Source organism: Azonexus sp., assembly GCF_041909095.1.
Taxonomy (GTDB): Bacteria; Pseudomonadota; Gammaproteobacteria; order Burkholderiales; family Rhodocyclaceae; genus Azonexus.
In genome coordinates this window covers 1-56,821 of record NZ_JAYREB010000011.1, presented here as the reverse complement: position 1 = coordinate 56,821, position 56,821 = coordinate 1, and the positions used below count along the sequence as shown (strand labels likewise).

The window sequence follows — 56,821 nt, the reverse complement described above, 5'->3', positions numbered from 1 at the left end:
GGCAACCGGGTCAAACTGCTCAAGGAGCGCCTCGCCCGTCTGGCCCGCCAGCGTGGTGTGCAGCGCAAGGCGCGGCGCCGCGGTGATGTGTTCAATGTTTCGCTGGTTGGCTATACCAATGCCGGCAAGTCGACGCTGTTCAATACGCTGACCCATGCCGGCGTATACGCCGCCGACCAGTTGTTCGCCACCCTCGATACGACCTCACGCAAGCTGTGGGTGGAGGGGGCCGGCAACATCGTCATTTCCGATACCGTCGGTTTCATCCGCGACCTGCCGCACTCGCTGGTCGATGCTTTCCACGCGACGCTGGAAGCGGCGGTTGATGCCGATCTGCTCCTGCACGTCGTCGATAGCGCAAGCCATGCCCGCGACGAGCAGATGGCCGAGGTCGATCGGGTGCTCGACGAGATCGGTGCGCGCGACGTGCCGCGGCTGGTGGTCTGGAACAAGATCGACCTGACCGAAGCCGGGCCGGGGGTCGAGCGGAACGAATATGGTAATATCGCCCGGGTTCGCGTCAGTTCGCGCACTGGCGAAGGCTTGGAACTATTGCGCGAAACCCTGGCCGAATACGCCCGGGCCAAGACCGCGTCGCGGCGCCAGGCGCAAGATGCGGAAGCCTGTCCGGCAAACCCTGATTTCATTGACTGAATCCCCAAAAATCATGATTCCTACGCTAGGTATACTCATGTCGATCAACGATCCGCGCTGGGGCAACCGCGGTGGTGACGACGGCCAGGACGGCGGCGGTCCGCGCCGGCCGAACGACGGTCCCCCGGATCTCGAAGAACTCTGGCGCGATTTCAACCGCAAGCTGTCCGGCATGATGGGCAAGAAACGGGGCGGTGGCAACGGTGGCGGCGACGGGCCGCGCATGCCGCCGGTCGACTTCGGGCCGAAAATGCTCGGTGGCGGGATCGGTGTCCTGCTCGGCCTGATCGTCCTGGTCTGGCTGGCTTCCGGGTTCTACATCGTCGACGAATCGCAGCGCGGCGTTGTCCTCCAGTTCGGCAAGCGTTACGAGACGACCGAGCCGGGCCTGCGCTGGCGTTTGCCCTATCCGATCCAGTCGCATGAACTGGTCAATCTGACCGGTGTGCGTACGATCGAAATCGGCTATCGCGGCACCGAGCGCAACAAGGTGCTCAAGGAAGCCCTGATGCTGACCGACGACGAGAACATCGTGAACATTCAGTTCGCGGTGCAGTACATCCTCAAGGATCCGGTCGAATACCTGTTCAACAACCGTCATCCCGACGAAGCGGTGGTCGGCGCCGCGGAAACTGCGGTGCGCGAGATTGTCGGCAAGAGCAAGATGGACTTCGTGCTTTACGAAGGTCGCGAACAGATCGCCAGCGAAGCTGCGAAACTGATGCAGGCGATCTTGGATCGCTACGATGCTGGCGTGCTGATCTCCAAGGTGACGATGCAGAACGCCCAGCCGCCGGAACAGGTGCAGGCCGCCTTCGACGATGCGGTGAAGGCCGGTCAGGATCGGGAACGCCAGAAGAACGAAGGTCAGTCTTACGCCAACGACGTGATTCCCCGGGCGCGCGGTACGGCCGCCCGCCTGCTGCAGGAAGCGGACGGTTACCGGCAGCGGGTGATTTCGACCGCCGAGGGTGACGCTTCGCGCTTCCGCCAGATCGTCACCGAATACGCCAAGGCGCCGGAAGTGACCCGGCAGCGCATGTATCTCGACACCATGCAGCAGATTTACGCCAATACCACCAAGGTCATGGTCGATACCAAGGGGCAGGGCAATCTGCTTTACCTGCCGCTCGACAAACTGATGAATGTTGCCGCCGGGACGGCGGCGCAGCAGCAGGCTGGCGATGCACACAACGCGACGGCGGCCGGCCGTCAGCCGTCGGCCTTCGCCGGCCAGGTGCCGCCGCAGCTCGAACAGGCGCCGGCGGTAACAAGCAAGTCATTGTCGTCCAGCGAACGTTCGCCGCTGGGCTCGCGTGATCGGGAGGCCCGCTGATGAATTCGCGTCTCAACCTGCTGGGAGGTGTCGTCCTCCTGATTCTCGTGGCGGTCTCGATGTCGGTGTTTACCGTCGATCAGCGCCAGTACGCCCTGGTGTTTCAACTGGGTGAGGTGAAGCGCGTGATCACCGAGCCGGGATTGAACTTCAAGGTGCCGATGATCCAGAACGTGCGTTTCTTCGATCGTCGTATCCTGACGCTCGACAGCGCCGATCCCGAGCGCTTCATCACCTCGGAAAAGAAGAACGTCCTGGTCGATTCCTACATCAAGTGGCGGATCATCGATCCCAAGCTCTATTACGTGTCGGTCGGTGGCGATGAAACGCGGGCCCGTACCCGCCTCAGCCAGACGGTCAATTCCGGCCTGCGCGAGGAATTCGGCAAGCGTCTGGTGCACGACGTGATTTCCGGCGAGCGCGACAAGATCATGGACCAGATGCGGGAAAAGGCTGATGTCGACGCCCGCCGCATTGGCGTGCAGATCGTCGACGTGCGCCTGAAGCGCGTCGAGTTGCCGGAAGAGGTCAGCGGCGCGGTCTATAGCCGGATGGAAGCCGAACGCAAGCGGGTCGCCAACGAACTGCGTTCCGAAGGTGCGGCCGAAGCAGAAAAGATTCGCGCCGATGCTGATCGGCAACGCGAGGTGATCATTGCCGAAGCCTATCGCGATGCCCAGAAGGCAAAGGGCGAGGGTGATGCCAAGGCGGCGGCGATCTATGCCGAAGCCTTTGGCAAGAATCCCGAGTTCTACGCCTTCTACCGCAGCCTTGAAGCTTACCGGAACAGCTTTGCCAACAAGAGTGACGTTCTGGTGGTCGAGCCTTCGTCCGATTTCTTCAAATACATGAAGAACGTCGGCCGCTGAGTTCGTCAATGGCTTCCAACCTGTTGCTGGCGTTCGCGCTGATGCTGGTGCTCGAGGGCCTGATGCCCTTCGTGGCACCGGCCGCCTGGCGTGAAACCTTTCGCCGCCTGATCCAGATGTCCGACGGCCAGATCCGTTTCATCGGCCTGACCTCGATGCTGGTCGGGCTCATTCTCCTCATTCTCTTCTCATGAACTGGCTGCTCCCCGAATATATTGCCGACGCGCTGCCGTCCGAAGCGGCGCGTATCGAAACCCTGCGCCGCTCGCTGCTCGACCACTGCCGTCTCCGTGGCTTCGAGCATGTGATGCCGCCGCTGCTCGAATATCTCGAATCGCTGCTCACCGGTGCCGGTCAGGATCTAGACCTGCGCACCTTCAAGCTGGTCGACCAGCTTTCCGGGCGCACCCTAGGCGTGCGCGCCGACATGACGCCACAGGCGGCGCGCATCGACGCCCATCTGCTCAACCACCAGGGGGTCACCCGCCTGTGCTACTGCGGCAGCGTGCTGCACACTCTGCCGGCGAACATTTCGGCTGGCCGCGAGCAACTCCAGCTAGGTGCGGAAGTCTATGGCTACGCCGGCGTCGAGGCCGATCTTGAAATCGTCCGCCTGATGGCTTCCGCCTTCGAGCGGGCGCGTCTGCCGCTGGCGCGCATCGACCTCGGGCACGTCGGAATTTTCCGCGCGCTGGTCGAAGCGGCCGCGCTGACTGACGACGCTGAAGCCGAATTGCTGGCCCTGCTGCGCGACAAGGATGTGCCCGGCCTGGCAGCGGCGACGGCGCAACTGCCGTCGCCCTACCGCGAAGCGCTGCTCGCCTTGCCGACGCTCTATGGCGGCAGCGAGGTGCTCGACCGCGCCGCCGAAGTGCTGCCGGCGTCGCTGCCAGCCTTGCGCGCCGCGCTGGAGCAACTGCGCCACCTGATCGAGAGCGCGCCGGAACTGCCGTTCTCGATCGATCTCGGCGACCTGCACGGTTACCATTATCACAACGGCATCGTCTTTGCCGCCTACGTGCCGGGCTATCCGGCGGCGATCGCTCGTGGCGGCCGTTACGATGGCGTTGGCAAGGCTTTCGGTCGGGCCCGTCCGGCCACAGGCTTCTCGCTCGACCTGCGCGAACTGGCGCGACTGCTGCCGCCGGTCAAGCCAGCGGGAGGCATCCTGGCGCCGTATGCCGGCGCTGACCGCGTGCTGGCCGGACATATCGCCGCCTTGCGCGAGCGCGGCGAGATCGTCGTTGAACTGCTGCCGGGCGAAATCGCCTGCGAAGGTCCGCAATGCGACCGCAAGCTGGTGCTGGTCGGCGGACACTGGATTATCGAAGCTATACAAGAGGACTAGAAAATGGCCAAGAATGTCATCGTCGTCGGCACCCAGTGGGGCGACGAAGGGAAGGGGAAGATCGTCGACTGGCTGACCGACCATGCCCAGGGCGTGGTGCGTTTCCAGGGCGGTCACAACGCGGGCCATACGCTGGTCGTCGGCGACAACGTCTACAAGCTCAACCTGGTGCCCTCGGGCATCGTCCGCGATGGCGTCGATTGCTACATCGGTAACGGCGTCGTCCTTGACATCCACCACCTGATCTCGGAAATTGCCGAGCTGGAAAAGGGCGGCATCAATGTCCGCTCGCGCCTCAAGATCAGCCCGGGCTGCCCGCTGATCCTGCCTTACCACTCGGCGATCGACAAGGCGCGCGAGGGGGCCAAGTGCGCCGACAAGAAGATCGGTACCACCGGCAAGGGCATCGGCCCGACCTACGAGGACAAGGTGTCGCGGCGCGGCCTGCGCGTCTATGACCTGTTCCATCCGGAGCGCTTCGCCGACAAGCTCAAGGAGGTGCTGGAGTATCACAACTTCGTCCTGACCCAGTACTTCAAGGCCGATCCGGTCGACTTCCAGACCGTCTACGACCAGGCCATGGCCGACGCCGAAATCATCCGGCCGATGGTCGTCGACGTCTCGGCGGCGCTGTACGACGCCAACAAGGCCGGCCAGAACATGCTGTTCGAAGGAGCTCAGGGTACCCTGCTCGACATCGACCACGGCACCTATCCCTTCGTCACCTCGTCCAACTGCGTAGCCGGTCAGGCGGCCGCCGGTGCCGGCGTCGGCCCCGGCATGCTGCACTACGTGCTGGGCATCACCAAGGCCTATTGCACCCGTGTCGGTGGTGGTCCCTTCCCGAGCGAGCTGGATATCGACACCGAAGGTACACCCGGCCACCAGATGTTCTCGGTGGGCAAGGAATTCGGCACGGTGACCGGGCGCAAGCGTCGTTGCGGCTGGTTCGACGCCGCGCTGCTGCGTCGTTCGGCGCGCATCAATGGGCTGACCGGCCTGTGCATCACCAAGCTTGACGTGCTCGACGGCTTGAAGGAAATCAAGATCTGCACTGGCTACAAGCTGGGCGACAAGGTGGTCGACCTGCTGCCCATCGGTGCCGATGACGTCGCCCTGTGCGAACCGATCTACGAAACCCTGCCCGGCTGGGAAGGCACGACTTTCCGCGTCAAGCGCTGGGAAGACCTGCCGGTCAATGCCCAGGCCTATCTGAATCGTCTCGAAGCGCTTTGCGAGGTGCCGATCGCCATCGTGTCGACCGGCCCCGAGCGTGACGAGACCATCCTGCGCGATCACCCGTTCAAATAGGACGGTAGCGCGCTGATACAGTAACGGGGCCGTTTGGCCCCGTTGTCGTTTAACGGGCCGGAACCGAAACCCAGCCTTCGGGGCAGGCGTTGGTATAGGGATAGTACTGGCCGGAAGAGCGGCAGTAATACCAGTTGCCGGCGGGCGGCGGGGAAACGATGTAGGCCGGTGGCGGGGCCGGCGGTGCTGCGCTGTTGATTGCCGCACCAATGGCGATGGCGCCGAGGGTGACGACGGCGGCTGGAGCGATCCAGTCGTAATGGCGATGCCGGTACCGGGGGGGCGGCGGCGGTGCGTAGTGGTAATGCCTCTGGATGTGGCGTGGCCGGTAGTTGTCGTAATAGCCGTGATGATCCGGCCGGGCGTTGGCCTGACCGACCGCGCCGAGCGCCAGGGAAACGGCGATCAGGGTGCTGGCGATTGCTTTCATGATTGATCTCGCAGGGTGGTGTATGTGCTCAGGATAGCGAGCCGGCACCGCCCTTGCTGCAACCAGATGTTAGTAATTGTTAAGCGCCCGCATTCCCTGTGCTGTGAGACAATGCGCGCCATGCAAAGAAAGCGTCCGGAAATGAAAAAAGGCCTTGCCGAAGCAAGACCTTTCAACAAAATCGCTGGTGCCCAGGAAGGGACTCGAACCCCCACGGAGTTACCCGCTAGTACCTGAAACTAGTGCGTCTACCAATTCCGCCACCTGGGCACAGGTGCGAAGAGCCGCCATTATAGAGAAGAGAAAACCGATGTCAAGAAAAAAGATCAGCAAGATTCGCCGTGCCGACCCCTTCTACGAGCGCGAGGCACAGCGCTACGAATTTCCCCTGCCGTCGCGCGAGTACATCGCGCAGGTGCTGGCTGACGAAGGACGGCCGTTGTCCTTCGATGAACTGTGTGGATTGCTCGACATCGCCAAGGCCGAACGCGAGATGTTCCAGCGCCGGCTCGGGGCGATGGAGCGCGAGGCGCAGCTGATGCGCAACCGCAAGGGCGATTACATCCTGCCCGAACGCGCTTCGCTGACCGCGGGGCGGATCCAGGGCCATCAGGACGGCTACGGCTTCCTGATTCCCGACGACGGCAGTGCCGACATCTTCCTCGACCAGCGCCAGATGGGCAAGGTGTTGCACGGCGACCGCGCGCTGGTCCGGGTCATCGGCCTCGATCGCAAGGGGCGCCCGGAAGGCAGCATCGTCGAGGTCACCGAACGCGCCAACAGCCGGGTCGTCGGCCGCGTCTTCGTCGAGCACGGGGTTGTCTTCGTCGTCCCGGAAAACAAGCGCATCGCCCAGGACATACTGGTGCCGCCGGAAAAGAAGAGCAAGCTCAAGGTGCAGTCCGGGCAGGTGGTGATGGTCGAGATCATCGAGCAGCCGAGCAAGCATTCGCAACCGATCGGGCGCATCGTCGAGGTGCTGGGCAATTACGCCGATCCGGGCATGGAGATCGAGATTGCGCTGCGCAAGCACGATCTGCCCTTCGAATTCCCGAAGGCGGCGCTCGAGGAAAACAAGAAAATGCCCGACAAGGTGCGCAAGACCGACCTCAAGGGGCGCGAGGACTTGCGTGAATTGCCGCTGGTGACGATCGACGGCGAGACCGCGCGCGACTTCGACGACGCGGTCTACTGCGCGAAGCAGGGGCGGGGCTGGCGGCTGGTGGTGGCCATCGCCGACGTTTCGCACTACGTGCAGCCGGGCATGGCGCTCGACCGCGAGGCCTTGTCGCGCGGCAATTCGGTTTACTTCCCGCGCCGCGTCATCCCGATGCTGCCGGAAAAACTCTCCAACGGCATCTGTTCCTTGAACCCGGACGTCGAACGGCTGGCGATGGTCTGCGACGTGGCGATCAGTGCCGCCGGCAAGATTGGCAAGTACCGTTTCTATCCGGCGGTCTTCCGCTCGCATGCGCGGCTGACCTACAACCAGGTCTGGTCCTGGCTGAGCGGCGAGAAAACGCCGGAAAGCGAAGCCCAGCGCAACGTCCTGCCGCAGGTGCAGAACCTCTACAAGCTCTACCAGGCCTTGCACAAGGCCCGGGGCCAGCGCGGCGCGATCGATTTCGAGACCACCGAGACGATGATGCTGTTCAACGACCAGGGCAAGATCGAGAACATCGTCCCGGTGGTGCGCAACGATGCCCACCGCATCATCGAGGAATGCATGCTGGCCGCCAACGTCTGTGCCTCCGATTTCCTGGCCCAGCACAAGCAGACCTGCCTCTACCGCATCCACGAAGCGCCGTCCGAGGAGAAGCTGCGCAACCTGCGCAGCTTCCTCGGCGAATTCGGGCTCACGCTTGGCGGCGGCGACGATCCGCGAGCCAAGGACTACGCGCTGCTGCTCGAAAAGATCAAGCCGCGGCCGGATTTCCAGCTGCTGCAGACGGTGATGCTGCGCTCGCTGAAGCAGGCGATGTACAGCCCCGACAACGTCGGCCATTTCGGGCTGGCCTACGAGCATTACACCCACTTCACCTCGCCCATCCGGCGCTATCCGGATCTGTTGGTGCACCGGGCAATCAAGGCCGTGCTCAGCGGCGGCAAATACGAACCGGGCCAGGCCTGGGACGAGATCGGCCTGCAGTGCTCGGCGACCGAGCGGCGTGCCGACGAGGCGACGCGCGATGTCGAGAACTGGCTGAAGACCTTCTTCATGAAGGAGAGGATCGGCGAAGTCTTCGATGGCACGATCTCGGCAGTCACCGCCTTCGGCATCTTCGTGGCGCTCGACCAGGTCTATGTCGAGGGCCTGGTGCATGTGTCGGAGCTGGGCCAGGACTATTTCCAGTTCGACAACATCAAGCACCAGATGCTCGGCGAACGTACCGGCGAGCGCTTCCGGCTCGGCGACCGGGTACGGGTCAAGCTGGTGCGCGCCGACCTCGAGTCGAACAAGATCGATTTCGTGCTGGTCCGCGAGGAGCGCACGCTTGCCGCCGGCAGCAAGGGCAAGCGCAAGCCGGCGCGCCAACGCTGAATCGCCGGCGGCCCCGGGCCTGGTTTACAATGAATGCTGGGGTAATCGCCAGAGATGAGGATGACGGGGGAAGCAAGCATGTTTGCCGTGCGGTTCGGTATCGATCCGGCCGCAACGGAGTTGCCGGCGGCACTTGAGACCGGGAATGCGAGGATCGATCGGGACCATCGCCAGTTGCTGGCACTGCTCGGCGAGTTGCGGCATATCTGCCGGGATATGGCCGGTTTGCCTGACTGCACGGCTTGTTCGGCCGCTCAGCAGCTACTTTGCGAGGGGCGGCTGATTCCGTTGCTCGGCGACCTGTTTGCCTGCATGCTTGATCATTTCGCTGGCGAGGAGTTGCTGATGCGTGATACGCAGATGCAGTTTGCCGACAGCGAGCACTGTGCGGCGCATATCGAGGATCACGCGGCGATCGCCCAGACGGTGCAGGAGCTGGTTGCCCGTCTCGACGTCGTGCACACGGTGGAACGCATCCGCGAGCTGGACGCTTTGCTGGCCCGCTGGGTTGTCAATCACATCGAAATGCATGACGACCTGCTGGTTCGCTGGCTGGCGAAGCGGGGGATTCCGGGGGCTGCCGCGTAGGGGCTGCGGTGAGCAGGTGGGCGGGGTAAAATGCGCCTCCCTGCCTGTTCGAGTTGCCCATGTCTACCCGCCTGATCTACGGCTTTCATGCCATCACCGCCAAGCTGCGCCAGGACCCCGAGTCCCTGCGTGAAATCCTGATCGACGGCGACCGCCAGGACGCGCGCGCCCGCGATCTGCTGCGCCACGCCGAACTGCAGGGCGTGCGCGTCATTCTTGCCGACGGCAAGCGGCTCGACGATCTGGCCGGTGGCGGCCGGCACCAGGGGGTGGTCGCCCGCCTCGATGGCGAGCGCAAGGCAGCCCACCTCGACGACGTGCTCGATACGCTGGAGGAGCCGGCTTTCCTGCTCGTCCTCGACGGCGTCACCGACCCGCGCAACCTCGGTGCCTGTCTGCGCGTCGCCGACGCCGCTGGCGTCCATGCGGTGATCGCGCCGAAGGACCGCTCCGCCGGCCTCAACGATGTCGCCATCAAGACCGCCTGCGGCGCCGCCGAGAGCGTGCCCTACGTGATGGTCACCAACCTGGCGCGGACGCTGCGTGAGCTCAAGGAACGCGAGATCTGGGTGGTCGGTACCGCTGGCGAAGCAACGCAGGACCTTTACGCCGCCGAGTGGCCGCAGGCCGTAGCCTGGGTGATGGGCGCCGAAGGCGAGGGCATGCGCCGCCTGACCCGGGAGACCTGCGACCAGCTGGTCAGCATCCCGATGCACGGCAGTGTCGATAGCCTCAACGTTTCGGTCGCCGCTGGCGTCTGCCTGTTCGAAGCGCGGCGCCGCCGCATTTGATGACCTGATGACGCATCGCCGCGCGGTCTGGCTGATGGTGCTGGTGACGCTCCTGTGGAGCATCGCCGGCGTCGTCGCGCGTCACCTCGAGGCGGCTGCCGGCTTCGAAGTCAATTTCTGGCGCAGCGCCTTCAACGCGCTGGCGCTGCTCGCCGCACTGCGCTGGCTGCGTGGTGCTGCCGTCTGGTCGGCGTTACGCCAGGCGCCGCGCGTGGTCTGGGTGTCCGGGCTGTGCTGGGCGGTGATGTTCACCGCCTTCATGCTGGCGATAACGCTGACGACGGTGGCGATGGTGCTGGTGACGATGGCGATCGGGCCGATGGTCACCGCGCTGTTTGCGCGGATTTTCCTGAAGCAGCGCCTGCCGGCGCGGACCTGGGCGGCGATCGTCGTTGCCGCCCTCGGCATTGCCTGGATGTTCGGCGGCGGTGCCGGAAACGGTAGCCTGTTGGGGGCGCTGGTCGCCTGCGCGGTACCGGTGGCGGCGGCGGTCAACTGGACGCTGCTGCAGAAGATCGGTCGGGCCACGGAAGAAGGTCCGGACATGCTGCTGGCGGTGCTGATCGGCGCCTTGCTGTCCGCCTTGTGCACCCTGCCGCTGGCCTGGCCCTGGCAGGCGACGGCGCACGACCTTGGCCTGCTGGCCTTGCTCGGCGTCGTTCAACTGGCGATTCCCTGCCTGCTCGTGGTAACCCTGGCGCGCGTCCTGCCGGCGCCGGAAGTAGCCTTGCTGGCTCTGCTCGAAGTGATTTTCGGTGTTGCCTGGGCCTGGCTGTGGGCCGGCGAGACGCCGTCGACCAGCGTGCTGGCCGGCGGTGCGCTGGTGCTGGCGGCACTGGTCGGCAACGAGGCGCTGGCGATGCGCCGGCGCCATGCGGACGGCGTCGCCGCCGTCCGTTCCCAAGCCTGAATCAGCCGGCGACCGGCTTCCAGCCGCCGCCAAGTGCCTTGAACAACTCCACCGCCGCGTTGAGGCGGGCCTGGCGGGTGGCGATCGCCGCCAGTTGCGCGTCGTTGGCGCTGCGCTGGGCGTCGAGGACTTCCAGGAAGCCCGAATAGCCGGCGTCGTAGCGTAGCTTGGCCAGCTCGTGCGCCTTCTGCGCGTTATCGACGCGCTGCTGCTGCGCGGTTTCGGCGGCGCCGTTCTCGCGCAGGTTGACCAGCGCGTCGCGGACTTCCTTGTAGGCGGTTTCCAGCGTCTTCTGCCAGGCGATCAGCGATTGCTCGTTGAGCGCCTTGGCCTGGTCGACGCGCGCCGTCGTCTTGCCGAAATCGAAGATCGGCATCAGTAGCGAGAGGCCGCCGGTCCACGTGCTGGCGCCGCTGGAGAAGAGGTCGGACAAGGTCTTGCTCTCGCTGCCGAGAACGCCGGTCAGCGTGAACTTCGGGTAATAGCCGGCCTTGGCGACGCCGATGTTGGCATTGGCGGCGACCAGTTGCTGTTCGGCCTGCTGGACGTCCGGGCGCGCTTCGATCAGGTCGGCCGGCAGGCCGGCCGGCGGTTGCGGCGGCAGCGGCAGTTGCTTGAGGTCGCCGGCGGCGATCTGCAGGTCCGGCTTGCCGGTGAGCAGTGCCAACTGGTTCTCGGCCAGCGCCCGCGCCCGACGCAGGTCGGCCAGTTGCGCCTGCAGCGTGGCGACGGCGCCGTCGGCCTGGTACTGGTCGAGCGGCGAGACGAGACCGGCATCGACCCGGGTCTTCACCAGCTTGGCGCTTTCCTCACGGCTTTGCAGGGATTCGGCGGTGATTGCCAGCTGCGCGTCGAGGGCGCGCAGATTGAGGTAGTTGCCGGCGACCAGCCCGGCGACCGAGAGGCGGATGGCGTCGCGGCCGTAGCGGCTGGCCAGCAGGTTGGCGCGCGCCGCTTCGTTGCTGCGGCGGACGCGGCCCCAGATGTCGAGTTCGTAGGAGAGGCTGAGGCCGGCGCTGCGCGCGCGCAGGATGTCCGGCGAGTTGGCGTTCCAGGTGGCGGTCTTCTCGCTCAGTTTGCTGTTACTGCCGGCGCCCTGCGCGTCGATTTCCGGGAACAGCGAAGCGCCGGCCTCGCGGGCGGCGGCATCGGCTTGCTCGACGCGAGCGACGGCACTGCGCAGGTCGGCGTTGCCCTGCAAGGCTTGATCGACCAGTTCGTTCAGGGTGGCGTCGTTGAACAGCGTCCACCAGCGCTCATTGACGGCGGGATTGGCGGCGGGCGCTGCGGCGACGGCGGTCGGCGCTTCCTTGAAGGCGGCCGGCAGCCAGTTGGCCGGGCGCAGGTAGTCCGGGCCGACGGCGCAGCCGGAGAGCAGCACGGCCAGCGCCAGCGGGGTCAGGCGGAATACGGAGCGGGACATCATGCTTTCTCCTCTTCGACGTCGAGATGCCTCGGATCGATCTGTTTGCCGCGCTCCAGCCATTTGAAGAAGAGCGGGATGAAAATGGTGGCGATGAAGGTCGCCGCGATCATGCCGCCGAAGACGCCGGTACCCATCGACTGGCGGGCCGCAGCGCCGGCGCCGGTGGCCTTGACCAGCGGGAAGACGCCGAGCACGAAGGCGAGCGAGGTCATGATGATCGGCCGCAGGCGCAGGCGGGCGGCCTCGACCGCCGCTTCGGCAACGCTCATGCCCTCGGCGTACTTCTGGGCGGCGAACTCGACGATCAGGATGGCGTTCTTCGAGGCGAGGCCGATCAGCACCACCAGACCGATCTGGAAGTAGATGTCGTTCGGCATGCCGCGCAGCCAGATTGCCGTCAGCGCGCCCATCAGCGCGAACGGCACAGCCATCACGACGGCCACCGGCAGCGACCACTTTTCGTACTGGGCGGCGAGGATCAGGAAGACCATGATGATGGCGAAGCCGAAAGCCTGCAGCGACGAGCCGGAGGTCTGCTTTTCCTGGAAGGCCTGGCCGGTCCAGGAAATCGCGTAGCCCTCGGGCAATGTTGCCTCGGCCACTTCCTCGACGATGCGGATGGCGTCGCCGGAGCTGATGCCGGGCTTCGAATCGCCCATCACCTTGGCGGCGACGAAACCGTTGAAGCGCTCGACCTGTTCCGGACCGATCACGCTCTTGACGGTGCTGATCGCCGACAGCGGAATCATCTTGCCGCTGCTCGTGCTCTTCACGTAGACCTTGCCGATGTCGTCCGGCTTCATCCGGTAGTTGGCCTCGGCCTGCAACTGCACGCGATAGACGCGGCCGGCCTTGTTGAAGTCATTGACGTAGAGGGCGCCCATCGTGCTTTGCAGCGTCGAATAGACGTCGGCCAGCGGAATGCCCAGGGCGAGCGCCTTCGGCTCGTCGACCTCGACGAAGATCTGCGGCACGGTCGGCCGGAAGAAAGTCGAGATACGGGTGAATTCCGGATGCTTCTGCAACTCGCCCATGAAGCTCTGGACCACTTCGTGCAGCTTCTTGGCGTCGCCGTCCACGCGGTTCTGGACATAGACCTCGAAGCCGCCGGCGGTGCCGAGGCCCATGATTGGCGGCGGGTTGAAGACCAGACCCATGCCGTCCGGCTGCATCATGCCGATGCCCATGAACTTGCCGGCCAGGTCCTGCGCCTTGCCCTGGCGTTCCGACCAGTCCTTGAGCGGAATGAACATGGTGCCGGCGTTCGGCTTGTTGCCGCCGCCGATCAGGTCGAAGCCGGAAACGACGAAGGTGTGCTTGACCGCTTCGTCCTTGGCGATCATCGAGCGCATGCGTTCGCCGGTTTCCTGGGTGCGCTTGAGCGTCGCCGCATCCGGCAGCATCAGCGCCGAGATCAGGTAGCCCTGGTCTTCGGCCGGCACGAAGCTGCCCGGGATGATGCGGAAGAAGAAGCCGGTGACGGCAATCACCCCGACGAAGACGAGCGAGCCGACGATGCCGTGCTTGAGCGTGAAGCTGACGGTGCGGGTGTAACTGTTGGTGAGGCGCTCGAACAGGCGGTTGAACGGCGCGAACAGCTTGCTCTCGGTGTGTTGCGCCTTGAGCAGGATGGCGCACAGTGCCGGCGTCAGGGTCAGCGCAACGATGCCGGAGAGCACCACGGCGACGGCGACGGTGACGGCGAACTGCTTGTAGAGCTGGCCAGCGATGCCGCCAAGGAAGGCGACTGGGATGAACACCGCGCACAACACCAGGACGATCGCCACCAGGGCGCCGGAAACCTCGCTCATGGCCTTGATCGCCGCCTGACGGGGCGACAGCTTTTCCTCTGCCATCAGGCGCTCGACGTTTTCCAGGACGACGATCGCGTCATCGACGACGATACCGATCGCCAGCACCATCGCGAACAGCGTCAGCGTGTTGATCGAGAAACCGAACAGCCAGAGGCCGGCGAAGGTGCCGATCAGGGAGATCGGCACGGCGACCATCGGGATCAGCGTCGCCCGCCAGCTCTGCAGGAAGATGTACACCACGGCGATGACCAGCAGCGCCGCTTCGACCAGGGTCTTGACCACTTCGTTGATCGACGCCGAGACGAAACGGGTGGTGTCGAAGGGAATGACATAGCTCATGCCCTCGGGGAATTTCTTCTGCAGCGTGTCCATCTTCTCGGTGACGCGCTTGGCGACGTCGAGCGCGTTGGCGCCGGTCTGCAGGAAAACGCCCATGGCGATGGTCGGCTTGCCGTCCAGGGTCACGCTCTGGTCGTAGCTGTAGGCGCCGAGTTCGATGCGCGCGACGTCGCGCAGGCGCAGCACGCCGCCCGGGCCGCTGGCGCGGATGACGATGTTGCCGAACTCTTCCGGCGTCAGCAGGCGGCCCTTGGCGGTCACCGTATAGACCAGTTGCTGGTCGCTCGGCGCCGGTTCCTGGCCGATCTTGCCAGCCGCGTTCTGGGCGTTCTGGGCCTTGATCGCGTTCGAAATGTCGGCGGTGGTCAGCCCCAGTTGCGCCATGCGGTCGGGCTTGAGCCAGATGCGCATCGAATAGTCCTGAGCACCGAAGATGGTGACATCGCCGACGCCGGGAACGCGCTTCAGTTCATCGACGATGTTCAGGCTGGCGTAGTTGGACAGGAACAGGGTGTTGTACTTGCCCGATTCGGAATCGAGGGCGATCACCTGCAGGATGTCGTTCGAACGTTTCTGGACGATCACGCCGTTGCGCCGGACTTCTTCCGGCAGGCGCGATTCGGCCGCCTTGACCCGGTTGTTGACGTTGACCGCGGCGTCGTCGACATCGGTGCCGACGTCGAAGGTGGCGGTGATGCTGATGCTGCCGTTGGCCGAGGCCGACGAGGTGAAGTAGGCGAGGTGCTCGACCCCGTTCAACTGTTCCTCGATCGGCGCGGCGACGGTGCGGGCCAGAGTTTCGGCGGAAGCGCCGGGATAGGTGGCGGTGATCAGCACGGTCGGCGGCGCGATCTGCGGGTACTGCGCAATCGGCAGCACCTGCGCAGCGACCAGGCCGGCGATGACGATGATGATCGAGATGACCGAAGCGAAGATCGGTCGATTGATGAAGAACCTGGACATGATCGCCCCTTATTTCTGTGCCGCAGCGTTGCCGGCGGCCGGTGCCGCACCCGGCTTGCCGCCGGGGGCAGCGCCTGCACCGGGTGCGCCGGGCGGATGCGGGGCGACCGGCACGCCCGGTCGCAGCTTCATCAGGTTGTCGACGATGACCTTGTCGCCAGCCTGCAGGCCGCCCAGGATGACCCAGTCCTTGCCGTGCCATTCGCCGGTCTTGACCGGGCGCGGCGCCACCTTGCTCTCGCCGTCGGCAGTCATCACCAGCGTGCCCTGTTCGGTCTGCAACACCGCCGCTTGCGGGACCAGGAAGATGCCGTCGCGCTGGCCGGTGAGCAAGCGGATGCGGACGAACTGGCCGGGCAGCAACTGGCCGTCGGGGTTGGCGAACTCGGCGCGTAGCGCCTGGGTGCCGAGCGTGGTGTCGATGTTCGAAGCGACGAAATTGAGCTTGCCCTTCTGTTCGTAAACCTGGCCGTTGGCCATCACCAGTTCGACGCCGCTCACCAGGTTTTCGGTGACGCGGCCGCCGGGCAGCTTGGCGAGGTCGCTCTCGCCGAGCGAGAAGCTGACCCACATCGGGTTGGTCTGGTAGATCGAGGTCAGCAGGCTGTCGCTGCCGGTGCTGACCAGGTTGCCTTCGGAGCGCACGGCGCGGCCGCTGGTGCCGCCGACCGGCGCGGTCACCGTGGTCCACGAGAGGTTCAGTTCGGCCTGGCGCAACGCCGCCTGTGCCATCGCGTCAGCGGAAGTGGCGTCGTCGTAATCCTTCTGGCTGATCGCCTTGGCGTCGGCCAGTCCCTTCAGCCGCTGCTTCTCGCGCGCCGTCTGCTCGGCACGGGCTTTCGCCTCGGCCAGTGCAATTTCGTAAGGCGCGCGGTCGATCTGGAACAGCGGCTGGCCGGACTTGACGACGTCGCCTTCCTGATAGAGGCGCTTGACCAGGATGCCGCCGACGCGGGCCCGGACTTCGGTCTCGCGAGCGCCTTCGGTTTGCGCCATGACCTCGATCGAGGTTGGCACGGTCTGCGGCTGCATGTCGAGGACGGTGACCGGCATCGGTCCCATCTGCGGCGCGGCCGGTGCATTTTTGTCCGAACAAGCGGCGAGCAGCAGGCTGCCGACGAGGGCGGCGATCAGGGTAGGTTTGTTGGTATGCATGGTTGGGGTTCTCCGGCGGGGAAGTTTTGGGCTATTATATACAAACACGAATGTATGTAAAACGCCTCAGTGGCTTACAGCAAAGCATTTTTGTGTTGCAAATTGTAGTTGCTGCCGGCCGGCAGCAGGGAGAACGAGATGGTCAGAAAAACCAAGGAAGAAGCTGAGCAGACGCGCAAGGATATCGTCACCGCAGCGCGCAAGGTCTTCCACGAATGCGGTGTCAGCCGTTCGTCGCTGGACAAGATCGCCAAGGCGGCCGGTGTCACGCGTGGTGCCATTTACTGGCATTTCCAGGACAAGGCGGAAGTCTTTTTTGCGATGCGCGACGAGGTATTCGAGCCGATGCTCGGGTGCACCGACGCGGTGCTCTACGATCCTTCCCTGGTCAATCCGCTCGATGCGATCGAGGGCTCGATCAGGGAGTTCTTTCGCGTTCTGGCGACCTGTCCGGATTTCCGCGAAACCTTCGAGATCATGATTTCACGCTGTGAATACGTCGAGGAGTTCGCCAGCGTGCAGGAGGAAGTCGGCCGGCCGGCGCTGGAGTTCCTCGAAAAGATCGAGCGCATGTACCGCCTGGCGGCGGAAAAAGGCTACCTGCGCGACGGCCTCGATCCCGACGCGGTGGCCAGCGATACCTGGGCCTTCACCAGCGGCCTGCTGCACCTGACGCTGGGTTGCCGCAAGAACACCGGGCTGGAGCGGGAGATTCCGCAAATGATCGCTGCCCACATGGCCTTGCGCCGACGTGGCTGAGTTGCCAAACCCGGTCAGCCGTTCGCAGCGCCCGGCGCGCTTGTCCTGACTGCCTGGCGCAACAGCCAGGCCGGGATTTCCGTCTTGGGGACGGTGATCGGCTCGCGCACCGGGTCCTGGATGAAGCGGTTGATCAGCAAGGCCATTTTCGATGCCGTAAACCGCGAATCGAAGACCATGTCCGCACCAGCCTGGCAGAGCCGGGCCGGCGTATCCTTGTCCAGTGCGGAAATCTCGCCATGGGCGATGATGCGACCGGCAGGCATTTGCCCCCGCAGATAGACGATGGCCTTCAGGGCATCGCCGAGTTTATCGGCGCCGATGACCGCCAGCCGCAACTCGCCGAGCCTGGTGTCGCCCGTCAGTTCGGCGAGCGCGGAAATTTCGTTCAGCACGTAGGGTTTGCCGGTGAGTTCAAGGGCGTGGCGCAGCATCTGACGCCTGCCAGGGGTGCTTTCCAGTGACAGGATCTGCATGCTCTGCTCCTTCCATTTCGATGACATGGACGCAGCATAGCGTTTGCCGGATTGCCGGAATATCGGTGGATGCCAGTGCTGGTATCGGTAATTACCCATGGGAGAATGCATTTCGCCAATTGACCTCAGGGTTAATACGGATATCTCCCGGTGTTTTTTCGCATGGCCGGGAAGGCGCTTTCCGGGCACTCTGACCGCACATCAATTCAGGAATGCAGCGGCCATGCGCGTCCTTTCCCTGGGTTTCTTTTCCGGCGTGGTTTTTCCCGTCACCTACCAGAGTCTGTTCACCTATTTCCTGCTGCTTTCCGGCGCACGGAACGGCGCCCGTGGCCTCTTCCTTCTTGCCTTGCTTGGCATGGCGATGACTGCGCAAGTGAACTTCGTCAGGTTCGGAAGATGTTCCGTGCCCGGTTTTCCGGGGCGGGGGCTGCCGCTGCTGGTGGCGGTTGCGGTGGCGTTGATGCAGACGGCGTTTTTCCTGGCGCTTTCCTGAATCCGCGCCGGATGCGGCAACTGCATCGCGGTCGGCAATCGGTCGCCGCGGCGCTCTATAATCGATGCGAAAACAACTTAACGGCCTGCTGGCGGGGAATTGCGGAATATGGACGGGGAAGTCCTGAAAGGGGAAATCACGAAGGAAGAGGGGCCCGCGCAGGACGCCTTAGGCGCGCGCCATTTCGTCGTCGGCATCGGTGCCTCGGCTGGCGGTCTGGAAGCCCTGTCGGCGCTGATCGCGCGCTTGCCGGAAAATCTCGGCGCCAGTTACGTCATCGTCCAGCACATGTCGCCGAACCACCGTTCGATGCTGGTGCAACTGATTGCCCGGGAAACCCTGATGCAGGTCGGCGAGGCTGCCGAAGGCGAGAGTCCGCAGCCCAACCACATCTACATCACGCCGCCGAACCGCAACATTGTCCTGCAGGACGGCGTTTTCGTGCTCACCGAGCCGGCGGCGGAAGTCATTCCCAAGCCGTCGATCAATGTCTTCTTCACTTCGCTGGCCGAAGACCGTGGAGAAAACGCAATCGGCGTCGTCCTCTCCGGGACGGGCTCGGATGGCGCCGTCGGCGTCCGGGCGATCAAGGCGTCGGGCGGCCTGGTCTTTGCCCAGGAACCGCGTTCGGCCAAGTATTCCGGCATGCCGCAGGCGGCGATCGACACCGATTGCGTGAACTGGGTGATGACGCCCGAGCAGATCGCCGCCGAAATCGAGGTGATCGTCCGCGCCCAGGGCGCGATCGCCCTGCCCGAGACCGGCGGATCGGTGCCGGCGACGCTGCGCAGCCTGCTGCAGAAGGTCATGCGGTATGCCCGGGTCGATTTTTCCGGCTACAAGGAATCCACTGTCTGGCGGCGCATCCTGCGGCGCATGGTGAGCAACCGGGTGCATACGCTGGAGGAGTACCTGCAGCTGACCGAGAAGAATCCCGACGAGCTGAATCAGCTGTGCAAGGAAATCCTGATTTCGGTCACCTCCTTCTTCCGCGACCCGCTGGCCTTCAACGCGCTGCGTGAGCCGCTCGGTGAATTGCTGGCCCAGAAATCGCCTGGCGACGAAATCCGCATCTGGGTTGCCGGTTGCGCCACCGGCGAGGAGGCCTACAGTATCGCCATCCTGGTCAGCGAGCTGCTGGGCAAGGATATTTCCGCGTACCGCATCCAGATCTTCGCCACCGACATCGACCTCAACGCGATGGCGGTCGCCCGGCGCGGCGTCTATCCCGAGTCGGCGCTGGCGGAGATGCCGGTCGAGCTGCTGGAACGCTATTTCATCCGCCGCGAGGGCAGCCTCGAGTTCAACAAGTCGCTGCGCGACCTGGTCGTCTTCGCCCGCCAGGATCTGGTCCAGGATCCGCCTTTCCTGAGGCTCGACCTGATCACCTGCCGCAACGTCCTGATCTATTTTCAGGGCAGCCTGCAGGAGCAGGTGCTGTCTACCTTCCATTACGCGCTGCGGCCACGCGGCCTGCTTTTCCTTGGCAAGTCGGAAACCGCGCATCAGCGCGACGGCCTGTTCGAATCGATTTCCCGCGAGGCCAAGCTGTTCCGGCGGCGCCTCGGCGATTCGCGCCTGCCGACCCAGATGCTGACTTCCAGTTCGACGGTCGTCGCCGAAACCAAGGTGCCGGTGGCGCGCGGTCGCTTGCCGGGACAGGACGAACAACTGCTCAGCGCCGTCATCGATGCCAGCCTGTCGCCGTCGGTCGTGGTCTCGCCGCAGCTCGACATCCGCCACGTCTTTGGCGACGTCTCGCCTTTTCTCAACCTGCAGCCGGGGCGTCCCGACTTCAATCTGCTGTCGCTGATCCGGCCGGAATGGAAGATCGAGGTGCAGACCCTCCTGTACCAGGTGATCCAGCGCAAGACCCAGGTTCTGAGCCGCCTGCGCGGCACCGGTGGGAGCAGTGCGCGGGTTTCCGTGCGGCCGCTCAATTTCAAGCTGTCCGGGGGAGAGGATGCCTTCCTCGTCGGTTTCGAACTGGTCGAGCAGGTTGACGACGAGCATCTGGCGCCCGGCGAGGCCGGCAGCGCGCGCAGCGTCGAGGACGAACTGATTGCCACCCGCGAACACCTGCAGACGGTGATCGAGGAACTGGAAACCTCGAACGAGGAGACGCAGGCGCTCAACGAGGAACTGCAGGCTTCCAACGAGGAGTTGCAGGCCTCCAACGAGGAACTGCAGGCCTCCAACGAGGAGTTGCAGTCGACCAACGAGGAACTGACGACGGTCAACGAGGAATTGCAGATCAAGACCGCCGAACTCGCCGACGCCAATGCTGACCTGGAAAACATCCAGAACAGCATCGGTTTTCTCATTCTCGTGGTCAACGACCAGATGCGCCTGGTCCGCTACAACCTCGCCGCCGCCCAGTGGCTGAGTCTGGGCCAGGGGGCGATCGGCGACAGCCTGCGGGCGGTGTCGAGCGTTGCGCACTTCCCGGAACTGCTGCCGACGGTCGAGGAGGTCCTGCGCGAACGTCGTTCCCAGGAACGCCAGCTCGCCCACGAAGGGCGCCATTACCTGCTGCGCGTGATGCCGCGGGTGATGTCGTCGCGCGAATCCTCGGGGGCGGTGATCACGCTCAGCGAGGAGTCGGAACTGATCGAGGCGCAGCGCCGTCTGCGCGACAGCGAACAGCGCCTGCGGGCGGTGATGAGTCATTCGCTGACGGCGGTGGCGGTGAAGGATCTGTCCGGCCGCTACGAATACGTCAATCCCAAGTTCGGCGAGATCTTCGGCATCAAACCGGAGGCGGTGCTGGGACGGACCGATCAGCAGCTCTTCGATGCCCGCCTTGGCAACCTGTTGCGCGAGCGCGATCTCGATGCCATCCGCAACGACGGCCTGCTGATCACCAGCGAAGTGTTGCCGCTGGCGAGCGGCGAACGCAACTTCCAGGCGATGCGTTTCCCGCTCAAGGGCGAGGACGGCGTCAGCTATGCCGTCTGTGTCAAGTTGTCAGCCGACAGGCCGTTCGACGCGGATTGAGGGCATGCATTCGGGAATCGCTCTGCTGGGCACGCGCCCTTACAGCGAACTGCTTGCCGTTGCCTGGGATCCGCTGCTGATTGTTGCCTGCGACGATTACCGCATCGTCGATCTGAACCCGGCGGCCTGTCGTCTGTACGGTCTGCCGCGGGAGCAGCTGATCGGCACCAGTTTCGCGACGCGTTTCTCGGAGACGCGCTATCTCGACGAGATCGTCTCCCTGCATCGCGATTACGTTCCGCTACGCTACCAGCGCGGTCGTGGCGAGCGGCATTTTCCGGTCGAACTGGCGATCCGCTACTTCCACGGTGAGGACGGCGCCGAATACGCCGCCATCGCGCTGCGCGACATCAGCGAGCGGATCGAACGCGAACGCATCGACAACGAGAGCGAACGCAAGTACCAGTCGCTGTTCGAGGCCTCGCCCTATCCGATCCTGATCCTCAACATGCAGGGGATGATCGTGGACGCCAACCGCTGCGCCCAGGGCTGCTACGGTCTCGAACACGAAGCGCTGGTCAGGATGGGCTGGGAACAGCTGGAGCCGACGGCCAGTCCGCTGCTTTTCGTTTCCCGGCCGACCATGCTCGGGGCGCGGCAGCATCGCCGCAGCGACGGTTCGCTGTTCATGGCAGAGGTGATGCTTTCCTACTTCCGTCTGCGCAGCCAGTCGCTGATCCTCGCCCTGGTGCGCGACATCACCGAGCACTGGAGAACCTTCCAGCAGTTGCAGGAGAGTGAGGCACGCTGGCGCTTCGCGATCGAAGGGGCGGGCGACGCGATGATCGACTGGCCGTTGCAGCGCGACGGTTCGCATTTCGTCTCGCCGATCCTGAGCAGCATGCTCGGTTATGACCCGGAAGCGGATGAAGGCCTCGACGCCGACGGCTGGATGGATCGCGTGCATGCGGATGACCGGGAGATGCTGACGGTACGCCTGCAGGCCCACCTGAGGGGCAGCGAGCCGATCCTGCAGGTCGAATTCCGGATGCTGGAATGTGCCGGCGGCGAACGCTGGATGGCGCTGCGGGCAAAAGTGATCCAGCGCGGTGGCGAGCCGGTCGGGCGGCTGATCGGCGCCATCCGCGACATCCATCGCAGCCGCATGCGCCAGCTGCGCGAGGCGACGCAACGCGAACGCATCTTCCGCCTGGAACGGATGGCGACCGCCGGCGAAATGCTGTCGGCGCTGGCGCACGAGGTCAACCAGCCGCTCACCGCGATCAGCAACTACAGTTCGCTGGTAGTCCGGCAGTTTGCCCGCGATCCTGGCGACGAGAGCATTGCCCGCTCCCTGCGCGTGATCAGCGAACAGGCCCTGCGCGCCGGCGAGATCGTCCGCCGCATCCGCGATTTCGTGCGCCGCGCCGATCCCTGCTTCTGCCTCGCCGACCTCAACAGCCTGATCGTCCGGGTTGCCGGCTGGTGCGAGAACGACGCCTCGAACGCCGGCATCCAGATCGTCTGCGATCTGGCGCCCGACCTGCCGGAGATCGAACTCGACATCCTGCAGATCGAGCAGGTACTGTTCAATCTGCTGCGCAACGGCATCGAGGCGATGCACGACGAGAAGCTCAGCCGGCCGCGGCGGCTGCTGATTTCCTCGCTGTGGGATGGCGAAGCTTTGCAGGTCAAGGTGCGCGATCACGGCGAAGGGATCGACGAGGCGGTCGCCGTTGCCATGTTCGAGCCCTTCGTCTCTTCGAAGCCGGAGGGCATGGGGGTCGGCCTGGCAATCTGCCGCACCGTCATCGAGGGGCATGGCGGTCAGATCTGGGCGGAATCGCCGGTCGGCGAGCGGGGGACATGCTTCAATTTCACGTTGCAGGCCAATGTTGGTCGGTCAAGGAAGGTGGAGGGGGTAAATGCGGGCTGCTGACCAGGCGTTCGAAGTGGTTTGCGTGATCGACGACGATGCCGTCGTTCGCGAATCGCTGAAACTGTTGATCGAGACCCAGGGGGCGCGCGTTCTCGATTACGGAAGCTGTGCCGAATTTCTCGACGATCCGCGGGCGCTGCACTGCGCCTGTCTCGTCCTCGACGTCCGCCTGCCGGGAATGTCCGGCATCCGGTTGCAGGAGCGCCTGCGCGAGCGCGACGAGGTGCCGCCGATCATCTTCATCTCCGGTCATGCCGATGTGCCGACGGCGGTCCAGGCGATGCGTTCCGGCGCGCTCGATTTCCTGCAGAAACCCTTTCCCGAACAGGTGCTGCTCGACCGTGTCGAACAGGCGGTCGAACTCTACCGCCAGCGCCAGGGCGCGCGTTTCCGGCGCTCCACGCTGCAGGCGCGCTATGCCCAGCTGACCGCCCGTGAGCGCGACGTCCTCGAATGCATGCTCGCCGGCCGCGCCAACAAGCTGATCGCCGACGAACTGCTGATCAGCGTCAAGACGGTCGAACAGCACCGCGCCAAGGTGATGGAGAAGATGCGCGCCAGTTCGCTGGCCGAGCTGGTCCAGTCGATCCAGTGGTTGCGCCAGCAATGAGCGATGACCGTGGTTTTCCCGCAGACGGCGAGGAGTTCGGCCTCTCCTACTGGCTCGACGTCGGCGACGTGATCGTCGAGGTGTCGCCGGGCTGGGAGGATTTCGCCCAGGAAAACGGCGGCGACGGCATCGAGGCGAAGAAGGTCCTCGGCCGCAACCTGCTCAGTTTCGTGCATGGCGACGTGACGCGGATGTACGTGCGCAGCCTGGTGCAGTCGGCGCGCATGCTGCGCCGTCCGATCTGCCGTACCTACCGCTGCGATTCGCCGGACATGCGGCGCTTCATGGAAATGCGGCTGACCCTGGAGAATTCCGGCCTGTTGCGCTGGGAGCATCGCACCCTGCGTACCGAACCGTTGTCCCGGCGCATCGAATTTGCCGTCGGCAGTGCCGGGAGAAGCCGGCGCATCGTCGTCCGCTGCAGCATCTGCAACCGGCTGAAGGCGTCCGGCGGCTGGTGCGAACCGGATCGCTACGAAGCTCCGCTGCCGGCCGTCGAAGCCACGGTACCGGTGATTTACGGCGTCTGCCCGGATTGTCTGGGCGGCCGTTCGACGATATCGGCATCCGGGTAATTACGGAAAGCTCCCGGTGTTTCCTCGGGTTTTTTCCCTTCCGGCGGTGTGGATAATGTCCATCAGACGTACACCCCACCCCACGGAGAAAAAAATGAATGCCCGCCTCATGAAGACGGCTCCGGAGTCGCTGCAGCGACAAGCCGAGACCTATTCCGCCACTTGCCTGCTGCTGCTTGAAACGAGCAGCCGTTATTTCGACCTGCACGTCGCCAGCCTGCGTACTTCGCTCGAACGCCTGCGCGAAAGTGTGGCGGTCGCCGCGCAACTGGAAGGGAGCGCAGCCTTCCAGCACTATTCGGCTGCCGTCACCCAGTCGCTTGCCGACACCAGGCAGTACGTCCGGCAGTCCGGCGCTCTGGCGGCCGAGACGCAACGCCAGTTCGGTTCGCTGATCGAAGCCGGCTGGCAGCAGAGCAAGGCCCTGTTCCAGCAGGCGGCGGAAGAGCAGCTGGCGATTTCGCGCGGCATCGCCGCGGCGATCGCCGAGGGCGGCGTCAGCCGCTGAGTTTTTCCGGCGTGGCCGGCGGGCGGCGTCGCAACTGCCGCCACATGGCCACGCTGAAGACCAGCAGGCCGAGCCAGATCAGGCCGAAGGTGATCAGTTTTTCCGGCTGCAGCGCCTCGCCGAAAACGTAAATCGCAGTCAGGAACTGCATCGTCGGGTTGATGTACATCAGCATGCCGACGGTCGCCAGATCGAGGCGTTGCGTCGCCGCAGCAAAGGCGATCAGCGGCGCCGCGGTGAGGATGCCGGCGCCACCGAGCAGGGCGCCGGTGGTCCACGGTTCGACGATGAACACCGCGTGCCCGGCCTGCCATTGCCAGGCCGCATAAGCCAGGCAGAGCGGCAGCATGAGCAGGGTTTCGAGGAAGAGGCCGGACAGCGCATCGACCGGAATCTGCTTGCGTACCAGGCCGTAGGTGCCGAAGCTGCCGGCCAGGAAGAGCGAAACCCAGGGCAGGCCGCCGAGCGTGGCAATTTCGTTGGCGAGGCCGGCGCTGGCCAGACCGATTGCCAGCCATTCCAGGCGATTGAGCCGCTCCTTGAGGAAGACCAGGCCGAGCAGCACATTGACCAGCGGCGTCAGGAAATAGCCGAGGCTCGATTCGACCACCCGGTGCTGCCCCACCGCCCACAGGAAGACCAGCCAGTTGCTGCCGACCAGCAGCGCCGCCAGCGCCAGCATCGCCAGTTGCCGGGGGCGGCCGACGATTGCCCGGACCTTCGCCCACTGGCGCGTCGCCGCCAGCAGCAGGCCGACGAAGACGCAGGCCCAGAGGGCGCGGTTGACCAGGATGTCGGCCGGTGCGACATGGTTCAGCTGATGGAAATAGAGCGGGAAGAAGCCCCAGATGCCATAGGCGAGCAGGCCGTAGCCGATGCCGGCCAGCGCAGTCTTGCCGGCCATCGTCAGGCGTTGTCGCGCAGGACGGCCAGCGCTGCCGAGCGGTAGTCGCGGCGGTAGAGGATGATGCAGACAGCGAGCGCCAGACCGCCGAGGAGCAGCGGATGGAGCAGCCAGCCGGCGGCGGCGAGACCAAAGTAATAACCGCGGATGCCGCGGTTGAAATCGTCGCCGGCCAGGGTGTTGGCGCCGGCCACCCGGCGCGCGTAGCGGTCGATCGCGGGGTCGCCGGCCGCACCGGTGGGGGCAGCGCCGACCAGGATGGAAAGCAGGTTGAACTGGCGCAGCGACCAGGTGAACTTGAAATAGGCGAAGACAAAACTGCCCAGTACCAGCATCAGCTTGATTTCCAGCAGTTCGCGGCTGCCCGGCCCGGCAAACGGCAGGTCGGCGGCGAAGCCGAGCAACTGGTCGGCGGCACCGAGCGCAGCGACGAGGCCGGCGATGATGTAGATGGTGGTGTTGGCGTAAAAGGAGACGCTGGTCATCAGATTGCCGATCAGCGTCGAGTCGGTAACGCGGACGTCGCGCTCCAGCATGCGGTAGGCCCAGTCGAGGCGGTAGCGCTGGCTGGTGTGGATCAGGCCACCGGCGCCGCCGGCACTGTGTTCGGAAAACCAGGCGTAGCCGCCCCAGCAGGCGAAGAAGACCGCCAGCGACAGCCAGTCGAGCGTGGAAAGGTGGGGAAGGGCATGCATGGCGCCAGTTTGCCACAAGGGCCGGCAGGCCAGGGAAGGCGATCCGGTCTAAAGTGCCACAAAAAACAAAATTGATGTTTTATTTTGTTGTTTTACAATAGCGGCGATTTTGTTAATTATTTAGACCGAGAGTGAGCCAGTGAACGCCCCTGAAAACGCCGCCGACCGCTACGGCATCGCCGCCCTGGTGCAGGGAACGCCGGTGGCCACCTTCGTCATCGACACCGAACACCGCGTCACCCACTGGAACCGTGCCTGCGAACTGGTCACCGGTCTGTCGGCCGCCGGCATGATCGGCAGCAGCGATCACTGGCGCGGCTTCTACCCGGCGCCGCGACCGATCCTCGCCGATTACATCGTCGCCGGTGAAATCGAGCAGGCGATGGCTTGTTACGAAGCCGGGCATTGCCGGGCCTCGGCAATCGTCAGCGGGGCTTACGAAGCGGAGGGCTTCTTTCCTGCGCTGGGCGACGGCGGTTGCTGGCTGTATTTCACCGCCGCTCCGCTGCATGCCGCGGACGGGCGACTGATCGGCGCCATCGAAACCTTGCAGAACATCACCGGCCGCAAGCGCGCCGAATTGCGCCTGCAGGCGCACAGCGACGAACTGGCGCAACAGGTTGCGCAGCGCACCGAAGAACTGCAGCAGCGCAACACGGAACTGGTCGAGCTGCTGCGCGAGCGCTGCGAACTGGAAGAGCGCGTCGGGACGGCGAGCAACGTCGCCTTTTCGGCGATGAGCAGCATGGGTGACATGGGCGTGCTGCTGCAGGCGATGCAGGGATTCAACGAGAGCGCAACGGCGGAGCGACTGGCCGAGGTCGTCCTTGATGCGTTGGCCAAGTACGGCCTCGAGGGTGCCGTCCAGCTACGGCCGGCGGGGCAATCGGCACGCATCCTGCCGGACGGCCACCCACTGGCCGAGGCGACGTTCAGGCATCTGGCGGAGATGGGGCGGATCGTCAATTTCCACCGCCGGATGGTGGTCAACTTTCCGCAAATTTCGCTGCTGCTGACCAACCTGCCGCCGGCCGACGACGAGCGCTGCGGCCGCATCCGCGACAACGTCGCGCTGCTCGCCGAGGCTGCCGAAGCCCGCCTGCAGGCCTTGCACAACGAATCCGGTCGGCAGGCCGGAGCCAGCCTGATCGCCGGCACCCTCGACGAGATCCGGGGCTTGCTCGATCAGCTCGACCGGCGCCAGCAGTCGTCGCTGACCGGTGCCCGCCTGGCAATTCATGCCATGGAAGAAAGCCTGGAAAAGCTGTTCGTCCATCTCGGCCTGACCGAACAACAGGAGAGCGCGCTGATCGCCACCGTGCGCGACGGACTCGACGCCTTGCTCGAGGCGCAGTCCGGGCAGGGCGATTTTCACGCAGTCCTCAGCGGCATCACCCGCCGGCTCGGTAGCTTCGCCTGAACCAGCTGCCCTTGTCGCCTTTGCCGCGAGTTTGTCGGCGATGCGACAGGAAATTGCCTTGCGGCAGGCGGTGCAAGCGCCAGCAAGGCTCTGCCCGGGCTGGCGCCGCTCTTGCTTGATCCAGGCATTGCAACTTCCTGTAGAGCGCATGCTTCCCCGTGAATCTTTGAGCTATCAGTGCATCTCCCCCGCATCGGCGGCGGCGATGATCCGTAGCGACGCCGCGGCAACGGTTTTCGACGTACGCGATCTGGCCAGCTATCGCCAGGGCCATCTCGATGGCGCGGTCCACTTGCAGATGGAGCGGGTGGCGGCCTGGCTCGGCCGCCTGTCCCGGGAAACGCCGCTGATCATCTATTGCTACCACGGCAACGCCAGCCAGGTTTATGCACAGATGTTCTGCGATTTCCGCTTCAGCCGCGTCTACAGCGTCGATGGCGGCTACGAGCGACTGGCCGCCGCGCTCGCCGGCTGATTGGCGCGGCCGGCGCAATCGGCTACAGTGCGCACCGGATTTTTTCGGGAAGCCCGCCGTGTATCACGTCGTCGAAAGCAGCAAGTCGTTTCAGGAAATCCTCTTCGAACTGGAGCCGGCGGTGCAACGCCTGGGGCTGAGCGTGCTCGCCGTGCACGACTTGGGCGCCGCGCTGGCGCGCCGCGACAACGGCTTCGACGAGGACTACGCGATCTACGACATCATCGGCTGGCGCCAGGCCGAGCAATTGCTGAGCGACGATCTGCGCGCCGGGCTCTTCCTGCCGTGGCGGCTCGCCGTCTATACCGAGAATGGCGCGACCTACCTGGGGTTCCTGCGTCAGCCGCCGGTCGCCGATCCGCGTCTGCAACGCAGTCTGGACGAGGCCGCGGCGCGCCTGCTGCAACTGCTCGACGAAATGCGCTGAGCGGGCCGGCTCAGCCGCCTTCCGCCGCACGTGCGGCAAGAACCATCTCTTCCGGGGCACCGACCCGTTCGAGCAGGTTGCCGCGGTCGAGGTGCACCAGTTCGCTGATTGCCAGCAAGTCATCCGGCAGGGCAGGGTTTTGCCAGCCGGTCGCGGTGTGGCGGGCGAGGTCGACAGCGAGATTGACGTTGCGCACGTTGGCGATGTCGGCATTGGCCGGGTCGAGCAGCGACAGCAGCAGTTCCGGCAGGCCCCAGAGACCGATCAGTTCGCGCATGATCTCCTGCGGCGGGGCGCCGAAGACCTCTTCCTGGATCGCCCGCGTGCGCAACCCGGGATGCGAGGCCAGGCGCTCGCGCACCGTCGTCGCCAGGCTGGGGGCAAAGCAGTGCATGAGGATTTCGACGAAGTCGTGAAGCAGCGCCGCCAGCGAGATTTCCTCGAAGCGGGTGTTCTGGCGCAGCAGTGCCCAGTCGCGCGCCCAGATCGATGCCTGGCGCGAACGGGCGATGACCTTGAGCAGGCCGAGCATCGCCTTTGGGTAGGTCTTGAGCTGGTGCTCGATGATCGGCAGGTCCTGGCAGCTATCGTAGAAGCGCTGCGTGCCGATCATCATCAGCGAACGTTCGATCGTCGTGATCTCAGCGTTCTGGCTGCGCGAGCGGTTTTCCTTCATGAAACGGAAGATGCGCAAGGTCATCAGCGGGTCATGGACGATGATGTTGGCCAGCTCGCGGGTGTTGATGACGTCGGCGCTGTCGCGCAGTTCGGCCAGGCGGGTCGAAGTCAGGCGCAGGATGGGCAGCTCGACTTCCTTGAAGTGTTCCACCCAGGCCGCGGTGCCGGGGAAGGGAAAATCGATCATCAGGGTCATGCGGACCTTCCTTCCTGGCGTGCGATCATGGGGTGAACAACCTCTTCAGGAAATTCTCGACGTAGGCCGGACGGATCGGCTTCACCACGTAGCCGCGCGCGCCGAGCGCCGCCACCTGTTCGACCAGCTTGCGCGAAGTGTCGCCGGTGACCATGACGACCGCCGTCTCCGGGCTGGCGGCGCGGATTTTCGGCAGCGCGTCGAGGCCCGAAAGGACCGGCATGTTGACGTCGAGGAAGAGCACCTGCGGCTGGTGCTGCAGGGCGGCGCGGATCGCTTCCTCGCCGTTCGCCGCCTGGGCGACGACGTCGAGGCCGAGTTCGCTGACGACGCCCTTGAGCAGCAGGCGGATCGAAGCGTTGTCGTCGACGATGACGGCGCTCGGCCGGCCGCCGTTTTCCCGGCGCGGCGCTGGTGCAGGGCTCACGTTGCCTGGCGCTGCCGTTGTGGCCGGCGTTGGGTTGCTGCCGGCTTGCGCCGCCTGCCGCGCGGCGGCAATCTGTTGCAGTTCGTCGAGCACCTGCTTCTGGCCGAAAGGCTTGCGCAGGAAGCCGGCGGCGCCGTGATCGGCCGCCCGCTGCTCGATCGCCTCGTCCTCGCAGGCGGTCATGAAGACGACGTCGATCTCCGGAAAACCGCTGTTGATCTCGGCCAGGATGTCGAGGCCGTCGCGGCCCGGCAGCAGGTAGTCGAGGCAGACGACCGCCGGGCGCGTGCGGCGGATCGCCTCGATCACCCCGTTGCCGTCCTCGAGTTGCCCGACGACCTGATGCCCCTGGCTGGCAAGCAGGGTGGCCAGCAGGCTGCGCATTGAGGCATTGTCATCGACGATCAGAACGTTCATGGCGATTGTGGCAAGGAATTTGACAGTATGTTAACCGCGAAAGCGGCGGAATGGCAGGACGAAAAAAAGCCGGCTCGCCTTGAACGGGCTGCCGGCCGGGTGTTTGCGGGAAGTGCTTCAGAGAATCATCCCGGCGCCCACCGTATTGTTGCTGCTCTCATCAATGACGATGAAGGCGCCGGTGCCGCGGTTCTCGGTGTAGGGGTCGACGAACAGCGGCTGCGCCAGCTTGAAAGTCACTTCGGCGATGTCGTTCATCGCCAGCTTGTCGGCGGCGACCTTTTCCAGGGTGTTCACGTCGAGGCGGTGATCGATGCCGGTCAGCTTGGCCTTGGAGTCGCGCGTCGTGTGGCGGATCAGGTAGGTGCGGGCGCGATCCAGGGGCGCTTCGGCCAGCCAGCAGACGGTAGCGCGGATTTCCTTGACGGCGGCCGGTGCTTCGGCGGTCTTGACGATCATGTCGCCGCGCGAGCAGTCGATTTCGTCGGCGAGCAGGATGGTCACCGATTGCTCGGTGAAGGCGGCGCCGATGTCGACGCCGCCGATCTGCACGGCCTTGACGGTTGATTCCAGGCCGTTGGGCAGCACGGTGACCTGGTCGCCGACCTTGATGGCACCGGATTCGACGCGGCCCATGAAGCCGCGGTAGTCGTGCAGCTCGGGGTTGGCGGAATCCTGCGGGCGGCAGACGTACTGGACCGGGAAACGGAAGGGCTCGGCGTGCTCGGTATGGGCGGCCGGGGCAGCTTCGAGGATTTCCATCAGGGTCGGGCCGTCGTACCAGTCCAGGCGGTCGCCGCGCTCGACGATCATGTCGCCGTTCAGCGCCGACAGCGGGATGAAGCGGATGTCTTCGATGCCGACCTTGGCGGCGAATTCGAGGTAATCGGCCTTGATCTTCTCGTAGGTTTCCTGCGAATAATCGACCAGGTCCATCTTGTTGATGGCGACGACCAGGTGCGGGATGCCCACCAGCGACGCCAGCTTGGAATGGCGGCGGGTCTGCGTCAGCACGCCCTTGCGCGCATCGATGAGGATGATGGCGAGGTTGGCGGTGGACGCGGCGGTGACCATGTTGCGGGTGTACTGCTCGTGGCCCGGCGCGTCGGCGATGATGTACTTGCGCGTGCCGGTGCTGAAGTAGCGGTAGGCTACGTCGATGGTGATGCCCTGTTCGCGCTCGGCTTGCAGGCCGTCGGTGAGCAGCGACAGGTCGACCGCGCCGAGGCCGCGCTTCTGCGAGGTCTTCTCGATGGCGTTCAGGGTGTCGGCGAGGATGGTCTTGGTGTCGAACAGCAGGCGCCCGATCAGGGTGCTCTTGCCGTCGTCGACGCTGCCGCAGGTCAGAAAGCGTAGCAGGCCGTGGTCTTCGATGTGTGTGCTCATGTCAAATCCTTGTTTTCACCGCAGAGACGCAGAGGACGCAGCGTTTCGCAGAGGATTCTCTCTGCGTTCCTTGGCATTCTCTGCGCCTCTGCGGTGAGCTTTAGAAGTAGCCTTCTTTTTTGCGTTGTTCCATCGAGGCTTCGCTGGTCTGGTCGTCCAGACGCGTGGCGCCGCGCTCGGTGATGGTGGTGGTGGCGGTTTCGACGACGATCTTTTCGACCGTGTCGGCGTCCGATTCGACCGGCGCCGTGCAGGAGATGTCGCCGACGGTGCGGAAGCGTACCAGCTTGTCGATGATCTGTTCACCGGCCTTGGGCAGGTTGGTCAGCTCGCCGGAGACGAGCGGCACATTGACCGGTACGATGGCGCCTTGTCGGATGACCACCGGGCGGGTGTGGGCGAAGTAGATGCTCGGCAGTTCCAGCTTCTCGCGCTCGATGTATTGCCAGACGTCCATTTCCGTCCAGTTCGAGATCGGGAAGGCGCGGATGTTCTCGCCTTTATGGCTGCGGGCGTTGTACAGGTTCCACAGTTCCGGGCGCTGGTTCTTCGGGTCCCATTGGCCGAACTCGTCGCGGAAGCTCATGATGCGTTCCTTGGCGCGCGCCTTTTCCTCGTCGCGCCGCGCGCCGCCGATGCAGGCGTCGAAACCGAATTCCTCGATGGCTTCGAGTAGCGTCACCGACTGGTGCTTGTTGCGCGATTCGCCTTCGTGCTTGAGGACGACGGTGCCGCGCTGCATCGAGTCTTCGACGGAGCGGACGATCAGGCGCTCGCCCAGTTCGGCGGCGCGCTTGTCGCGGAAGGCGACCACTTCCTGGTAGTTGTGGCCGGTGTCGATGTGCATGAGCGGGAAAGGGAACTTGCCCGGGCGGAAGGCCTTTTCGGCGATGCGCAGCATGCAGATCGAGTCCTTGCCGCCGGAGAAGAGCAGCACCGGGTTAGCGCACTGGCCGGCCACTTCGCGCATGATGTGGATGGCTTCGGCTTCCAGCCAGTCAAGGTGGGAGAGTGTCTTGCGTTGGGTCATTGCTGGGTAATCCGCAGGGATTGTCGAATGGAGCGCATTGTAGCAAGGGCTTAATTCTCAACTAAGAACGTATCATCATCTTGTTATTACTAATTTGAATAAACGGATCGGCAGCTACCGTTCATCCAGTCAGTCCACTGCCTGTGCTAGATTCGGGGCATGACCACGATCAGCACCCTGTTCCTGCTGGCCGGCCTGCTGCTTTTCATCAGCGTCCTTGCCAGCACCGTGTCCGCGCGCCTCGGTTTGCCGCTGCTGCTGCTGTTCCTGGGCGTCGGCATGCTCGCCGGCGAAGATGGGCCAGGCGGCATCCTGTTCAGCGATTTCTTCACCGCCAACTTCGTCGGCCAGCTGGCGCTGGCGGTGATCCTGCTCGACGGCGGCTTGCGTACCGACGCCGCCACTTTCCGCGTTGCGCTGAAACCGGCCGCCGTGCTGGCCACCTGGGGGGTGGTCGGCACCGTGGCGCTGCTTGGTGTGTTTGCCACCTGGGTGCTCGACGTCGATTGGCGCCTCGGCCTGCTGCTCGCCGCCATCGTCGGCTCGACCGATGCGGCGGCGGTGTTTGCCCTGCTGCGTCATAGCGGTGTGCGCTTGAACGAACGGGTGAAAAGCACACTGGAAATCGAGTCCGGTTCCAATGACCCGATGGCCATCCTGCTCGTCACCGTGATGGTCGAGGTTCTGCTCCATCCCGAGCGCGCCGGGGTCGCCGCCTTTGCCGTGCTGTTGCTGAAGCAGGCCGGGATCGGTTTGCTGTTCGGTCTGCTCGGCGGCAAGATTCTGGCCGCCCTGCTGCGCCGGCTGAACCTGGCCGAAGGCCTGTACGCGCTGCTGATTCTCTCCGGCGGCCTGCTCATTGTCGGCGCCGCCAACCTGCTCGATGGCAGCGGTCTGCTCGCCGTCTACATCGCCGGGGTGATCGTCGGCAACCGGCGCAGCCACGCCACCGAGCATGTGTTGCGGGTGATGGACGGGTTGGCCTGGCTGGCCCAGGCTGGCATGTTTGTCGTCCTCGGTCTGCTGGTGACGCCGTCGCACCTCGCCGAGCACGCCTGGGAAGCGCTGGCGATGGCCTTGTTCCTGATGCTGGTGGCGCGGCCGCTGGCAGTGCTGATCGGTCTGCTGCCTTTCCGCTATGCGCGCAACGAGGTCGCTTTTGTCAGCTGGGTTGGCCTGCGCGGCGCGGTGCCGGTGGTGCTGGCGATCTTCCCGGTGGTGATGGGGGTGCCCGATTCCCGGCTGCTGTTCGATGTCGCCTTCTCGGTCGTCCTATTGTCACTGCTGGTGCAGGGGGCGACCATTCCGGCGGCGGCACGGCTGCTCAAGGTCGAACTGCCGCCGGCCGACGAGCCGCACGACCGGCGCGAAGTCTGGGTCGGCGAGGAGGCGGCGCTGCCGCTGTTCGAATACCGGGTCACCGCCGGCTCGGCGGCGGAAGGCCGCCATCCCGATGATCTGGCGACAGAATTTGCCGCCGGCGAAGTCCGCTGCATCGCCGTCGTGCGTGACGGCAAGGCGCTCGAGATGGGCGGCGGTCTGCACCTGCGTCCCGGCGACGGGGTCTGGTTCCTGGCGCCGGAAACGACGGTCGAGCGACTGGCGCGCCTGTTCGGCGCAGCGTCGCAAGATATCGGTCGCAACCTCAGCTTTTTCGGCGAGTTTGCGGTGGCGCCGGATTGCCTGGCCGGCGATCTTGCCGCCGCTTACGGTTTTGCGCTTGCCGACGGCGAGGCCGGGCAGCGGCTCGATGTCGTCCTGCTTGAACGTCTCGGCCGTCCGGCCGTGGTCGGCGACCGCGTCAGCATCGGTGGTTTCGTGCTGGTCGTCCGCGCCATGGGCGACGACGGCCGGATTGCCGGCATCGGCCTGAAATGCCCGGTGGCGCTGCCCTTGCTCGGAGACTGACGCAGCTTCAGACAGCGACCAGCACGTCGCCTTGGGATTCCATCAGCAGGTGCTTGGTCGTGCTGCCGAGCAGCAGTTCCTCGATCATGTGCATGCCGCGTTTGCCGACGACGATCAGGTCGCAGTCCTGTTCCTGCTCCTGTTCGAGCAGCAGGCTGGGCGCGTTGCCGTGCAGGGCGAGCAACTGGCAGCTGGCCGGCAGTGCCTGCTGGCGTGCCAGTTCGCGCAGGCGCTGCATGCCGTCGAGCTGGGCCTGGATGCGGTAGCGCTGGATGATCTCGGGATCGACACCGGCATACTGCATTTTGCCCTCGAACGGCAGTTCGACGGCATGGACCAGGACCAGCGTCGCTTCCGGCGCCAGTTGACGGGCTGCGGCCAGCGCAGCGAGCGAGGGCGGCGAGAAGTCGATGGCAACCAGCGCCCGGCGGTAGGGCTCGTGCGGCGCCTGCTTGACCACCAGTACCGGCTGCCGGCTCTTGCGCAGCAGGCGCGAGGCGGTTGAACCCAGCGTCAACTGGCGCAGGAAACCCTCGCCGCGGGCGCCGAGCACCAGCAGGCCGGCGTCGATGGCGGCGGCGTGGGCGGGCAGGGCGTCGGTCGGGCGGCCGCTGACGACGGTGCATTGAGCGGCGATGCCCCGGGCGTGGCGCGGCTCGGTATTAAGCGCCGCCAGTTGGGCGGCGGCGGTTTCGGCCAGCGCCGCGTCGAGCGACGGCGCGGCGCTGCCGAGCAGGGCCTGCAGGCCATCGAACAATCCGGGAGCAATGGCGTGCACCAGGTGCAGCGGCCAGCCGTGCTCGGCGGCCAGCCGGTAGGCGCGGTCCACGGCATGGCGGGAGGGCGCCGAAAGGTCGGTGGCGGCCAGGATGCAGGGAGTCATGGGCGTTCCTCCTCGGGACGGATCAGGGTGACGAAATGTTCGACCGTGTAATCGACGGCATCGCGCATCGGGTAGAGCACGGTCGGCGCACCGGCCTGCTTCAGGCGCAGGCCGTGGGTGTCGTCGCGGGCGACGAAGGCCACTTCACCGCGGAAGCGGCGTTCTTTCAGCGCCTGCAGGAAGGCGATGTTGGAATCGACGTCGGGCAGGGTGCTGACCACCCATTTCGCGTCGTTGAGCGGCAGTTCCTCGAGAAAACCGGACTCCTGGCCGTCGCCGTAGTGCACCGGGATGCCCGCCTGGCGCATGGTGCTGACGCATTCCGGGTCGAAGTCGATGCCGAGGACGCGGATGCCGGCTTCCTGCAACTGCTGGGCGAGGCGGCCACCATAGCGGCCGAGGCCGAAGATCACGACTTCCGGCGCGTTGCGGTCGGCGCGCTCGTCTTCCACCGTCTGTTCGCGGAAGGGATTGCGCCGTTCGAAGAGCCCGAGGCAGGGTGCCAGCCGCTGATAGAGGTGGTGCGAGTAAAGGATCATGTAGGTCGACAGGGCAATGGTCACCAGGCCGACCAGCGTCGTCAGGCCGAGCGCCTCGACCCCGACATGGCCGAGCGAGATGCCCATGGCGACGAAGACGATGGAGAATTCGCTGATCTGGGCGACGGTCAGGCCGGCGAGGAAGCCGGTGCGCTTGCGGTAACCCATGTAGCCCATGATCGCCATGACGATCAGCGGATTGCCGATCAGCACGAAAAGGGAGAGCACGACCGCCGGCAGGATTTCGCCGCCGAGCGTCGAAAAATCGAGCTTGGCGCCGAGGTCGATGAAGAAGAAAAGCAGCAGGAAATCACGGATGCCGGCGAGGCGCGCGTTGATCGCGTCGCGGTAGGCGGTCGAGGCGAGCGAGAAACCGGCCAGGAAGGCGCCTGCCTCCTTGGAAAAACCTGCCCCTTCGCCGAGCGCGGCGAGACCGGTGCCCCAGGCGATGGCGAAGATAAGCAGCAGTTCCTGCGAGTGCGCCATCGCCTTGACCAGACCGGGCAGCAGCCAGCGCATGAGGATGAAGAGCAGCGCAGCGGCGGCCAGGATGCGCCAGGCCAGCGACAGGATGACTTCGCCGGGCGCCGCTTCGCCGCCGCCGCGCAGGGCGCTCATCGCCATCATCGCCAGCACTACGGCGAGGTCCTGAACGATCAGGAAACCGACGGCGATGCGGCCGTGCAGGGCGTCGAGTTCGCGCTTGTCGGAGAGCAGCTTGACGATGATGATGGTGCTGGAAAAAGTCAGGGCGATGGCGACGTAGAGCGCTTCCATGACCCCCTTGCCGAGCAGCAGGATGAGCGCGAAGCCGCCGGCGATGGTGAAGGCGAGCTGGCCGAGGCCGGTGGCCAGCGCCACCGGGCCGATGTGGCGGACATGATGGAGGTCGAGCTTGAGGCCGACCAGGAAGAGCAGCACGGCGATGCCGACCTGGGCCAGCAGATCGATCTGGTCGTGGGCCGAAACCAGGCCCAGTACCGCCGGTCCGACGACGATGCCGACGACGATGTAGGCGATGATCACCGGTTGCCGCAGGCGTACCGAGATGGCGCCGGCGATGGCGGAGATGATCAGCAGCAGGGAAAACTCGCTGAAGGCACTCATGTCGTTTTTCCGGTGGCGCCCCGAGGCCGCGCTGGTACGGGGAAGAAGCGTGCAGGGTGTGAGGTCGAGCTTAACAGAGATCGCCGGCCGGCAAATTTTTTACGACATTTTTACGCGGCTGTTGCCAGAATGCGCGCACGCTTCATTGCGCCTCATGCAGAGTGCCGCCGAACATGTCACGCCTTGCCACCGATCATCTCTCGCTGCGTCAGAAACTGGCGCTGAGCGTCCTTGCCTGCGTGCTGGTCGCCATCGTCGCCGCGCCGCTGCGCGAGGTGCTCGACCTGGCCAACATGGTGATGCTCTTCCTGCTCGTCGTCCTCGTCGTCGCCGTCAGCCTCGGGCGCGCTGCAGCGGTGCTCGCCTCGGTACTCAGCGTCCTGCTCTTCGATGTCTTCTTCGTGCCGCCGCATTTCTCGCTGGCGGTCAGCAACCTGCAATACCTGATCACCTTCGCGGTGATGCTGGCCACCGCTCTGATCACCGGTCACCTGACGGCAACGCTGAAGGAGCAGGCGGCCGAGGCGCAGCGGCGCGAGCGGCGGACGCGGGCGCTTTACGAAGCGGCCAGCCGCCTGGCCGGGGCGCTCGAGATGGGACAGGTGCGCCAGATCGTCGATGGCTTTGTCGCCGGCGAACTGGGCGGACGTTGCCATCTGCTGCTCGGCGACAGCCCGGCGGCGATCCGTGACGCTGCCAGCACGTTCTCGGCGGCGCTGGCGGAAGCAGTGCTGGGCGATGGCTGCCGGCGCACCGACCCGGCAGCCGGCGATCGTTATTACCTGCCGTTGCGGGCGCCGATGCGGGCGCGCGGCGTGCTGGTCGTCGACAGCGGCAGCCCGCCGGGCGAAGACGAACTGGCCTTGCTCGACGCGCTTGCCGCGCTGACCGCGATCGCCGTCGAGCGTCTGCACTACGTCGAGGTGGCGCAGCAGAGCGAGGTGCAGATGGCGACCGAGCGCCTGCGCAGTTCCATCCTCTCTGCCTTGTCGCACGATCTGCGCACGCCGCTGACGGTACTGGTCGGGCTGGCCGACTCGCTTGCCCTGGCACCGGCGGTGCCGGCAGCGCTGCAGGAAAATGCCCGGACCCTGCGCGACCAGGCCGCTCGGCTGGCCGGCCTGGTCGCCAACCTGCTCGAGATGGCCCGCCTCAACGCCGGTTCGGTGACCTTGCGCCAGGAGTGGCAGCCGCTCGAGGAAGTCGTCGGCAGCAGCCTGAAGCTGCTCGGCGCTGCGCTGGGCCGCCACCGCCTGCAGGTCGACCTGCCGCGCGACCTGCCGCTGTTGCGCTTCGACGCGGTGCTGATCGAACGCGTGCTGTGCAACCTGCTCGAGAACGCCGCCAAGTATTCGCCGGCCGATGGCGAAATCCGCATTGCTGCGGCGCTCGCCGGCGACTGTGTCGAACTCTCGGTGAGCGACCAGGGGCCGGGATTTCCCGAGCCGGATGGCGGTCGGGTCTGCGAGATGTTCGTGCGCGGCAGCGGCGAATCGACGACGCCGGGTACCGGCCTCGGCCTCGCCATCTGCCGCGCCATCGTCGATGCCCACGGCGGCCGGCTGCGCCTCGAGAACCCGGCAGGCGGCGGGGCGCGCGTCGTCGTTGCGCTGCCGCGCGGCGAACCGCCGGTGATTGAAGCGGAGGTCCTGTGAGCGACAAGCCGCGTGTGCTGATCGTCGAGGATGAGGCGCAGATCCGCCAGTTCCTGCGTCAGGCGCTGACCGCCGACGAGTGCACGGTGCTTGAGGCGGGGCGTCTGGACGAGGGACTGGCGCTCGCCGGTGGCGGCGGCATCGCTCTGGTGCTGCTCGACCTCGGCCTGCCCGACGGCGACGGCATCGATTTCATCCGCGCCTACCGCGGCTGGTCGGACGGGCCGGTGCTGATCCTCTCGGCGCGTACCGAGGAGCGGCACAAGATCGACGCCCTCGACGCCGGTGCCGACGATTACCTGACCAAGCCCTTCGGCGTCGGCGAACTGCGCGCCCGGGTGCGGGCCCTGCTGCGCCGGCGCGCCCGCAGCGGCAGCGAAGCGTCACCGCTGGTCGCCTTCGGCGAGGTCGTCGTCGATCTGGCGCGGCGCCTGGTCACCCGGCGCGGCGAACAGGTCCGCCTGACGCCGATCGAGTTCCGCCTGCTGGCGATGCTGCTCGCCCATCCCGGCCAGGTGCTGACGCAGCGCAAGCTGCTCGCCGACATCTGGGGGCCGTCCTACGTCGAGAGCAGCCACTACCTGCGCGTCTATGTCGGCCACCTGCGCCAGAAGCTCGAAGACGATCCGACCCAGCCGCGCCATTTCCTCACCGAAACCGGCGTCGGTTACCGCTTCCAGCCCGACTCATGAACCGTTACGCTCCCGTCCTGCGGGCGCTGGGCATGGTCGTCATGCTCTTCGCGCTGACCCTGCTGCCGCCGCTGGTTCTCGCCTGGGTTGCTGATGACGGCGTACAGGCGGTCTATGACGAGGTGTTCGCGCTGACCCTGCTCTGCGGCCTCTTTCTCTGGTACCGCTACCGCAACGTCAAGCGCGAAATGAACGTGCGCGACGGCTTCCTGATGGTGGTGCTGGTGTGGACCGTGCTGCCGGCCTTTGCCGCGCTGCCCTTCATGCTGCAACTGGGGATCAGCCACACCGACGCTTATTTCGAGGCCATGTCCGGCCTGACGACGACCGGTGCCACCGTGCTTTCCGGCCTCGACCAGTTGCCGCTGTCGATCAATCTGTGGCGTCACGAACTGGTCTGGGTCGGCGGCATGGGCCTGATCGTGCTGGCGATCGCCATCCTGCCGCTGCTCGGCATCGGCGGCCGCCAGATGTTCAAGGCCGAAACGCCGGGGCCGATGAAGGATGCCAAGATGACGCCGCGCATCGCCAGCACCGCCAAGGGGCTGTGGGTCGTCTATGTGGCGGTCACCGTCCTTTGCGTGCTGGGCTACCGGGTTGCCGGCATGGACTGGTTCGACGCCGTCTGCCATGCCTTTTCGACGATGGGCCTGGGCGGTTTCTCGACGCACGACGCGAGTTACGGCTACTTCAACTCGCCGGCGATCGAGGCGGTGGCGATCGTCTTCATGCTGATTGCCGGCATGAACTTCGGCACCCTGTTCGTCGCCGTCAGTCGGGGCTCGCTCAAGCCTTACGTGAACGATCCCGAAGCCGGCTGGTTCCTCGGCGTCTGCCTGGTCTCGGTGCTCGGGATTGCGGTTTTCCTGCGCGCCAACGCGGTCTATCCGGATTTTGCCGAGGCGCTGCGGCACTCGGCGTTCAACGTCATCTCGATCGCCACGACGACCGGTTACGCCAGCGTCGACTTCGCCCAGTGGCCCTTGTTCGCGCCGCTGTGGATGCTCTTCCTGTGCAGTTTCGCGACCAGTGCCGGGTCGACTGGCGGCGGCATCAAGATGGCGCGGGCGCTGCTCCTCTACAAGCAGGTGTATCGCGAGATTGTCCGCGCCCTGCACCCGAACGCTGTCTACAGCGTGCGCATCGGCGGTCAGGTGGCGCCGCAGGGTATCCTGTTCGCGGTGCTCGCCTTCGGTTTCATGTACATGGTCAGCATCGTCTCGCTGACCTTGCTCATGGTTTTCACGGGGCTCGACGTGGTCACCGCCTTCACGGCGGTGGTCGCTTCGGTCAACAATACCGGGCCGGGCCTCGGTGAAGTCGGTCCATCGACGACTTTCGCCGTGCTCGAGGATTTCCAGACCTGGGTCTGCATTTTTGCGATGCTGCTCGGCCGCCTGGAAATCTTCACCCTGCTCGTCGTCCTGACGCCGGCCTTCTGGCGGCGTTGAACCAAGGCAAAACCGCATGAACATCCTCATCCTCGGCGCCGGCCAGGTCGGCGCCAGTCTCGCCGAAGCGCTGGTTTCGGAAGCCAACGACATCACCCTGGTCGATCTCGATGCCGGGGCGCTGGCGCAACTGGCCGACCGCCTCGACGTGCGCACGGTCACCGGCAACGCCGCCTTTCCGTCGGTGCTGACTGAAGCCGGTATCGAGAGCGCCGACCTGATCGTCGCGGTGACGCAATCCGACCAGTCCAATCTGGTCGCCTGCAAGCTGGCGCACAGCCGCTTCGCCGTGCCGACCCGGATTGCCCGCCTGCGTTCGCCCGACTTCCTCGACCCGACGCTGTTGTCGACCGACAACTTCGCGGTCGATTTCGCGCTTTGTCCGGAACAGGAAATCAGCGACTACATCGGCAAGCTGGTCGAATACCCGGAAGCCCTGCAGGTGGTCGAGTTCGCCGAAGGGCGGCTGACCATGGTTGGCCTGCGCGCCTACGAGGGCGGTCTGCTGGTCGGCAAGCCGATCCGTGCCATGCGCGGCCACCTGCCGTCCGGTGTCGATGCCCGGATTGCGGCGATCTTCCGCGACACGCGGGCGATCAACATCGACGGCGACACCGTCGTCCAGTCCGGCGACGAGGTCTTCCTGCTTGCCGCCACCGAGCATATCCGGACCGTCCTCAAGGAATTGCGGCGCATGCAGAAACCGGTGCGCAAGCTGATGATCGCCGGTGCCGGCAACGTCGGCGCGCGCGTCGCCGGCCGCCTGGAAGGAAGCTGCGAGGTCAAGCTGGTCGAAAGCCGGCCGGCGCGCGCTGCGCTGGTCGCCGGCTGGCTCAACCGGACCCTGGTGCTGACCGGCGAGGCGACCGACGAGACCTTGCTGGCGCGCGAGGACATCGGCAACATGGACATGTTCCTGGCGCTGACCAACGACGACGAAAACAACATCATGGCCGCCTCGCTGGCCAAGCGCCTCGGCTGCCGCCGCGTGCTCGCCCTGATCAACCGCGAGGCCTACGCCGACATGGTGCAGGGCGGGCCGATCGACATCGGCCTGTCGCCGGCCCAGGTGTCGATCGGCGGCTTGCTGACGCACGTTCGCCAGGCCGACGTGGCGCGCGTGCACAGCCTGCGCCGCGGCGCCGCCGAAGCGCTCGAACTGGTGGTGCGCGGCGAGCGCGGCAGTTCGCGGGTGATAGGCCGACGCATCGAGGAACTGCCGGAAATCCACGGCGCCAGCATCGCCGCCGTCGTGCGCGACGGGCGGGTGATCATCCCGCACCACGACACGCTGATCGAAGCCGGTGACCATGTTGTCGTTTTCTGCACCCGCAAGCGCTACATCGCCGCTGTCGAGAAGCTGTTCCTGCCGACGGCCTCGCTGCTGCCCGGCTGGTTCCGCTGAACGCCGCCGCTCAGCGGCGCTGCAGCAGCACCCCGCACTCCAGGTGGTGGGTGTAGGGGAACTGGTCGAAGACCGCCGCCGCCGCGATGCGGTGCGTCGCCTGCAGGGCGGCGACGTTGTCGCGCAGGGTCTGCGGATTGCACGAGATATAGAGGATGTTGGCGAAGCCGGCGGCGATTTCCAGCGTCGCCGGGTCGAGGCCGCTGCGCGGCGGATCGACGAACAGGGTGCTGAATTCGTGGCTGGCGAGGTCGATTTCGCGCAGGCGCTGGAAGCTTTCGCGGCCGGCCAGCGCGGCGCTCAGTTCCTCGCTCGCCATGCGGACGATCGCCGTGTTGGCGATGCCGTTGCTTTCCAGGTTGTGCAGCGCGGCCTTGACCGAGGTCTTGCTGACCTCGGTGGCCAGCACCTTGCCGAACAGCGGCGCCAGGGCAACCGTGAAATTGCCGTTGCCGCAATACAGTTCGAGCAGGTCGCCGCTCAGCCCGGCGGCCTGGGTGCGCGCCCAGGCCAGCATTTGCCGGTTCACGCCGCCGTTCGGCTGGCTGAAGCTGCCTTCGTATTGCCGGTAGTGCAACTGGCGGCCGTCGAGTTCAAAACTTTCGTCGACCCAGTCGCGTTCGAGCACCAGCTTCTGCCCCTTGCTGCGGCCGATGATGGCGACGCCGAGTTCATCGGCCAGGCGGCGGGCGGCGGCTTCCCAGTCGGCGTCGAGCGGACGGTGGTAGATCAGGGTGAGCAGCAGGTCGCCGCTCAGCGTGGCGAGGAACTCGACGCCGTAGAGCCGGCGGTGCAAGGTCTCGCTGGCCAGGCTGGCGTCGCGCAGGCGTGGCATCAGCGCGCAGATCGCCGCGTCGGCGGCGGGGAAGTCGCGCATCAGCACCGGCTGGCGCGGGTTTTCCGGGTCGAACATGGCGTAGTCCCAGACTCCGTCGTGGTGCCAGGCGCGGAATTCGGCGCGCAGCCGGTAGTGCAGCGGCTGCGAGGCGTGGGCGGTCGGCGGCGGCAGCTCGCAGGCGGCGAAATCGGCGGCAAAGGCGGCGAGCTTGGCGGCCAGTTGCTGGTCGTAGCGGGCAGGGTCGAGGTCGGGCAGGGGCATCGGGCGGCGCTCGGGACGGCGTGACGGAAAACGGCGGACTATACCGCGCCCGGCCCCCGAGCGGCAAAGCCGGCGTGCCGGGACGGGCCTTACTGGTAAGCGGCCCGTCAGGCAATCCGGATTATGATTCGTGCCATGCTTTCCTCAATGCTTCATCGCTATCCGGTAGCGGTCATCGCGCTGGCCCAACTGCTCGGCACCTCGCTGTGGTTTTCCGCCAACAGCGCGGCCGACGATCTGGCGCGCGACTGGGGTGTCGGCGTCGGCGGCATCGGCGCCCTGACCGCCGCCGTCCAGCTCGGCTTCATTAGCGGCACGCTGGTTTTCGCCCTCAGCGGGCTGGCCGACCGCTACCCCGCCAGCCGCATCTTCGCCGTCAGCGCCGTCCTCGGCGCGCTCGGCAACGGACTGTTCGCAGCCGGCGCCAGCGGCCTCGGCAGTGGCCTGCCGCTGCGCTTCCTGGTCGGCGTCTGCCTGGCCGGCATCTATCCACTGGGCATGAAGCTGGTGGTGAGCTGGGTGCCCGAGCGGGCGGGCAGTGCGCTGGCCTGGCTGGTCGGCATGCTGACCCTGGGCAGCGCGCTGCCGCACGGCATTCGTTATCTGGGCAGCGAACTCGCCTGGCCGTGGCCGGTCGCCGCCTCGTCGCTGCTCGCCTTGCTCGCCGCCGGGCTGATCCTGCGCCTTGGCGACGGGCCGCACTTGCCGGCTGCCCGGCGCGGCGCGCGGCTGCACTGGGGGCGGGTGGTCGAGGCCTTCGCCATTCCCGAGTTCCGCGCTTCCGCCTTCGGCTATTTCGGCCACCAGTGGGAGCTTTACGCGTTCTGGACGCTGGTGCCGATGCTGCTGCTCGCCAGCGGCGCCGCGCCGGCCGGCAGCGCCGCCTTGTCCGGGCTGGCCTTCGCCGTCGTCGCGGTCGGCGGGCTGGCCTGCGTGCTCGGTGGCTACTGGAGCCGACGCATCGGCAGCGCCCGCGTCGCGGCCGCGGCACTGGCCGGCTCGGCTGTTTGCTGCGCGCTGTTCCCGCTGTTCGCTGGCGGGCCGCCTTGGCTGCCGCTGTTGCTGCTGCTCGCCTGGGGCTTCTGCGTGGTCGCCGATTCGCCGCATTTTTCGGCGCTTTCGGCGCGCGCCTGCCCGCCGGCCATGGTCGGCAGTGCGCTGGCTTTCCAGACGGCGATCGGCTTCGCGGTGACGCTACCGGCGATCCATCTCGGCACGGCGCTGGTCGATACGCTGGGCACCGCTATCGCCTGGCTGCTGCTGCCCGGTCCCTTGCTCGGCCTGGTCGGTCTGGCGCCGCTGTGGCGACGGGGGTGAAAACGCGGTTACTATTACTAAAGGCAGACATGCCATCGTCTTGGCGTTAGAATGCCGCCTTGCACTTCGCGTCCGGCCCGGTGGCCGTTGCCGTTGAGGAAGTGTGATCGGGATTTGCCGAGGTTTCTCCTGCCATGACTTCTGTTTCAGCGCTACGCCTGAGCGACATCGCCAGTACTTCGGTGCTCACCGTGCCGCCCGATCTGCCACTGTCGGCGGCGATCGGGCGCTTTTCGGGAGCGCGCGTTTCGTCGTTGGTCGTTGTCGCCGAGGGACGGCCGCTCGGCATCCTCACCGAATGGGATTTGCTGCGCCTGCTGCGCGAGGGGGCGTCCGACGAGATGGCGGTGGCCGAGGTGATGAGCACGCCCTTGGTCACAGCGCGGCCGGAAATGGATTTTGCCGCCGCCCAGTTGTTGATGAACAGCCGCGGCATCCGTCATCTCGTCGTCGTCGATGGCAACGGTCGCCTGTTCGGCATCGCCAGCGAGAGCGATTTCCGGCGCCAGCTCAATCAGGACCTGTTCGAGTTGATCCGTGACCTGAAGGCGATCACCGAGCACGCCGAACCGATGGTCGAGCCGGAATGCCCGATGCAGGCGGTGCTCGAACTGATGGCAGGAGGGCGCCTCGACCATGTCCTGGTCGGCCGCGACGGCAACGCCGAAGGGATCATCACCGAGCGCGACCTGCCACGGCTGATTGCCGTCTGGGGCGATCTCGACCGGCTGACTGCGGGCAATGTCATGTCATCGCCGTTGCATGCCGTCGACGAGGACGTTTCGGTGGCCGACGCGGCGCGCCGCATGGATGCCGATCAGTTGCGCCACCTCGTGGTGCGCGGTCGCGACGGCCGGCTGATCGGTGTCGTCAGCCAGCACCGGCTGCTCGAACGTCTCGGTTCGCTGCTTGCCGAGAAGGGACGCAGCCGGCTGGCCGGTCAGCTTGACATGGTGCTCGAGGCGACCGGTGTCGGCACCTGGGAATACGACCACCGACGTGACCTGCTGACGCGCAGCGTGGCGCTCAACAGCGTCTTGCAGATCTCCCGCGACAGCGTTTTTGAAGCCTTCGACGAGGTGCTGCAGCGGATCGAACCGGCCGACCGCGAACGGGTCAGCGCCGCGTTTCGCGGCGGGCTGCACGGGCCGGACGGACAGTTCGTCGTCGATTTCCGCGCCCGCGACGCAGCCGGTGGCGTGCGCTGGTTCAGTTCGCGCGGCAAGGTGATCGAGCGCGACAGCGCGGGCAAGCCGCTGTTTTCGGCCGGTGTGTCGATCGACATCGACGCCCAGAAGCGTCACGAAAGCGAACTGCAGCGCAGCGAGGCGCGTTTTCGCAGCCTGCTGGAAAACGCGCCGCTGCCGATGTTCTATCTCGACGCCGGGCAGCGCATCGTGTTTACCAACCGCCGTTTCCACCAGTTGTTCGGCTACGCGGCGGCGGAAATTCCCGATCTGCGGGCCTGGGCCCAGCGTGCCTTCCCGGATCCTGGCTACCGCGAGGCGATCGACCGCCAATGGCAGGCCACGTTGCGCGCGGTGAAGAGCGGCGGTGAGCTGCGCCAGCTCGAATGCGACGTCACCTGCCGTGACGGCCAGGTGCGCAGCGTCGGCATCTCGGCGGCGATGCTCGGCGACGACTGCCTGGCCTCCTTCATCGATTTCACCGAACAGCGCTTCCAGCAACGCCTGCTCGAATTCGGCAACGATATCCTGCACCTGATTTCGATCGCTGCACCGCTGCCCGATGTGCTGAGCAACATCTGCCGGCGCATCGAGGCTGCCGGCAGCGGTCTGCATTGTGCGGCGATGCTGCTCGACGAGGATGGCGTCCGTCTCCGGCCGGGCGCGGCACCCAGCTTGCCGGCTGCCTACACGGCGGCGATCGACGGTCTGGAAATCGGGCCGGCGGTCGGCTCCTGCGGCACCGCTGCCTTCCTGCGCAAGGAGGTTTTCGTCGGTGACATTGCCGGCGATCCCTTGTGGTCGAACTACCGGGGACTGGCCGGTGAATTCGGCATGGCCGCCTGCTGGTCGCTGCCCATCCTGTCCACCGATGGCCGCGTGCTCGGCACTTTTGCCATCTACTGGCCGACGCCGGCGCCGACGGTCAGCCCCAATGTCCGCCGCCATGTCGAAGCGGCGACGACGCTGGCGGCGATCGCCATCGAAAGCACCCGGCGCGAGGCGGCGATGCTGTCCATGCTTGAAGAACGACGCCAGGCCGGCGCCCTGGTCCGCCGCCTGTCACAGGCGATCGAGCAGAGCCCGGTGGCGGTCGTCATCACCGATCTGCAGGCGCGCATCGAATACGTCAATCAGGCTTTCGTCGCGGTCAGCGGCTATCCCGCCGATGCCTTGCTCGGCCGCAATCCGCGAGTCCTGCAGAGCGGACTGACGCCGCGCGCCCAGTTCGAGGCGATGTGGGAAACCCTGTTGCGCGGCGAGATCTGGGAAGGGCAGCTGACCAACCGCAACCGCCAGGGCGAAATTTATTACGAGTACGCGGTGATTTCGCCGATCCGCGAACCCGATGGCCGGATCACCCATTACCTGGCGGTCAAGCAGGACATCACCGAGCGCAAGCGGATCGGCGAGGAGCTTGATCGCCATCGTCACCATCTGGAAGAGCTGGTCCGCCAGCGCACCAGCGAACTGGAGGCGGCGAAGGCCAATGCGGAAGTCGCCAGCCGCGCCAAGTCGGCTTTCCTGGCCAACATGAGCCACGAGATCCGGACGCCAATGAACGCCATCGTCGGCCTCGCCCACCGTCTGCTGCGGCAGGCGCAGGGCGGGCTGGAAAAGTCGCACCTGGAGATGATCAAGGCCTCGGCCGATCATCTGCTCTCGGTGATCAACGACATCCTCGACCTGTCGCGCATCGAAGCCGGCAAACTGGCGTTGGCGCAGACCGATTTCAACCTGCCGGAACTGCTCGAACGGACCCTGTCCCTGGTTCAGGAACGGGCGCAGAGCAAGGGACTGCCACTCCACCTCGATGCGCCAGAGCTGCCGCTGCTGGTGCACGGCGATCCGACCCGCCTGTCGCAGGCGCTGCTCAACTACCTGAGCAACGCCATCAAATTCACCGATCACGGCTCGGTACTGCTGCGCGTTCGCCTGCAGTCGCGCGATGCCGGGCACTACAAGCTGCTGTTCGAGGTCTGCGATACCGGTATCGGCATCGACCGGGAAACCCAGTCGCGCCTGTTCAATCCTTTCGAGCAGGCCGACAGTTCGACCACCCGCCTGCACGGCGGCAGCGGCCTGGGGCTGGTGATCACCCGCGAACTGGCCGAACTGATGGGCGGCAGCGCCGGTTGCGAAAGCACGCCGGGGGCGGGCAGCAGCTTCTGGTTCACCGCCGCTCTGAAGGTCGCCAGCGGGGTGCCGGCAGCCCGTCCCCAGCTCGCCGGCGAACAGGCGGAAGCCAGCCTGGTCCGCGATTGCCAGGGGGCCCGCATCCTGGTCTGCGAGGACAACCCGGTCAATCAGGAAGTGGCGCGCACGCTGCTCTGCGACATCGGTCTCGCCGTGGCCACCGCCGATAACGGCGCCCTCGGTCTGGGTCTGATCGAGCGCGAATCCTTCGACCTGGTCCTGATGGACGTGCAGATGCCGGTGATGGACGGCCTCGAAGCCACCCGCCGCATTCGCGCCTTGCCGCAGGGGCGGGCCTTGCCGATCCTGGCGATGACCGCCAACGCGTTTGCCGAGGACCGCAAGACCTGCCTTGCCGCCGGCATGAACGATTTTGTCGCCAAGCCGGTCGATCCCGACGCGCTGTACGCCGCACTGCTGCGCTGGCTGCCGCGTCGCTCGCCGGCAGCAGTGCCACCATCCGATCCGGAGAGCGCCCTGGCGGCGCTGCCGGGCTTTGATGCTGCCGCGCTGCTGCGCATCGTACGCGGCCAGGCCGGGCGTGCGGTCAAGCTGCTGCGCATGTTTGCCGACGGTCACCACGACGATGCGGCGCGCCTGGAGGCGCTGCTGGCTGCTGGCGAAACCCAGGCGGCGCAGCAACTGGCGCATGCCTTGAAGGGGGCTGCCGGCAGCCTGTCGCTGCATGTGCTGCACGGCCTGGCCGGCGAAGTCAGCGATCGCCTGCGGCGCGGCGAGGCAGTGACGATCGATGCGCTGGCGCTCGAACTGGCCAGCGTCTGCAGCGGCATCGGCGAACTGCCCGAAGGCTGAGGCCTTGGCGGCTGGCGCCGCTCAGGCGGCCCGTGGGTGCAGGCGTTCGATCTCGCTTTTCAGTGCTGCCGCGTTGACCGGTTTTGCCACATAGCCGTCCATGCCGGCGGCGAGGCAGGCTTCGCGGTCGCCGGCCATGGTGTTGGCGGTCATCGCGATGATCGGCAGCGGGCGGCGGCCCCTGATGCTTTCCTGCTGCCGCCACTGGCGGGTGGCTTCAAAGCCGTCCATCACCGGCATCTGCAGGTCCATCAGCACCAGTTCGAAATCCGGGTTCGCCGTCAGCAGGTCGAGCGCTTCCTGGCCGTGGCCGGCGATGCTGATCCGGTGCCCCTGTCTTTCCAGTAGTGCGCTGGCCAGGCGCTGATTGATCGGGTTGTCCTCGACCAGCAGGATGTTGAGTCCCTCCGGGTCGGCGGCGGGCGGGGCGGCCGGGTTGTCTTCCCAGGCCCGCCGCTTGTCCGGCCGGCGCGCCTGGTCGCGGACTTCGCGCTCGGCGGCGAGCAGGTCTTCCGGCAGCAGGGGCTTCGGTAGTTCGCGCGAGGCGAAGCTGCGCGACGCCGACGGCGCCGCCGCATTCATCGGGATCAGTGCCAGGACGACGGCGCCGGAACGCAGCCCGCTGCGATAGAGCGGCATCTCGGCGAAGCTCGCGGGTAGCCAGTCCTGTTCGGCAACCAGCACGTCGTAGCGTGCCGTCTCGCCGAGGCGGGCGCTTTGCTGCAATTGCTCGCGCAGGGATTCGCTGCTGGCGCACAGTTGCACCTGGCGGCGCTGCTTGCGCAGGCCGGCGGCGAGCAGCTTGCGCAGGCGCTCGTTGCGTACGGCGAGCAGCCACAGGCTGTCGATGCCGGTTTCGGCGCTGCTCGGCGGCGCGGCATCGGCGTCGGCGGCGAGCGGCAGTTCCAGTTCGAAATGGAAGTTGCTGCCGGCGCCGGGGGTGCTGTCGACGGCGAGTTCGCCGCCCATCAGGCGGACGATTTCGCGGCTGATGGTGAGGCCCAGGCCGGTGCCGCCGAAGCGCCGGGTAACGCTGGCGTCGGCCTGGCCGAAGGCTTCGAAGATCGTCGCCTGCTTGGCGTGGTCGATGCCGATGCCGGTGTCGATCACTGCCAGGCGCAGGCGGCATGGGTTGCTGCCGGTGCTGGCGAGGGCGATGCGCAGCGTGACTTCACCGTGTTCGGTAAACTTGATCGCGTTGCCGATCAGGTTGAGCAGCACCTGACGCAGCCGGCCGGGGTCGCCGACCAGGGCGTCGGGAATTTCCGGGGCGATGTCGATCAGTACCTCCAGCCCCTTTTCAGCGGCGCGTGCGGCGAGCACGCGGGCGGTGCCGAGCGCCAGCTCGCGCAACTTGAACGGCGTCGCCTCGAGGACCATGCGGCCGGCTTCCATTTTCGAGAAGTCGAGGATGTCGTTGAGGATCAGCATCAGCGATTCGGCCGACTGACGGACCAGATCGAGGTACTGGCGCTGCGTGGCGTCGAGCTCGCTGTCCAGGGTCAGCGCGGTGAGGCCGAGGATGCCGTTCATCGGCGTCCGGATTTCATGGCTCATGTTGGCGAGGAAGGCGCTTTTCGCCTGGTTGGCCGCTTCGGCGTCGGCGATGGCCTGGCGTAGCCGCCGTTCGTCCGCCTTGCGCTGCGTGATGTCGCGGAAGGCGGTGACCGAGCCGGCGATGCGCCGGCCGTCGTAGAGCGGCGTGCTGCTGACTTCGACCGGCAGGCTGCTGCCGTCGGCGCGCGAGAACTGTTCTTCGCCGAAGAAATGCTTGCCCTGCCTGACGCTCTGGTAGATCGGGCATTCTTCGAGCGGGCCGCAACCATTATTGCCGTGGCGGTGAAACAGGTAATGGCCGACTTGGCCGATCAGCGCCTGGCGCTCGAAACCGAGGAGGCTCAGTGCCGAGGCATTGACCAGTACGACCTTGCCATGCTCGTCGAGCACGTACAGGCCGTCGCCCATGGTTTCGGTGACAGCGACCAGGTTGTGCTGCTCGCGCAGCACCCGTTCGCGCGACTTGATCAGGCGCAGCAGCAGGAAGAGGAGGATGCCCAGGGCGGCCAGCATGAGGACGAACTGGGTCAGGAACTCGTGGCGCAGGACGTCGATGTAGGGCGCCCGGGTGTAGGAAAGGATGTAGGCGCTGGACAGGCCGGAAACGTCCTTGACCGGCAGGAAACTGACCACCCAGGGTTGGTTTTCGATGCTGACGCTGATTGAAAAGGCGCGGAACTCATGCATGCCGTTCTGGACTTCGTTCAGTTCACGCAGCTTCTGGTTGATCGCCTGAACTTCCGGCGTCGGTGCCGCCGGGCTATCGGGCAGGACGACTTGCGGATCCTCGACCAGGAAATCGGGATGGACGCCCGATTCGCCATAAAGCCAGCGCTCCGATTCGAACAGCACGGGCAGCGTCTGTTCCTTGGCCAGCATGAAGTGGAACTCGCGCGACGGTTGCAGCTGATGCATGGCGTCGCGGATGAAGCGGAAACCGATGCTGGTCTCGACACTGCCGAGCAGGCGCTCGCCGTCGAGCAGCGGATGGACGAAGCGGAAGCCCGATTTGACGCGGCCGGCTTCAAAGCCCTGCACCGGTCGGCGGGTTTCCAGCACCTGGCGGATCGAGGGGCGGGTGGCGAGCAGGTTGTCGCCGTATTTCTGCGGCTCGTGGAAGCGCAGGAAGCTGCTGCCGTCGGCAGTCTGGAAATGCAGCTGGCGGATGCCGAGCTGACGCAGGTTGCGATAGGTCGGCGAGAGCAGGCGGAAGAGTCGGGCGCGGTAGGGAATCTGCGCCTCGCCTGTGCTTTGCGAGGCGGCGCCGACCAGTTGCAGGACTTCGTCCTGCTTGATCCGTTCCGAGAACAGGATGCTGGTTGCCTTGGCGTAGGTCTGCAGGCTGGCCTCGTAGATGGTGGCGAGCGCCTGGGTATGCTGCTCTTCGTGCAGCCGCTGTTTTTCGAGCTGACTCTGATGCAGCAGCCAGGTGCCGATCATCAGCAGCAGGAAAAAGATCGGCAGCGCCCAGCGATGACCGATGCCGCCAGCGGGTTTGGCCATGGCGTCAGGCATCGTCAGAAATTGCCCTTTTGCGGAATGGTGGCCTGCTTGCGCAGCCGGCGCACGACATCGTAGTCCGCGTCGCGGGCAGCGATGGCGCCATGGCGCAATTGTTCGCCCCAGCCGGCGAGCAGCTTGCGCTCATTCCCTTTCGGGTCGAGCCCGGTCAACAGTTCGCGCAACTGTTGCAGACGTTGCGGCGCAATGCGCCGGCTGTTGGCGATCAGGGCGAAGGCGGGCAGCGGCGGTGTCTCGTCGAGGATGGTGATGCCCAGGTGAGCGTAGCGCAGGGCGATTGCCGTCTTGATGCCGCCGAAATCGAAATCGCCGCGGGCGACGGCGAGCGCCACCTCGTCATGCTTGTCGAGATAGCGGAAGCGCTGGTTTTCGAGTTTTTCGCCGCGCTCGCGCAGCATCGCATCGACGGCCAGGAAGCCGCAGGTCGACAACGGCTGGGTCAGGGCAAAGGTCTTGCCGCGCAAGGGGCGGGCGAGTTTTTCGCCGGCGCTGATCAGGGCGCAGGAATACGTCGCCTGGCCGTTCTTTTCCAGGAAATGCACCAGCGGCTCGGCTTGCGGGTAGTTGTCGCGCAGGCTGACGTAAGGCAGCGGGCCGAGGTAGGCGAGGTCAAGCTGGCCAGTGCGGAAGCGCTCGAGGATTTCGGCGTAGGAGGTCGAATAATGGATTTCGATCTTGGTTCCCAGGCGCTTTTCGAGGTAGTCGAGCATCGGCTTGAACTGCTTGACCACTTCTTCCGGCTGTTCCATTGGCAGCGGTGCGAAGTACAAGGTCTGAGCCTGCAGCGGACGATGACCGGCAAAACCCAGGAGCAGGACAAACAGGAAAACCAGGCAGCGGGACGCGGCGGCAGACATGATGGGCGTCGAACGGGACAAAGCCCCATTCTACGCCGATCACCCGTGAATCCGCAGGGCCGCCAGGGTTTTCCCGAGTTCAGGCCCGGCTCTGGATTTCCTCGATGTAGCCGAGCATGCCGGTCTGGATGTTGCCGGCGTTGCCTTCGTCGGTGTCGATGTGCATGGCCAGCCGGAAAGCCGGGTTCACGCGCACCACGACGTCGCCGAAGATCAACTGGCGCTCGCCTTCGACGCGGACGCGGACGACGGTGTTGTCGCGCACCCGGAAGCGGATCGCGTCTTCCGGCGACATGTGGATGTGGCGCTGCGCGCAGATCACGCCGCGCTCGATCTGGCTGCTGCCGTACGGACCTTCCAGCGTCAGCCCGGGGGTGCCGGCGAGGTCGCCCGACTGGCGGATCGGCGGCTGCACGCCGAGCTTGAACTGCTCGGTCATCGCGATCTCGACCTGGGTTTCCTTGCGCGTCGGGCCGAGCACGCGGACGTTGGCGATGCGCCCCTTGGGGCCGACCAGGTGTACCTTTTCCTCGCAGGCGTACTGGCCGGGCTGCGACAGTTCGTGCATCGGCGTCAACTGGTGGCCGGGGCCGAACAGGGCCTCGACGTCGGCTTGCGCCAGATGCACGTGGTGGGCCGAGATTTCGACCGGGATCGCCGGCGCGTCTTCGGCCTGGGCTTCCAGCAGCAGTTCGTTGCGTTCGATGGCGCGCAGGGTTTCCCAGGCGACCAGGCGCTCGTCGTCGTTGGCGACGACGAGAATCTGCACCGGCGAATCGTCGGCGGAAATGACCGCGTAGGAATCGAACTTGCCGAGGTGGCGGTTCTTCTCCTCGTCGAGCTTGATGCCCATGTAGCCCAGGCCCTGGCAGGCCAGGCTGCGCACCGTCGCGCTGGTTTCGCCGATGTCGCCGGTGAAGGCGAGGACGTCGATGCCGCCCATCGCCGCCGCGTAGGCGCCGATGTTTTTCCTGACCTGGTAGCAGAAGGCCTTGTGCGCGAGCAGGGCACGGTGGTGGCCGTCGGCGGCGGCGGCCTCGATCTCGTGCATGTCGTTGGAAATGCCGGAGATGCCCTTCAGGCCGCTGTCGCAGTTGATCAGCGTGGACAACTGGGTCGGCGACATGCCGTGTTGTTCCATCAGGTGGATCATCACCGCCGGGTCGATGCTGCCCGAGCGGCTGGGCATGATCAGGCCGTCGGTCGGCGTCATGCCCATCGTCGTGTCGACCGAGCGGCCGTGGTCGATGGCGCACAGCGAGGCGCCGATGCCGAGGTGGCAGGAGACGATTTCCAGTTCGCCGAGCGGGCGCTGCAGGACTTCCGCCGCCTTCAGCGAGACGTAACGGTGCGAGGTGCCGTGGAAGCCGTAGCGGCGGATGCCGTGCTGCTTGTAGAGGTCGTAGGGCAGGCCGTAGAGGTAGGCGTAGGGGGCCAGCGTCTGGTGGAAAGCGGTGTCGAAGACGGCGACTTGCGGCACGTTCGGGAACTGCTGGAGGGCGACGCGGATGCCGGCGACGTTGACCGGGTTGTGCAGCGGCGCGAAGACGGCGAGTTCCTCGATGTCGGCGATCACCGCCGGGGTGATCACCGCCGAGCTGGAGAAGCGGTTGCCGCCGTGGACGACGCGGTGGCCGATGGCGACGACGTCTTCCGGATGGAAGGTGAAGGCCTTGCCGAGGCGGGCGGTGGCTTCGCTCATCACCTTGAACAGGTCGGACAGCTTGAAGCGCTCGTGTTCGAGCGTCTGCCGCTGCGGCCCGACCATGACCGTGATCCGGGCGTGCTGCTGGTCGGCGTTGTCGATGATGCCGTGGATGTCGGCGCCGCTTTCCTCGGTGTCGTAGATACCGAAGTGGATCTGGCTGATGCCGACGTTGAGGGCGACGACCTTGCCCGGCTGGCGGGTGGTCAGCGACAGCAGGTCGCCGGCCTCGGTCTTCGCCTTGCCCTGGCTGTCGGCGAGTTCGCCGGCACTGATCGCCCGCGTCCGTTCGGCGAGCAGCCGCGACAGGTAGGCGACTGCTTTCGGATTGACCAGGATGTGCGAAGCGAAGACTTCCTGCGGCACCATCAGCACGAAGCAGCGATTGCCGGCGATCACGTCGGCGGCGATGCGATCGCCAGTGAGCAGCGACAGCACGCCGAAGACGTCACCCGGGCCGAGCTGGGCGATGACGGTGCGGGTGCCGGTGTTGTCGGCATTCGAAATCTCGGCGTGGCCGCTGATCATGATGCCGAAATGGCGCGTTTCGTCGCCGGTTTCGAGCATCGCCTCGTTGCCTTCGAAGGTGGCGAGCCGGGATTTGATGACGATTTCCTCGACCTTGTCGGCCGGGAAGCTGGCGAACAGGGGTACCTGTTCGAGGAAGAAGCGTTTCAGGTCGATTTCGCTCATGCTGTGCTCCGCGTGGGGGGACGCTGATGGTATCGCGGCAAGACTACCATCTTGTTGCGGTGCAGCAAAGGGGCGAAATGGGTTGTGTGGTGAGTTGAAAATAGATGGAATGGTTTTTGACAACAAGTTTCATTGGAAATCTAGGGGTTTGGTGAATTTTTATTAGTGGGTTCTTCTGGATAAACGGTGCGGAAGCTCAAGAATCCGATTTTGTTGATAGTGTATTCATCGAGTTGTTCTATAAAACCGGCCATGGAGTCATGAATGTAACCGCCGAGAAATGTTTCTATATCATTGCGTAGTGAAGCTGTGTTGATTCTTTGGGCGACTTCCTTGGCATGCCGGTCCGATAGTTTGTTATTGTTTTTATTTTTGGGGTCGAAATCTTTGGCTAGCACCATTTTTGTTTTTTCGTATTCGAGGCGTGTGACCAATGGAGGAGGGGGGGGAGAAGGGTGGTTAAGCGAGCTATGAAATGTTTTTGATTTATTTCAAGATCTCTAAGCTGTTTTTTGTTCTTTGTGTTTTTGTAAAATGGTAGAGTTTTAAACTGACTACGGTATTTGAATCTATAACTGAAGTAGTAGGCCATGTGTTTTCGTCCAGCTTCTTTGACTGTTCCTTTCGTATCGGTAGCATCCATGTATGCCTTGAAATGTTGCAAGGTTTTGTCTGATGGAATGAGGTCGCTTTTGTAATATGCATTTATCTTCAAGGGTACTCCGGCGTTGCCTGCATGCGCATGCATATTCCTTCCCGGGATGATCGATATGAGTGAATTCGCGCTTAGCGATACGCCAAGCTCCCCGGGAGCATAACCTCCACCAACATCGGAATGGCTTCCGGGGTACATCACTTCTATCAAAGTTTTTGGGCGCATTTTGGCATCGCGCCAGATGGAATCCAGCGGAAAACAAGCGCGGATTTCATGTCCGGCAACAAAATGCACACAACGCTTGACTGCTGGATGGATTTTCAGTGCTTTTTTGTTTGCCCAGCTATAATGACCCGTATTAATTGTTTTTTTTGAAATATTTGCTATTCCGACTGAGGCGACGGTGTCGAAGATGCCAAGAAACTGGAGGTTGATCGGGATGCCGGCAAGCGTCCATTGTTTTTTGCCTTTGTTGTACTTGCAAATCTCGAATAGCCAGTTGACAAAGACGCGCGCTTGGGCTGCGCCACGTGAAAATCCAAAGACCGAAATATTTATTTGGCACGCCTTCTTTCCCCCTTTACGCTCTTGAAGCGCTTTGGTTAGTTGGTCAGGCAATCCTTTTATTAACCCGGCAAATATATAGGGCGTTTGTGGTATGATATTGGCATGGATAAAGAAGACGCCCGCAAGCTCAGTCCAGAGCAACAAAAGGAGAAGCGCAAGATAGCGCTTCGCATGCGAATGAAC

At 65.2% G+C, this 56,821-nt stretch carries 46 protein-coding genes and 1 tRNA gene (1 of these 47 cut by a window edge); 27 read left to right on the top strand and 20 right to left on the bottom strand.

The genetic code is table 11. The features are described from left to right. The 6 genes in view from hflX to ACE3OV_RS16445 are tightly spaced (at most 37 nt apart) and all read left to right on the top strand, a layout consistent with a single transcriptional unit that may run on beyond the window. Window positions 1-654 carry the 3' portion of a GTPase HflX gene (hflX, locus tag ACE3OV_RS16470; RefSeq protein WP_374328575.1) on the top strand. The gene continues 501 nt to the left of window position 1, outside the view, so only the last 654 of its 1,155 coding nucleotides appear in the window; the start codon falls outside the window, past its left edge; the stop codon is at window positions 652-654. 37 nt (window positions 655-691) lie between these two features. Further along, window positions 692-1,990: an FtsH protease activity modulator HflK gene (gene hflK, locus ACE3OV_RS16465; protein ID WP_374328574.1), complete on the top strand. Its 1,299-nt coding sequence runs from the start codon at window positions 692-694 to the stop codon at window positions 1,988-1,990. Then, window positions 1,990-2,859 carry a protease modulator HflC gene (gene hflC / locus ACE3OV_RS16460; protein WP_374328573.1) on the top strand — a complete coding sequence of 290 codons (870 nt, stop codon included), beginning with the start codon at window positions 1,990-1,992 and terminating at the stop codon, window positions 2,857-2,859. The genes hflK and hflC overlap by 1 nt, the downstream gene beginning before the upstream one ends. 8 nt (window positions 2,860-2,867) lie before the next feature. Next, window positions 2,868-3,053 carry a DUF2065 domain-containing protein gene (locus ACE3OV_RS16455; protein ID WP_374328572.1) on the top strand — a complete coding sequence of 62 codons (186 nt, stop codon included), beginning with the start codon at window positions 2,868-2,870 and terminating at the stop codon, window positions 3,051-3,053. Beyond that, the gene (locus ACE3OV_RS16450; RefSeq protein WP_374328571.1) at window positions 3,050-4,207 is read left to right on the top strand and encodes an ATP phosphoribosyltransferase regulatory subunit; all 1,158 of its coding nucleotides are present in this window, start codon (window positions 3,050-3,052) and stop codon (window positions 4,205-4,207) included. Before ACE3OV_RS16455 ends, ACE3OV_RS16450 begins: the two co-directional genes overlap by 4 nt. Before the next feature lie 3 nt (window positions 4,208-4,210). Beyond that, a complete protein-coding gene (locus tag ACE3OV_RS16445; protein ID WP_374328570.1) occupies window positions 4,211-5,518 on the top strand; it encodes an adenylosuccinate synthase in 1,308 nt (435 codons plus the stop codon). A 49-nt stretch (window positions 5,519-5,567) separates the two neighbouring features. On the opposite strand, the gene ACE3OV_RS16440 is transcribed toward ACE3OV_RS16445, so the two are convergent. Together ACE3OV_RS16440 and ACE3OV_RS16435 are read right to left on the bottom strand one after the other, a co-directional pair. Then, complete coding sequence (locus ACE3OV_RS16440; RefSeq protein ID WP_374328569.1) at window positions 5,568-5,948, bottom strand: hypothetical protein; 381 nt, start codon at window positions 5,946-5,948, stop codon at window positions 5,568-5,570. Window positions 5,949-6,133: 185 nt separating this feature from the next. Continuing rightward, window positions 6,134-6,218, bottom strand: a tRNA-Leu gene (locus ACE3OV_RS16435). A gap of 40 nt (window positions 6,219-6,258) precedes the next feature. On the opposite strand from ACE3OV_RS16435, the gene rnr reads away from it, so the two are divergent. The 4 genes from rnr (at window position 6,259) to ACE3OV_RS16415 (ending at window position 10,779) form a co-directional block, all read left to right on the top strand. After that, window positions 6,259-8,490: a ribonuclease R gene (gene rnr / locus ACE3OV_RS16430; RefSeq protein ID WP_374328568.1), complete on the top strand. Its 2,232-nt coding sequence runs from the start codon at window positions 6,259-6,261 to the stop codon at window positions 8,488-8,490. A 78-nt stretch (window positions 8,491-8,568) separates the two neighbouring features. Further along, window positions 8,569-9,078 carry a bacteriohemerythrin gene (locus ACE3OV_RS16425; protein WP_374328567.1) on the top strand — a complete coding sequence of 170 codons (510 nt, stop codon included), beginning with the start codon at window positions 8,569-8,571 and terminating at the stop codon, window positions 9,076-9,078. A 59-nt stretch (window positions 9,079-9,137) separates the two neighbouring features. Next, the gene (gene rlmB / locus ACE3OV_RS16420; protein ID WP_374328566.1) at window positions 9,138-9,869 is read left to right on the top strand and encodes a 23S rRNA (guanosine(2251)-2'-O)-methyltransferase RlmB; all 732 of its coding nucleotides are present in this window, start codon (window positions 9,138-9,140) and stop codon (window positions 9,867-9,869) included. A gap of 7 nt (window positions 9,870-9,876) precedes the next feature. After that, complete coding sequence (locus tag ACE3OV_RS16415) at window positions 9,877-10,779, top strand: DMT family transporter (RefSeq protein WP_374328565.1); 903 nt, start codon at window positions 9,877-9,879, stop codon at window positions 10,777-10,779. A 1-nt stretch (window position 10,780) separates the two neighbouring features. Here the strand turns inward: ACE3OV_RS16415 and ACE3OV_RS16410 are convergent, their stop codons facing one another. From ACE3OV_RS16410 to ACE3OV_RS16400, 3 genes are read right to left on the bottom strand one after another with little or no spacing between them, the layout of a single operon-like run. Then, window positions 10,781-12,202: an efflux transporter outer membrane subunit gene (locus ACE3OV_RS16410; RefSeq protein ID WP_374328564.1), complete on the bottom strand. Its 1,422-nt coding sequence runs from the start codon at window positions 12,200-12,202 to the stop codon at window positions 10,781-10,783. Beyond that, the gene (locus ACE3OV_RS16405; RefSeq protein WP_374328563.1) at window positions 12,202-15,321 is read right to left on the bottom strand and encodes an efflux RND transporter permease subunit; all 3,120 of its coding nucleotides are present in this window, start codon (window positions 15,319-15,321) and stop codon (window positions 12,202-12,204) included. The genes ACE3OV_RS16410 and ACE3OV_RS16405 overlap by 1 nt, the downstream gene beginning before the upstream one ends. A 9-nt stretch (window positions 15,322-15,330) precedes the next feature. Next, the gene (locus ACE3OV_RS16400) at window positions 15,331-16,476 is read right to left on the bottom strand and encodes an efflux RND transporter periplasmic adaptor subunit (RefSeq protein WP_374328562.1); all 1,146 of its coding nucleotides are present in this window, start codon (window positions 16,474-16,476) and stop codon (window positions 15,331-15,333) included. A gap of 138 nt (window positions 16,477-16,614) precedes the next feature. Between ACE3OV_RS16400 and ACE3OV_RS16395 the strand changes: the two genes are divergently transcribed. Beyond that, window positions 16,615-17,235, top strand: a complete 621-nt coding sequence (locus tag ACE3OV_RS16395) for a TetR family transcriptional regulator (protein ID WP_374328561.1) — start codon at window positions 16,615-16,617, stop codon at window positions 17,233-17,235. Between the two features lie 14 nt (window positions 17,236-17,249). Here the strand turns inward: ACE3OV_RS16395 and ACE3OV_RS16390 are convergent, their stop codons facing one another. Beyond that, window positions 17,250-17,711, bottom strand: a complete 462-nt coding sequence (locus tag ACE3OV_RS16390) for a hypothetical protein (protein WP_374328560.1) — start codon at window positions 17,709-17,711, stop codon at window positions 17,250-17,252. 223 nt (window positions 17,712-17,934) lie between these two features. Here ACE3OV_RS16390 and ACE3OV_RS16385 point away from each other — a divergent pair, with 223 nt between their 5' ends. The 6 genes from ACE3OV_RS16385 to ACE3OV_RS16360 all read left to right on the top strand — a co-directional run bounded on the left by ACE3OV_RS16385 (window position 17,935) and on the right by ACE3OV_RS16360 (window position 24,776). Then, the gene (locus ACE3OV_RS16385) at window positions 17,935-18,207 is read left to right on the top strand and encodes a hypothetical protein (protein WP_374328559.1); all 273 of its coding nucleotides are present in this window, start codon (window positions 17,935-17,937) and stop codon (window positions 18,205-18,207) included. A 108-nt stretch (window positions 18,208-18,315) separates the two neighbouring features. Then, window positions 18,316-21,204, top strand: a complete 2,889-nt coding sequence (locus tag ACE3OV_RS16380; protein ID WP_374328558.1) for a chemotaxis protein CheB — start codon at window positions 18,316-18,318, stop codon at window positions 21,202-21,204. Between the two features lie 4 nt (window positions 21,205-21,208). After that, a complete protein-coding gene (locus ACE3OV_RS16375; protein WP_374328557.1) occupies window positions 21,209-23,083 on the top strand; it encodes a PAS domain S-box protein in 1,875 nt (624 codons plus the stop codon). After that, the gene (locus ACE3OV_RS16370; RefSeq protein WP_374328556.1) at window positions 23,070-23,693 is read left to right on the top strand and encodes a response regulator transcription factor; all 624 of its coding nucleotides are present in this window, start codon (window positions 23,070-23,072) and stop codon (window positions 23,691-23,693) included. Before ACE3OV_RS16375 ends, ACE3OV_RS16370 begins: the two co-directional genes overlap by 14 nt. Next, window positions 23,690-24,268, top strand: a complete 579-nt coding sequence (locus ACE3OV_RS16365) for a hypothetical protein (protein ID WP_374328555.1) — start codon at window positions 23,690-23,692, stop codon at window positions 24,266-24,268. Before ACE3OV_RS16370 ends, ACE3OV_RS16365 begins: the two co-directional genes overlap by 4 nt. Window positions 24,269-24,362: 94 nt before the next feature. Beyond that, window positions 24,363-24,776, top strand: coding sequence for a hypothetical protein (locus tag ACE3OV_RS16360; protein ID WP_374328554.1), 414 nt, complete (start codon window positions 24,363-24,365; stop codon window positions 24,774-24,776). Here the strand turns inward: ACE3OV_RS16360 and rarD are convergent. Both rarD and ACE3OV_RS16350 read right to left on the bottom strand, forming a co-directional pair. Then, window positions 24,766-25,680 carry an EamA family transporter RarD gene (rarD, locus tag ACE3OV_RS16355; RefSeq protein ID WP_374328553.1) on the bottom strand — a complete coding sequence of 305 codons (915 nt, stop codon included), beginning with the start codon at window positions 25,678-25,680 and terminating at the stop codon, window positions 24,766-24,768. The two genes, ACE3OV_RS16360 and rarD, sit on opposite strands and share 11 nt — an antisense overlap. 2 nt (window positions 25,681-25,682) lie before the next feature. Further along, a complete protein-coding gene (locus tag ACE3OV_RS16350) occupies window positions 25,683-26,375 on the bottom strand; it encodes a DUF599 domain-containing protein (protein ID WP_374328552.1) in 693 nt (230 codons plus the stop codon). Window positions 26,376-26,514: 139 nt separating this feature from the next. Between ACE3OV_RS16350 and ACE3OV_RS16345 the strand changes: the two genes are divergently transcribed. The 3 genes from ACE3OV_RS16345 to ACE3OV_RS16335 are packed head-to-tail and all read left to right on the top strand — an operon-like array spanning window position 26,515 to window position 28,697. Beyond that, window positions 26,515-27,795, top strand: a complete 1,281-nt coding sequence (locus ACE3OV_RS16345; RefSeq protein ID WP_374328551.1) for a PAS domain-containing protein — start codon at window positions 26,515-26,517, stop codon at window positions 27,793-27,795. A 40-nt stretch (window positions 27,796-27,835) separates the two neighbouring features. Next, the gene (locus ACE3OV_RS16340) at window positions 27,836-28,270 is read left to right on the top strand and encodes a thiosulfate sulfurtransferase GlpE (RefSeq protein WP_374328550.1); all 435 of its coding nucleotides are present in this window, start codon (window positions 27,836-27,838) and stop codon (window positions 28,268-28,270) included. A gap of 58 nt (window positions 28,271-28,328) precedes the next feature. After that, window positions 28,329-28,697, top strand: a complete 369-nt coding sequence (locus ACE3OV_RS16335; RefSeq protein WP_374328549.1) for a DUF302 domain-containing protein — start codon at window positions 28,329-28,331, stop codon at window positions 28,695-28,697. Window positions 28,698-28,707: 10 nt separating this feature from the next. Here the strand turns inward: ACE3OV_RS16335 and ACE3OV_RS16330 are convergent, their stop codons facing one another. The 4 genes from ACE3OV_RS16330 to cysD all read right to left on the bottom strand — a co-directional run bounded on the left by ACE3OV_RS16330 (window position 28,708) and on the right by cysD (window position 32,831). Beyond that, a complete protein-coding gene (locus ACE3OV_RS16330) occupies window positions 28,708-29,571 on the bottom strand; it encodes an HDOD domain-containing protein (RefSeq protein WP_374328548.1) in 864 nt (287 codons plus the stop codon). A gap of 25 nt (window positions 29,572-29,596) precedes the next feature. After that, entirely contained in the window at window positions 29,597-30,415 is an 819-nt protein-coding gene (locus ACE3OV_RS16325; RefSeq protein WP_374328547.1) for a response regulator transcription factor, read from the bottom strand. Window positions 30,416-30,532: 117 nt separating this feature from the next. Next, a complete protein-coding gene (gene cysN / locus ACE3OV_RS16320) occupies window positions 30,533-31,801 on the bottom strand; it encodes a sulfate adenylyltransferase subunit CysN (protein WP_374328546.1) in 1,269 nt (422 codons plus the stop codon). 100 nt (window positions 31,802-31,901) lie between these two features. Continuing rightward, complete coding sequence (cysD, locus tag ACE3OV_RS16315) at window positions 31,902-32,831, bottom strand: sulfate adenylyltransferase subunit CysD (protein WP_374328545.1); 930 nt, start codon at window positions 32,829-32,831, stop codon at window positions 31,902-31,904. A 159-nt stretch (window positions 32,832-32,990) separates the two neighbouring features. Between cysD and ACE3OV_RS16310 the strand changes: the two genes are divergently transcribed. Continuing rightward, window positions 32,991-34,739, top strand: a complete 1,749-nt coding sequence (locus ACE3OV_RS16310; RefSeq protein WP_374328544.1) for a potassium/proton antiporter — start codon at window positions 32,991-32,993, stop codon at window positions 34,737-34,739. A gap of 7 nt (window positions 34,740-34,746) precedes the next feature. On the opposite strand, the gene ACE3OV_RS16305 is transcribed toward ACE3OV_RS16310, so the two are convergent. Next, window positions 34,747-35,622, bottom strand: coding sequence for a universal stress protein (locus ACE3OV_RS16305; protein WP_374328542.1), 876 nt, complete (start codon window positions 35,620-35,622; stop codon window positions 34,747-34,749). Further along, window positions 35,619-37,268, bottom strand: coding sequence for a cation:proton antiporter (locus ACE3OV_RS16300; RefSeq protein ID WP_374328541.1), 1,650 nt, complete (start codon window positions 37,266-37,268; stop codon window positions 35,619-35,621). Before ACE3OV_RS16300 ends, ACE3OV_RS16305 begins: the two co-directional genes overlap by 4 nt. Window positions 37,269-37,441: 173 nt before the next feature. On the opposite strand from ACE3OV_RS16300, the gene ACE3OV_RS16295 reads away from it, so the two are divergent. The 4 genes from ACE3OV_RS16295 to trkA are packed head-to-tail and all read left to right on the top strand — an operon-like array spanning window position 37,442 to window position 42,471. Continuing rightward, entirely contained in the window at window positions 37,442-38,923 is a 1,482-nt protein-coding gene (locus ACE3OV_RS16295) for a DUF4118 domain-containing protein (RefSeq protein ID WP_374328539.1), read from the top strand. Continuing rightward, window positions 38,920-39,615: a two-component system response regulator KdpE gene (gene kdpE, locus ACE3OV_RS16290; protein ID WP_374328538.1), complete on the top strand. Its 696-nt coding sequence runs from the start codon at window positions 38,920-38,922 to the stop codon at window positions 39,613-39,615. The genes ACE3OV_RS16295 and kdpE overlap by 4 nt, the downstream gene beginning before the upstream one ends. After that, window positions 39,612-41,066: a TrkH family potassium uptake protein gene (locus ACE3OV_RS16285; protein ID WP_374328537.1), complete on the top strand. Its 1,455-nt coding sequence runs from the start codon at window positions 39,612-39,614 to the stop codon at window positions 41,064-41,066. The genes kdpE and ACE3OV_RS16285 overlap by 4 nt, the downstream gene beginning before the upstream one ends. A 16-nt stretch (window positions 41,067-41,082) precedes the next feature. Beyond that, on the top strand, window positions 41,083-42,471 hold the full coding sequence (gene trkA, locus ACE3OV_RS16280; protein WP_374328536.1) for a Trk system potassium transporter TrkA: 1,389 nt from the start codon (window positions 41,083-41,085) through the stop codon (window positions 42,469-42,471). 10 nt (window positions 42,472-42,481) lie between these two features. Here trkA and trmA read toward each other — a convergent pair whose 3' ends face one another. After that, window positions 42,482-43,570, bottom strand: a complete 1,089-nt coding sequence (trmA, locus tag ACE3OV_RS16275) for a tRNA (uridine(54)-C5)-methyltransferase TrmA (protein WP_374328535.1) — start codon at window positions 43,568-43,570, stop codon at window positions 42,482-42,484. A 135-nt stretch (window positions 43,571-43,705) separates the two neighbouring features. Here trmA and ACE3OV_RS16270 point away from each other — a divergent pair, with 135 nt between their 5' ends. Together ACE3OV_RS16270 and ACE3OV_RS16265 are read left to right on the top strand one after the other, a co-directional pair. Beyond that, window positions 43,706-44,887 (top strand): MFS transporter, encoded by a 1,182-nt coding sequence (locus ACE3OV_RS16270; protein ID WP_374328534.1) that lies wholly within the window; start codon window positions 43,706-43,708, stop codon window positions 44,885-44,887. Between the two features lie 134 nt (window positions 44,888-45,021). Beyond that, the gene (locus ACE3OV_RS16265; RefSeq protein ID WP_374328533.1) at window positions 45,022-49,083 is read left to right on the top strand and encodes a CBS domain-containing protein; all 4,062 of its coding nucleotides are present in this window, start codon (window positions 45,022-45,024) and stop codon (window positions 49,081-49,083) included. Between the two features lie 21 nt (window positions 49,084-49,104). Here the strand turns inward: ACE3OV_RS16265 and ACE3OV_RS16260 are convergent, their stop codons facing one another. From ACE3OV_RS16260 to ACE3OV_RS16240, 5 genes are all read right to left on the bottom strand, one after another. Continuing rightward, window positions 49,105-52,155 (bottom strand): ATP-binding protein, encoded by a 3,051-nt coding sequence (locus ACE3OV_RS16260; RefSeq protein ID WP_374328532.1) that lies wholly within the window; start codon window positions 52,153-52,155, stop codon window positions 49,105-49,107. 2 nt (window positions 52,156-52,157) lie between these two features. After that, window positions 52,158-53,018, bottom strand: a complete 861-nt coding sequence (locus ACE3OV_RS16255; RefSeq protein ID WP_374328531.1) for a PhnD/SsuA/transferrin family substrate-binding protein — start codon at window positions 53,016-53,018, stop codon at window positions 52,158-52,160. Between the two features lie 79 nt (window positions 53,019-53,097). After that, a complete protein-coding gene (locus tag ACE3OV_RS16250; protein WP_374328530.1) occupies window positions 53,098-55,416 on the bottom strand; it encodes an acetate/propionate family kinase in 2,319 nt (772 codons plus the stop codon). Window positions 55,417-55,556: 140 nt separating this feature from the next. Further along, entirely contained in the window at window positions 55,557-55,817 is a 261-nt protein-coding gene (locus ACE3OV_RS16245; protein ID WP_374328529.1) for a hypothetical protein, read from the bottom strand. After that, window positions 55,808-56,821 (bottom strand): DUF2235 domain-containing protein (locus ACE3OV_RS16240; protein ID WP_374328528.1); only part of this gene is annotated, 1,014 nt, incomplete at its 5' end. The genes ACE3OV_RS16245 and ACE3OV_RS16240, both read right to left, overlap by 10 nt.

Excerpts from the sequence above, each read along its gene's own strand:
- ACE3OV_RS16400 (WP_374328562.1), bottom strand. The coding sequence starts at position 16,476 with ATGCATACCAACAAACCTACCCTGATCGCCGCCCTCGTCGGCAGCCTG.
- ACE3OV_RS16375 (WP_374328557.1), top strand. The coding sequence starts at position 21,209 with ATGCATTCGGGAATCGCTCTGCTGGGCACGCGCCCTTACAGCGAACTG.
- hflK (WP_374328574.1), top strand. The coding sequence starts at position 692 with ATGTCGATCAACGATCCGCGCTGGGGCAACCGCGGTGGTGACGACGGC.
- ACE3OV_RS16340 (WP_374328550.1), top strand. The coding sequence starts at position 27,836 with ATGCGACAGGAAATTGCCTTGCGGCAGGCGGTGCAAGCGCCAGCAAGG.
- ACE3OV_RS16305 (WP_374328542.1), bottom strand. The coding sequence starts at position 35,622 with ATGACTCCCTGCATCCTGGCCGCCACCGACCTTTCGGCGCCCTCCCGC.
- ACE3OV_RS16385 (WP_374328559.1), top strand. The coding sequence starts at position 17,935 with ATGCGCGTCCTTTCCCTGGGTTTCTTTTCCGGCGTGGTTTTTCCCGTC.
- ACE3OV_RS16265 (WP_374328533.1), top strand. The coding sequence starts at position 45,022 with ATGACTTCTGTTTCAGCGCTACGCCTGAGCGACATCGCCAGTACTTCG.
- ACE3OV_RS16285 (WP_374328537.1), top strand. The coding sequence starts at position 39,612 with ATGAACCGTTACGCTCCCGTCCTGCGGGCGCTGGGCATGGTCGTCATG.
- ACE3OV_RS16295 (WP_374328539.1), top strand. The coding sequence starts at position 37,442 with ATGTCACGCCTTGCCACCGATCATCTCTCGCTGCGTCAGAAACTGGCG.
- cysN (WP_374328546.1), bottom strand. The coding sequence starts at position 31,801 with ATGAGCACACACATCGAAGACCACGGCCTGCTACGCTTTCTGACCTGC.
- ACE3OV_RS16330 (WP_374328548.1), bottom strand. The coding sequence starts at position 29,571 with ATGACCCTGATGATCGATTTTCCCTTCCCCGGCACCGCGGCCTGGGTG.
- rarD (WP_374328553.1), bottom strand. The coding sequence starts at position 25,680 with ATGGCCGGCAAGACTGCGCTGGCCGGCATCGGCTACGGCCTGCTCGCC.
- ACE3OV_RS16425 (WP_374328567.1), top strand. The coding sequence starts at position 8,569 with ATGTTTGCCGTGCGGTTCGGTATCGATCCGGCCGCAACGGAGTTGCCG.
- ACE3OV_RS16365 (WP_374328555.1), top strand. The coding sequence starts at position 23,690 with ATGAGCGATGACCGTGGTTTTCCCGCAGACGGCGAGGAGTTCGGCCTC.
- ACE3OV_RS16455 (WP_374328572.1), top strand. The coding sequence starts at position 2,868 with ATGGCTTCCAACCTGTTGCTGGCGTTCGCGCTGATGCTGGTGCTCGAG.
- ACE3OV_RS16255 (WP_374328531.1), bottom strand. The coding sequence starts at position 53,018 with ATGTCTGCCGCCGCGTCCCGCTGCCTGGTTTTCCTGTTTGTCCTGCTC.
- ACE3OV_RS16410 (WP_374328564.1), bottom strand. The coding sequence starts at position 12,202 with ATGTCCCGCTCCGTATTCCGCCTGACCCCGCTGGCGCTGGCCGTGCTG.
- ACE3OV_RS16395 (WP_374328561.1), top strand. The coding sequence starts at position 16,615 with ATGGTCAGAAAAACCAAGGAAGAAGCTGAGCAGACGCGCAAGGATATC.
- ACE3OV_RS16440 (WP_374328569.1), bottom strand. The coding sequence starts at position 5,948 with ATGAAAGCAATCGCCAGCACCCTGATCGCCGTTTCCCTGGCGCTCGGC.
- ACE3OV_RS16250 (WP_374328530.1), bottom strand. The coding sequence starts at position 55,416 with ATGAGCGAAATCGACCTGAAACGCTTCTTCCTCGAACAGGTACCCCTG.
- ACE3OV_RS16450 (WP_374328571.1), top strand. The coding sequence starts at position 3,050 with ATGAACTGGCTGCTCCCCGAATATATTGCCGACGCGCTGCCGTCCGAA.
- cysD (WP_374328545.1), bottom strand. The coding sequence starts at position 32,831 with ATGACCCAACGCAAGACACTCTCCCACCTTGACTGGCTGGAAGCCGAA.
- ACE3OV_RS16405 (WP_374328563.1), bottom strand. The coding sequence starts at position 15,321 with ATGTCCAGGTTCTTCATCAATCGACCGATCTTCGCTTCGGTCATCTCG.
- ACE3OV_RS16380 (WP_374328558.1), top strand. The coding sequence starts at position 18,316 with ATGGACGGGGAAGTCCTGAAAGGGGAAATCACGAAGGAAGAGGGGCCC.
- ACE3OV_RS16370 (WP_374328556.1), top strand. The coding sequence starts at position 23,070 with ATGCGGGCTGCTGACCAGGCGTTCGAAGTGGTTTGCGTGATCGACGAC.
- ACE3OV_RS16325 (WP_374328547.1), bottom strand. The coding sequence starts at position 30,415 with ATGAACGTTCTGATCGTCGATGACAATGCCTCAATGCGCAGCCTGCTG.
- ACE3OV_RS16260 (WP_374328532.1), bottom strand. The coding sequence starts at position 52,155 with ATGCCTGACGCCATGGCCAAACCCGCTGGCGGCATCGGTCATCGCTGG.
- ACE3OV_RS16350 (WP_374328552.1), bottom strand. The coding sequence starts at position 26,375 with ATGCATGCCCTTCCCCACCTTTCCACGCTCGACTGGCTGTCGCTGGCG.
- ACE3OV_RS16445 (WP_374328570.1), top strand. The coding sequence starts at position 4,211 with ATGGCCAAGAATGTCATCGTCGTCGGCACCCAGTGGGGCGACGAAGGG.
- ACE3OV_RS16390 (WP_374328560.1), bottom strand. The coding sequence starts at position 17,711 with ATGCAGATCCTGTCACTGGAAAGCACCCCTGGCAGGCGTCAGATGCTG.
- rlmB (WP_374328566.1), top strand. The coding sequence starts at position 9,138 with ATGTCTACCCGCCTGATCTACGGCTTTCATGCCATCACCGCCAAGCTG.
- trkA (WP_374328536.1), top strand. The coding sequence starts at position 41,083 with ATGAACATCCTCATCCTCGGCGCCGGCCAGGTCGGCGCCAGTCTCGCC.
- rnr (WP_374328568.1), top strand. The coding sequence starts at position 6,259 with ATGTCAAGAAAAAAGATCAGCAAGATTCGCCGTGCCGACCCCTTCTAC.
- hflC (WP_374328573.1), top strand. The coding sequence starts at position 1,990 with ATGAATTCGCGTCTCAACCTGCTGGGAGGTGTCGTCCTCCTGATTCTC.
- ACE3OV_RS16270 (WP_374328534.1), top strand. The coding sequence starts at position 43,706 with ATGCTTTCCTCAATGCTTCATCGCTATCCGGTAGCGGTCATCGCGCTG.
- ACE3OV_RS16360 (WP_374328554.1), top strand. The coding sequence starts at position 24,363 with ATGAATGCCCGCCTCATGAAGACGGCTCCGGAGTCGCTGCAGCGACAA.
- ACE3OV_RS16310 (WP_374328544.1), top strand. The coding sequence starts at position 32,991 with ATGACCACGATCAGCACCCTGTTCCTGCTGGCCGGCCTGCTGCTTTTC.
- ACE3OV_RS16300 (WP_374328541.1), bottom strand. The coding sequence starts at position 37,268 with ATGAGTGCCTTCAGCGAGTTTTCCCTGCTGCTGATCATCTCCGCCATC.
- ACE3OV_RS16415 (WP_374328565.1), top strand. The coding sequence starts at position 9,877 with ATGACGCATCGCCGCGCGGTCTGGCTGATGGTGCTGGTGACGCTCCTG.
- trmA (WP_374328535.1), bottom strand. The coding sequence starts at position 43,570 with ATGCCCCTGCCCGACCTCGACCCTGCCCGCTACGACCAGCAACTGGCC.
- ACE3OV_RS16245 (WP_374328529.1), bottom strand. The coding sequence starts at position 55,817 with ATGGTGCTAGCCAAAGATTTCGACCCCAAAAATAAAAACAATAACAAA.